Here is a 56634-nt window from a genome sequence, read left to right as displayed (position 1 = left end):
CAGGGACGCCACGGTGCCGACGCCAGGCACGACGGCGGTGGCGCCCACCAGAGCACCGCCGCCGGTGACAGCGCGGAGGTAGTCGCGTTCAAGGATGTCGGCGAGCTGGGCGGCTGTGGCCCGGGGGTGCTTCCTCTGCAGCCGGCGGATGTAGGCCACCACCAGCGGGCGCTGGATCTCCACCGCCTTCAGGAGCATGTTGTGGACACCCGGTTTGGGCTTCCCGTCTGCGTCGAACACCGCGTTGTGGGCGGTTTCCTGTGCTATCCGTACTGCGGGATTGCTGCGCTTGGCCATGGTCACCTCTGCTTGTCTCGCCGGCACGCCTGTGCCGGAATTCCTCATACTAAGGTTGCTTAACATTAGGCCACCGCAGGAGCGGCCACCCACCTGCCCCGTCCCGTTCGGAGCACTCCGGCGGGGCTCCTCCGGAGCGCGCGCAAAGCCTAGACTTAGCCTATGCCCACCCCCAAGGCCCTGCGGCCCTTTGCCCACCGCGAGTACAGGGTACTGATCGCCGCGCTGGCCATCTCAATCTTTGGTTCCGGCATGTGGGCCGTGGCCATGGTCTACCAGGTGATCCATCTGGGCGGCGGCCCGCTGGAACTGTCCCTGGTTGCCGCCGCGGGCAGCGTGGGCCTGGTGGCGTTTGTCCTGGCCGGCGGCATCGCCGCGGACCGGATCCCCCAGCGCCGGCTGATCATTGCCGTGGAGGGCGCCAACCTCGCGGTGATAGCGGCCGTCAGCGGACTCGCCATGACGGGCCTGCTCCAGCTGTGGCACGTCGCAGCGGGTTCCTTTGTCCTGGGTGTCGGCGCGGCGTTCTTCTTTCCTGCCTACTCCGCAATCCTGCCGCGCATCCTTCCCGCCCAGGACCTGCTGGCAGCGAACGGAATGGAAGGGTCCATGCGTCCCGTCCTCCAGCAGGCGGCCGGTCCGGCCGTGGCGGGAATCGTGGTGGCTGCCCTCTCGCCGTCGCACGCGGTCACGGCGGTGGCGGTGTGCCACCTCCTGGCGTTCATCGTCCTGAATTTCCTGGGCCAGCACGCACTGGCCGCTCCCGCCAACGGAGCGGCGGACGGTGCAGGCGGGCCGGAGGGCGGCGCCGCAGCCGATGGCACTCCCGGTGCCGAGGGCGGTGAGGTGCGCAGGCGGTCCTTCTTCCACGACCTGCGCGAAGGGGTCATCTACACGCTTGGCACCCCGTGGCTGTTGTGGACGCTGGTGTGGGCCTGCATCTCGGTCCTGTTCCTGATCGGCCCCATCGAGGTCCTGCTGCCGTTCGTGGTCCGCGACCAGCTGGCGGGCGATTCCCGCATGTTCGGCTTCCTGCTGGCCGTGATGGGGGTCGGCGCCGCGCTGGGCTCGCTGTTGACCGCGTCCTTCCGGCTGCCGCGCCGCTACCTCACGGTGATGATGGTGTCCTGGGGTGCGGGCAGCCTGCCGCTGGCCGCCGTCGGCGTTATGGACAGCTTCTGGGCAATCGCAGCGGCGCTGTTCATCTTCGGGGCCACCGGCAGCGTGGGCATGGTCATCTGGGGCACCCTGCTCCAGCGGCGGGTTCCGCCGCACCTCCTGGGCCGTGTCTCCAGCCTGGATTTCTTCGTCTCGCTGGCGCTGATGCCGGTGTCCATGGCGCTGGCCGGGCCGGCTGCCGAGGTGCTGCCCATCTGGCTGATCTTCCTGGTGGCCGGCGGCGTATGCCCGGTAATGGCCGTCATCGCCATGGCTGTTGCACGGATGCCCGCCGACGAACTGGCCCACCCCCTGGACCAGGAACCTGCGCTGGAACGCACGACGGCGGCGGGAGACTAGGCTCCCGCCGCCGCCCCGCACTCAGCTGTTGGCACGCACCACCGGAATGCTCGCCGTCGGATGTCCGCTGGGGAACACCGTGGGTTCCGGCTGCGGCACGGGCTCCAGTGCCACCTTGACGGGTTCTGCGCCCACCGTGAGCTGCTCGCCGCGGACGTCCACCGCCAGCGGCTCCCCTTCGGCGACGGTCAGCGTGATGGAGCCGGTCTCGAGTTCCACCAGCAGCAGGCGGCCCTGGATCTTGAGGTGGAAGGCCAGTCCGTCCCACTCCGACGGGAGGCGCGGATCGAAGTACGGAACCGGGCCCTGGTCCCGCAACCCGGCAAACCCACAGACCAGCGAGCTCCACACCCCGCCGGTGGAGGCAATGTGCACGCCGTCGATGGTGTTGCCGTGGGTATCGTCAAGGTCGATGAACACGGCGTTGGTGAAGTGTTCCAGCGCCTCGCGGGAGTACCCCACCTCGGCGGCCATGATGCCCTGGACACAGGCGGACAGCGTCGAATCGCCGGTTGTCAGGGGATCGTAGAAGTCGAAGGCCCGGTGTTTCTCCTCCGCCGTGAAATCCTGCCACTGCAGGAACATCGCCAGGACGGTGTCCGCCTGCTTCAGGACCTGGTGGCGGTAGATCACCAGCGGGTGGAAGTGCAGCAGCAAAGGGTACTTTGACCTGGGCGTGTTCCAGTCCCACGGCTCGAGGTGCATGAAGTCGTTGTCCTGGGAATGCACCTGCATCCGTTCATCGAACGGCAGCTGCATGCGGTTCGCAGCCGCTTCCCACAACTGCCGCTCCTCGTCGCTGATGCCGGCATGCTCCAGGGCGGCGGCGGCGCGAAGGTTGAACCGCGCCATCACGTTGGTGTACAGGTTGTCGTTGACCACGGCGGTGTACTCGTCAGGGCCGGTGACGCCGTGGATGTGGAAGAGCCCGTCCTTGCCGAAGAAGCCCAGGGAGATCCACATGCGCGCTGTTTCAATGAGCAGTTCGGCGCCCATCCCGTCGCGGAAACCGGCGTCCCTCGTGGCCCACACGTACCGGTTGGTGGCAAAGGCGATCGCGGCCGCGATGTGGAACTGTGCCGTGCCTGCTGCGTAGTAGGCACTGGCCTCAAGCCCGTTGATGGTGCGCCACGGGAACAGGGCGCCGTCCACGCTCAGTTCCTTGGCCCGGACCTGGGCTTCGGGAAGCATGCCGTGGCGGAACTCGAGAACCTTTCGGGCGCCGTCGGGGTTGGTGTAGGTGAGGTAGGGCAGGAGGTAAACCTCCTGGTCCCAGAAATAGTGGCCCTCGTAGCCGGAGCCCGTCACGCCCTTCGCGGGAATCCCGGCGACGTCGGCGCGGGCCGTTGCCTGGGCGAGCTGGAACAGGTTCCACCGGATGGCCTGCTGCAACACGGACTCGCTGGTCACCACGATGTCCGAGGTAGCCCAGTAGTCCCGGTAGTGCGCTTCGCTCTCGGCGAAAATGTCACCGACCGGGCGCAGGCCCTCCTCGGCGACGGCGGCCGGGTCAACCGACGGCTCCTGGATGGCCCGTCCTGCGGCATAGCTGACGCTCTTTTCCAGGCGGAACGGCTCGCCGGGGCTGACCGCCAGGACGTAGCGGACGCTGCTGTCGTCCTGGTCCACAAGGGTCTCGAACGGCTGATGGCCCGCGGAGGTCCAGTGGTCCACCGCGACCCCCACCCGCTGCTTGGATTCGGCAGCTTCCCAGGCCAGCCGGAGCGACCCGTCGCCGCCGTCAAGGCGCAGGGGCAGCAGGACGCGTCCGGCGTGCCGGCCCGCACGGCGGGGATCGTGGACCGAGTGGTCCTCCACCGGCTGGTCCTGCCGGTTGACTAGGGAGGAGGTCACGTCCACGGAGACCTCGCGGTCCGTGGACACCTCCAGCGAGATGCCGAGGCTTCCCCGGGACGCGAATCCGACGGCACGCCGTTCGGTGGTGGTGACGACGGCGCCGGAACGGCACTGCCAGGTGACCCGGCATTCGTAGACACCGGTGGAAAAGTCCACGGAACGCCGGTAGTCCAGCACCTCGGACTCCGCAAGGCTGAGGGACTCCCCGTCAAGGACGACGCTGAAGTTGTTGGCGTCCGGGATGTAGAGGATGCGCTGGCCGGTGCGGGCGAACCCGAAGGCGTTTTCGGCGTGCTTGATGTCCCAGATTTCGTGCAGCCCGTTGATGAAGCTGCCTGGGAGGTCTGAGTCGGCTGCCGCCCAGTGGGCGCCCCGGATTCCCAGGTGGCCGTTTCCCAGGGCAAAGAGGGTTTCCAGGGTCCCCTCGTTGCCCTGTTCGTGGCGGGTTTCCACGAGCTGCCAGGGGTTGTTGGGGAATCTTTCGCGGTCCGCGGAGATCAGGGCCATGATGTTGGGTCCTTCGAAGTGTGGCCGGGCAGCTGGTTTGCTGCCGGCCTGGGGATGATTTTGGGGATGAAGGGTACTGAAACAAGCTGCCGGGGCAGCGGGACTGCCTCTGGGAAGGCAGCGGTTCTTTAGGGAAGCAGTTCCTTGAGGTCGTTGACCACAAGGGTGGCGCCGGCGTCGAGCAGGGTCTGCCGGCCGGCGCCCCGGTCCACGCCGATAACGGAGTGGAAGGATCCGGCCTCGCCGGCCTGGACACCGGAGACTGCGTCCTCCACCACCACGCATTCCTCACTGGGGAGATCCAGCAGGCGTGCGGCGTACTCGTAGGTGGCGGGGCTCGGCTTGCCGGGCAGGCCTTCGCTGGCAGCCACCACGCCGTCCACCACCACAGGGAAGCGGTCCGCGAGCCCGGCCGCCGCCAGGACGGCGGGTGCGTTGCGGGAGGAAGAGACGACGGCGACCTTCAGCCCGCGCTGCATGACGGCTTCGAGGAAGCGTACTGAACCTTCGAAGGGCTCGACGCCGGTGCTGACGATGTCGTTGAAGATCCGGTTCTTGCGGTTGCCCAGGCCCTGCACGGTGGTGTTGGCGGGGTCGTCGTCAGTGGGTCCCTCCGGAAGCACAATGCCGCGCGAGGCCAGGAAGTCGCGTACGCCGTCGAAGCGCGGTTTGCCGTCGATGTGGTCGAAGTAGTCGCTTTCGCTGTAGCCGGCCACCTGCGGCTGCGACGCGAGGAAGCCCTCGAACAGTTCCTGCCAGGCCCGCTCGTGGACGGTTGCCGTGGGGGTCAGCACCCCGTCCAGGTCAAAGAGGATTGCCGACGCGCCGGCCCAAGCGGAGAGGTCGCCGGCTGCATGGCCTGTTGCCGTGGTGTCGCTCATGGGTGGTGGGGTGTCCTTTCAGGACGGCGGGCAGCCTTAGTGAAGGGTGCCGTGAAGTGTGGAGGCGACGATGCCCGGATGGCCTGGAAGTGCGGCAGGTGCTCGCCCGCGGAAAAACGCGGCGGCTTTGACCCTGCCGATCGATGCAGTTCTACCATCATGGGCATGCCGGCGCATCCAGACAAGCCGGCGGATCTGCCGGATCTTTGCAGGCCAGGCAAGAGCATCAGGCCGTGGCCGGCTGCAGTACATCGTCCGCACCGCGCTGCTCTCCTTGTTCGCCCAGTTCAGTGCCGCTATAACGGCCGAAGAAGAGTGTAAGCGCTTACAAATTTAGCTGGCAACTGTTTTTTCTTCGGGCCCCGATGTGACGCATTTCTCAGCCCGCAGCGTCACCGCCGGTTGCTGGCGGAGACCTCCGGCCGCAGCACATAGTGGCGCAGGAATGAGCTCACGTCCACCATTTCCGTTTTGGACATGGCGTGGCCCATCCCCGGGTACGTCCTGGCGGTGAGCAGGGTGTTCTCCTGCAGCCATTCCTCCGTATAGGCAATGGCGTCCTCATTGATGACCAGGTCCGCCTTGTCCCGCCCCCAGAAAAAGGGCGGCCGGGTATCAAAGGATTCAGTGAGGGACAGCAGCTCGTTCTGCAGCACGAACCCGGACAGCCCCACCACCGCCTCGTAGTCCTTGGGATGGAGGCGCAGCAGGGTGCTGGCCATCGCCATGCCCTGGGAATACCCGAGCAGGCTCACGCTGCTGTGCTGGCCCTTGACGCTGTTGATCCAGGCCTGCACGGCGGCAGCAGCCTTGATAACGTCGGCGAAGTCGTTGGCAAGGAAGTAGTCGAGCAGGAACCAGCCGTAGTGGTCTCCGATATCCATGGGGGCCCGCAGCGCCGCGCAGGTGAATTCCGCCGGCAGGTATTCAAACAGGCGCACCATGCGGGACTCGTCCGTACCGTAGCCATGCATCATGACCAGCAGCGGGGTATCCGCCCGCTGGTCTTCCGGTTTGGACCAAACAACTGTTTCCATCGGATCAGCCTAGCGAGGCAGGCCGGGAAGAAGCCCGACGCCGTGCCGGGCCGGGCCCGCGGTCGGCCCGGCACGGCGTCGGGGGACAGGCTGGACCGACGCAGCTGCCGCCCCACCATTCACAGGGGCCACAGCGCAACAAATGGGTTACGCACCGCCCCGAAACGTTGAACACGGCTACTCCGCGCTGTAGCGTGACGCTTAACGGTCAGCATGCTTAGCAACCGTCAACGGGTGATGACCACGCCCGGCCCCCAAACAAGGAGCACCTCATGAGAATCGGATCTTCCATTTTCCTTATCGCCCTCGGCGCCATCCTCGCGTGGGCGGTGGCTCCGGGCCTCATCCCCGCCGTGGACCAGGTCCTGATCGGCTACATCCTGATGGCCGTAGGCGTCATCGGCCTCATTGCTTCCCTGATCCTCGCTTCACCTGGCCGCAGCCGCCGTGTCAGCGAGACCCGCTCGGTGGTGGATCCCAACACCGGCGAACGCATCACCCGGAACGAAAGCCGCGACGGCGGGCTGTAGCACCGGAGAAGGTCCCGGCCTGGCTGCCTGGCTGGACAACGAATGAAACCCGACAAGCCGGGCCGGACCATTGCGGTCGGGCCCGGCTTTTTCGTCCCCCTCGGTGAGGGCAGTACCAGTGGGGAGCGGCGGGCGAATTTTGTTTCGTGTGGGTTTCCATTGACAAACCAACATAAGCGAAGATAAAGTCAAGTAACTCAACATCATGTGATGCCAGTCACGCAGGCCTGGACACGCAGCATGTGGGCACTGCAGGATCCACCGCACCAACTGAACTTACGCAACGGAGGGTACGTGTTCGCCGAGGAGCGCCAGCAAAAGATTGCCGAGCTTGTTGCCGGCAGCGGCCGGGTCAGCGTGACCCTCCTGGCCGAGCGCTTCCGCATCACCACCGAAACCGTCCGCCGCGACCTTGCCACCCTCGAAAGCGCAGGCACCGTCCGCCGGGTCCACGGCGGGGCCGTTGCGGCAGACCGCTTCAGCACCACCGAGGAAAGCGTCAACGAGCGCGCCATCCAGCGGCCCGACCAAAAGATCCGTATCGCCGAGGCCGCCCTGGCCCTCATCCCGCGGAACTCTGCGGGAAGCGTCCTGATCGACGGCGGAACCACCACCGAAGTCCTGGCCGACATGCTCGCCCGCCGCGCCGCCGTCGAACCTTCCGACGCAACGGAACCGCGGGCGGAACTGGTCGCCATCACCCACGCCGTTCCCATCGCCGGCAAACTGTCCAGCGTTCCCGGGATCGCCCTTGACGTCCTGGGCGGCCGGGTACGCGGCATCACCCAGGTTGCCGTAGGGCAGGGAACCGTGGAGGCCGCCAGCAGGCTCCGTCCCGACATTGCCTTCATCGGCACCAACGGCATCCACGCAAGCTTTGGCCTGAGCACTCCCGATCCTGAAGAAGCCGCCGTCAAGGCAGCCTTCGTCCGTTCGGCCCGCCGCATTGTGGTGCTGGCCGATTCCTCCAAGCTGGACACGGAAACCCTGGTCCAGTTCGCCTCCCTGAAAGATCTGGATACCTTGATTACAGACAGCGAACCAGGCCCGGAACTCGCAGCCGCCCTGGAAGAAGCCGGCGTTGACGTGGTGATCGCATGATTGTCACCTTCACCGCCAACCCAAGCCTGGACCGCACGGTCGCGCTTCCCGGCCCCCTGGAACGGGGCGAAGTGCAGCGTGCCGTCTCCGTCCGCCAGGAATCGGGAGGCAAGGGCGTCAATGTCTCCCGGGCACTGGTTGCCTCCGGCCTGGAATCCGTAGCGGTACTTCCCGGCGCGGACAGTGATCCTGTGCTCGCCGGACTCCGCGAAACCGGCGTGCCGTTCGTATCGCTCCCCATCGATGAGCCGCTGCGCACCAACGTCGCCCTCACCGAGCCCGGCGGCGTGACCACCAAGATCAACGAACCCGGGCCCGCCCTGGATGCGGACCAGCAGGAAGCCCTCATCAAGCTGCTGCTGGAGAGCTCGCGCGGTGCGAGCTGGGTGGTCCTGGCCGGTTCACTCCCGCCGGGGTTCCCTGCAGACTTCTACGCCACGGTGGCCCGCCGGATCCGCGCAGCCGGAAACGGCAGCGCCCCGCACATCGCCGTGGACTCCTCCGGCGCCCCGCTCGCGGCGGCAATGTCCGGAGACGGTGCCGGCGGAGACGGTGCCGCCACTGGTTCCGGGAAACCGGACCTCCTCAAACCCAACGCCGAAGAACTGGCGGAACTGGCTGCTGCAGCCGGCTTCGCCTCGGCCACCGCTGACGAACTGGAAGCGGATCCGGTGGCTGCCGCGGCAGCCGCTGCCGCCGTCGTGCGTTCCGGTGTGGGTGCTGTGCTGGCAACTCTCGGATCCAAGGGAGCTGTCCTGGTAACGGCCGACGGCGCGTGGCTGGCCACGCATCCGCCGGTCGCCGCGGTCAGCACGGTAGGCGCGGGCGATTCCGCGCTTGCCGGCTACCTGCTCGCCCACGGCCAGGGCGCCGCCCCGGCCGACTGCCTTCGCCAGGCTGTGGCCCACGGTGCCGCAGCCGCCTCCCTGCCCGGTTCCACGGTTCCGGCAGTACACCAAACCACCCCGGATGCCGTAACCATCACGGCCCTTCGAAAGGATTGACAGTGACTCAGCTCATCACCACGGAACTGGTCGAGCTCGACCAGAACCTGGGCAACACGCCCGAGGCGGTGATCCGGCATCTGGCAAGCAAGGTCGCTGCCGCCGGACGCGCAACAGAAGTTGAAGGCCTCTTCGCCGACGCCTTCGCCCGCGAACAGAAAACCGCCACCGGCATCCCCGGCGGCATCGCCATCCCGCACTGCCGCTCGGCCGCCGTCACGGAACCCACCCTGGCCATGGCCCGCCTGAACCCCAAGGTGGACTTCGGCGCGAAGGACGGCCCGGCGGACCTGATTTTTTTCATCGCGGCCCCGGACGGAGCAGACCAGGCCCACCTGAAGCTGCTCTCCAAGCTCGCCCGGTCCCTGATCAAGAAGGACTTCACCGCAGCCCTGCGCAACGCCTCCTCCCGCGAGGAGATCGTGGAACTGGTGGACGGCGCACTGGCTGACAAGCCCGCCGCCCACGCAGCCGCAGTTCCTTCAGACGCTGCAGCCACCGCTGCTGCCGGTGGCGCCACCGGCGCCGCCGGGGCTTCCGCGGTGGCAGGCGCCGGCGCGCCGGCAGCCTCCTCCGGGCCCAGGCGCCTGGTGGCTGTCACTGCCTGCCCCACCGGCATCGCCCACACCTACATGGCTGCGGACTCCCTCGTTGCCGCGGCCCAGGAGGCCGGCGTCGACCTGCAGGTGGAAACCCAGGGTTCCTCCGGCGCCAAGCCGCTGGACCCCGCCGTAATCGCCGCTGCCGACGCCGTCATCTTCGCCGTCGACGTGGACGTGCGCGGCAAGGAGCGCTTCGCCGGCAAACCGGTGATCAACGCCCCCGTGAAGCGCGGCATCGACGAGCCCGCCAAGATGGTCCAGGAAGCACTGGCCGCTGCGGACAACCCGAATGCGCGCCGGGTCCCGCACTTCGGTGCCGAGGAACAGGCAGAGCACGACGCAGAGGAGAAGGGCGAGCACATCGGCCAGAAGCTGAAGCGGGCCCTGCTCACCGGCGTCAGCTACATGATCCCGTTCGTCGCCGGCGGCGGCCTGCTGATTGCGCTCGGCTTCCTGCTGGGTGGCTACGACATTACCGACGTAGCGGACACCGTGGTGGTGGAGAACAACTTCGGCAACCTGCCCGAAGGCGGCCTCGCCATCTACCTCGGTGCCGTGCTGTTCAAGATCGGCGCCCTGTCCATGGGCTTCCTGGTCCCTGCGCTGGCCGGCTACATCGCCTACGCCATCGCCGACCGTCCGGGCATCGCCCCCGGCTTCGTGGCCGGTGCAGTCTCCGGCTTCATGGGTGCAGGCTTCCTGGGCGGCATCGTGGGCGGCCTGCTGGCCGGCTACATGGCACACCTGATCGGAACCTGGTCCGTCCCCCGTTGGCTGCGCGGCCTGATGCCGGTTGTCATCATCCCGCTGCTCGCATCAATTTTCGCCTCCGGCCTGATGTTCCTGGTCCTCGGCGGACCCATCGCCGGCCTCACGGCAGCATTGAACGACTGGCTGTCCGGCATGACCGGCGCCTCCGCCGTCGTCCTGGGCATCATCCTGGGCCTCATGATGTGCTTCGACCTCGGCGGCCCTGTCAACAAGGTGGCCTACGCCTTCGCCGTGGCCGGCCTGAGCGCCGGCGCGGCCGACAACCAGGCACCGTGGCAGATCATGGCAACCGTCATGGCAGCGGGCATGGTTCCGCCGCTGGCAATGGCCCTGGCCACGGTCCTGGACAAGAAGCTCTTCAGCCTGGCTGAGCGCGAAAACGGCAAGGCTGCCTGGCTGCTGGGCGCATCCTTCATCTCCGAAGGTGCCATCCCGTTCGCTGCCGCCGATCCGCTCCGCGTTATTCCTGCCAGCATGCTGGGCGGCGCCCTCACCGGCGCGCTGACCATGGCCTTCGGCGTCACATCGCAGGCACCCCACGGCGGCATCTTCGTGTTCTTCGCCATCGGCAACGTGCTGATGTTCGTCCTCTCGATCATTGCCGGTACCATCGTCACTGCCCTGGCCGTGGTGGCACTGAAGCGCTGGGCAGCCCCCAAGACCGCTGATACCGTGGAATCCGTTCCCGCAACGGTCTGACCCTAACCACCAGCTATCCGGCGCTGGACCTACAGCAAGCCGCAAGACAAAAGGAGCAACAATGCCAGAACGCACCGCAACCGTCGCCAGCCGAGTAGGCCTGCACGCCCGCCCCGCCGCCATCTTTGCCGAGGCCGCAGGAGAATACGACCTGGACATCACCATCGCCCGTGAAGGCGAGCCGGCGGACGAGGCCATGGATGCTGCCAGCATCCTGTCCCTCATGAGCCTGGGCGCCTCGCACGGCGACGTGGTAGTCCTCCGCGCAGAGGGCGACGGCGCGGACGATGCGCTGAACCACCTGGTCCAGATCCTGGAAACGGATCACGACGCCGAGTAGCGCGCCAGCCTCAGCGGCCGCCGTCGGGCCTTCCCTTCCCGGGAAACGCCCGACGGCGGCCGCTGGCCTTTAAGCCCCTCCTTGCCCATGTAGGTAGCAGCAAGTGTCGGTATGGACGTACATAACGACACTTACTGCTACCTGGTTGGGGGATCTACTTGGCCTTCTTCGCCGTGAACAGCAGGTACTCCCATTCCATCTGGAAGGGAGAGTCGCCGTGGGCATCACCGAAGGAATCAGCCAGCTCCGTCAGTGCCTGGTCCAGGGCTTTGACTTTGTCCGCGTCCTCCCCGATGTATTTGTAGACGGAGATGGTGGGGCCGTAGTGGGACTTGAAGTAGCGGACAAAGTCGCCGGGCTGGTGGAAGCTCCGCACGGCCAGGGTCTGCTTGCGTGCTGCAGTGTCCGTGATCCTGTCCCCCAGCAGCTCCCGGACGTGGTCCTCGGTTCCCCACAGCGGGGCCGGTTGGGCGCCGGGCGGAGGCGGCGGGGCGAAGGGCTTCATAGTGGCGAACATCTTGCCGATGAATCCTTCCGGGGTCCAGTGGAGCAGTCCAATGGTGCCGCCCGGTTTGCACACCCTCAGGAGTTCGTCAGCGGCCTGCTGGTGGTGGGGAGCAAACATGACGCCGAGGCAGGACATAACGACGTCGAATTCGGCGTCAGCGAAGGGCAGGGCTTCCGCGTCGGCCTCCTTCCAGTCCAGGCTGACTCCGCGGTTGGCTGCCTCACGGCGGCCGGCCTCGAAAAGCTCAGGAGTGAGGTCGCTGGCCACCACCTTTGCCCCCATCATTGCCGCGGGAATGGCCGCGTTGCCTGATCCGGCGGCGACGTCCAGCACGTTGTGGCGGGACGTGATGCCGCAGGCTTCCACCAGGATGGCGCCCAGTTCCAGGAGCATCTCGTCTGCGAGCGCCGGGTAGTCGCCGGAGGCCCACATGGCCCGGTGCTTCTGTTTGAGTTCCCGGTCCGCCTTCGCTGCGTCCGTCTGGCCGTTCGCCTTGGCTGTGCCCGTCTGGTCGTTCATGTCCGCGCCCCTCTCAGGTGGCAGGTCAGAGTGAGTGACAGCACGCTGTGAGGCCACAGCGGAGGCTGTGATGCGACTCATTGTGGACGCACCGGACGCCGCTGTAAAGGACCCGGACCAAACAGGTCCCCGCTACTTAAACAGGTGCCTGCTACCGGAAAGCCAGCAGGCCCAGTAGTAGTTTCTTAGGCATGGCATCGGACGACGAAGCAGGCTCCGCAGTCCGCGGACCATCACGCCGGCTTGCGCGCCCGCGTGCCGGTAGCCTTGCCGGCGGCGGTTTTCGCGGCAGGTTTTTCGGCGGCGGACTTGGCTGCCGTGGACTTGGACGCCGCGGACTTGCCTGCCGTGCCCTTGGCCTCCGAGGCCTTGGCGGCGCCAGCCTTGTCCCCGGCCGATTTCGCGGCACTGGTTTTGCGGGCAGCAGGTTTGTCCGCGGACTTGGCTGCGCCGGACTTTGCTGGGGCGGACGCGGCGGACGTGGACCGCTTGCGCGCCGGCTTTGCTTCTTCCTCACCCTCACCGGCGGCGCCGCCGGAATCCCGGCCGGCCTCTTCACCAGCGCTGCCTGCCGCGGAACCCGAACCCCTTTTCCGGTCGAGGCTCCGCTTGAGTGCCTCCATCAGGTCGATGACTTCGCCCTTGCTGCCCTCGCCGGCTTCCACCCCAAAGGTTTCCTCCGTGTCCAGCGACTCGCCCTGTTCCAGCTTCGCCTCGATGAGCTGGCGGAGCTGCACCTGGTAGTCGTCGGTGAAGGACGCGGGGTCGAAATCCGCAGCCATGGACTCCACCAGCGCTGCGGACATGTCCCGTTCCTGCGCGCTGATCCGTACATCCGCCTCCAAGGACGGGAAGTTCGCCTCGCGCACCTCGTCCGGCCAAAGGAGGGACTGGAGCACCAGGACATCGTCCTTGATCCGCAAAGCGCCCAACCGGGTCTTCTCCCGCAGCGCGAACTGGACGATTGCCACCCTGTCCGTGTCCTCCAGCGCCCTGCGAAGCAGCACGTAGGCCTTGGGCGACTTGGAGTCCGGCTCCAGGTAGTAGCTCTTCTCGAACATCATGGGCTCGAGCTGCTCGGACGGAACGAACTGCACCACGTCGATCTCATGGCTGTTCTCGGCCGGAATGGCCTTGAGTTCGTCCTTGGACAGGACCACCGTCCGGCCGTCCTCCTCAAAGGCCTTCTCGATGTCCGAGTAATCGATGACCTGGCTGCAGACCTCGCACCGGCGCTGGTAGCGGATCCGGCCGCCGTCGGCATTGTGGACCTGGTGCAGACTGATGTCATGATCCTCAGTGGCGCTGTAGACCTTCACGGGCACGTTGACCAGGCCGAACGCGATGGCACCCTTCCAAATGGCTCTCATTCATCAAGTGAACATCACGCAACGCCGCAGGTGAAGCCCCATGCCTGCCGCTAAGGACCGTGTCCGGGTTGCCGGGCGGGAACTGACCCTCACCAACCTGGACAAGGTCATCTATCCGGAGACCGGCACCACCAAGGCGGACGTCCTGGCCTACTACGCCGCCGTGGCCCACGTCCTGGTCCCCGCGGCGTACAACAGGCCGGCCACCAGGAAGCGGTGGGTGAACGGCGTAGGAACCGCGGACAAGCCCGGCGAGGTGTTCTTCCAGAAGAACCTGGAGGCCTCGGCCCCGGGGTGGCTCCCCCGGGCCGCCATCACCCACAAGGACCGCACCATCCACTACCCGATGGTCAACGACCCCGCCACGCTCACCTGGTTCGGCCAGATCAACTCGCTGGAAATCCATGTGCCCCAGTGGCAGGTGGACTCCCACGGCAGCCAGCTGAACCCCGACAGGCTGGTCCTGGACCTGGATCCCGGGGAAGGCGCCGGCCTGGAGGCCTGCGTGGAAGTGGCCCTCCTGGCCCGCACCATCCTCCAGGACGTGGGCATGGACCCGGTCCCCGTCACCAGCGGCAGCAAGGGCATCCACCTGTACGCCGCCCTGGACCGGTCCCAAACATCGGAGCAGATCTCCGCCTTCGCCCGCGAGCTCGCCCGGGCCCTTGAAGCCGACCACCCGGACCTGGCCGTCAGCGACATGAAGAAGACCCTGCGCAAGGGCAAGGTGCTGGTGGACTGGAGCCAGAACAACGCGGCCAAAACCACCATCGTGCCCTATTCCCTCCGCGGCCGCCCCACGCCCATGGTGGCTGCGCCCCGGACCTGGGAGGAGATCGGCTCCCCCGGACTCAAGCACCTGGACTACAAGGAAGTCATGAAGCGGGTGCAGGACGGCACCGACCCGTTCGCCGTCGTCGTCGATGCCGGCGGCGACCCCCGGCTGGGCAAGTACCGCTCCATGCGCGATCCCGCCAAGACCCCGGAGCCCTTCACAGGTGCTCCCGGCAGTGGGGACACCTTCGTGATCCAGGAACACCACGCCAGCCGCCTGCACTATGACTTCAGGCTGGAGCATGAGGGCGTGCTGGTGTCCTGGGCGCTGCCCAAAGGTGTCCCGGAATCAAGCGGGAAGAACCACCTGGCGGTCCAGACCGAGGACCATCCCCTTGACTACGCCGGCTTCGAAGGGACCATCCCCAAGGGCGAGTACGGTGCCGGCGAGGTCACCATCTGGGACCACGGGACCTATGAGCTGCACAAGTGGATCAACGGCCGGGAAGTCATCGTCACCCTGACCGGCTCGGAGGGAGGCGGTCTGGGCGGAACCAGGAAGTTCGCGCTCATCCACACCGGCCGCGGCCAGGGAAAGGATTCCGAGGGACAGTGGCTCATCCACCTGATGGACCCGGAGCGCCACGGCGGCAGGCGGAAACAGGCAGTTCCGGGGCACGCAGTTCCGGGCCCCTCCGTTCCAGGACAGGAAAAGGACGACGGCGGGACGCCGCCCGAGGCGGCGGGCTCCTCCGCACCCGGTCCCGAGGAGTACCGGCCCATGATGGCCACCTCCGGCGACGTTGCTGCCCTGCAGGGCAGCAACTGGCAGTTCGAACTCAAGTGGGACGGGGTTCGCGCCATCCTAGTGGCCGACGAAAAAGCAATCAGGATCTTCAGCCGCAACGGAAACGACGTCACCCGGACCTACCCTGAACTGGCCGACAGGCAGTGCTGGCCGGACCAGCCGTTCGTGGCGGATGGCGAGATCATCGCCGTCGGGCCGTCCGGCAGGCCCGACTTCGGCCTTCTCCAGGGGCGGATGAAGCTGACCAGGCCCGCCGACGTCGCGAGGGCGCGGACTGCCATCCCCGTTCAACTGATGCTGTTCGACCTGCTGAACGACGGCGGCACGGACCTCCGGCGGCTGCCGCTCGCCACGCGCCGGCAACGGCTTGAGGGATTCTTCACTCCGTCCGGCTGCCCCGTGGGCCTCTCCCCGGTACTGGAGGAACAGGTGGAGCACATCCTGGAGAGCGCGCGGGAACTGGGCCTGGAAGGGGTGATGGCCAAGCGGACGGACAGCCGCTACGTGAGCGGGCAGCGGACCCGCACCTGGACCAAACTGAAAGTGGAGCAGACGCAGGAGGTGGTGGTGGGCGGCTGGCGCCCCGGCAAAGGCGGCCGGCAGGACACCGTGGGCTCCCTGCTGGTGGGCATCCCGGACGGCAGGACGCTGCAGTACGCGGGACGGGTGGGCAGCGGGTTCAGCTCCCGGGAACTGGCGGAACTCCGGCAGACTGTTGAACGCCTGGCCAGGAAAACCTCCCCGTTCCAGGACGTCCCGCGCGAGGATGCCGCGGATGCGCACTGGATCTCCCCCGAACTGGTTGGCGAGGTGACGTACAGCGAGTGGACGGGCACGGGACGGCTCCGGCACCCCGTGTGGCGGGGCTGGCGGCTGGACAAGGAGCCGTCGGAGGTAGTGCGCGAAGAATGAGCCGAAGGCGGCCGAGCTGGCCGCAGACCTTCGTGAAACGTCCGGAACAGCACAAAGGGCCGGGAACCCTGGTTTCCAGTGTTCCCGGCCCTCTTGTGCATGCTCGGAGGATGGGTTTCCTAGGACGAGTGGGGCATTTGCGGCCGGCTGGTGCGGTGGATGGCCGTCACTGCGGCCCCCTGCCCCATGCGGCCGTGGCTTGCATCCCGCTCCTTCGGGTGCCTCCGCTTTCCGTTGCCGTCCGGCCAGGTGCGCTGCCCGGGTCCCGCCATCGGGGCAAGCGGTGCTTCCGCGCCCGGCATGTCAGGGGTGTTCATTGCCTCGGCGAGGTGGCTCGCCACCTCCGGTTTAATGTGCTTTTCCACGTTGTCGTCAGCCATTTGTTCTTCCTTTCCGCGGTGAAATGAAGTGCTACCAAGAGTGGCCGCTTAGGGCCTTGTACGACTGAAGGAGAGGCGGGCCGGGCGCGGGCCGCAGGCGTCCGCCTAAATGAAAGAGAGTGTTCCCATGGCACAACCTTAGGGAGGCGCGGCGCGCCTGTGAACCCCCTTTTTGCCATGGCGGGAAAGGGCGGGCGACGACGTCCCGCCGGTTGCGCGGAACAGCCGGAAACGCCGTGGCCGCCGTCACAATGGGCCCCGAAAGCGGCGCGTAAACCGGCACTGTGGCGCATACCACTTAAATACTTGAGAAGCGGGTGCGCCCGTGGCGGGCTTTCCCAGTACTGGCAAGGGAATCGGCGGGGCCGGGAAACTCCGCTGCATCTTTCCGGAAGACCCCGAAAAGGGCCGATCCTACGGCATCACCAGGCCGTCCGCCACGGCATTCGCGTAAAATTGAAGGCCTGCCCAGAGCGGGGCAGCCACAAGTCGCAAGCAAATGACCTCCACAGGAGTTGCCCAAATGCCCACAGACCGAAGCGTGAACCACTCTTCCGCAGGCCTTAATCCCGCCTCCGGAACCAACCCAGCTGCACCCCCCGGAGCGACGTCTCCGGCGGCTTCCAGGAATACCCGGAAACCGAAAATACTCGCACGGCGCCGGCTCAAGGAGTCGGACGTCAACGTGGTTGACCAGCCCATGCTGAAGAAAGCCCTCGGCGGAACCATCGTGGGCAACACCATGGAGTGGTACGACGTCGGCGTGTTCGGCTACCTCATCACCACGATGGGTCCTGTCTTCCTGCCGGAGTCCGATCCCACCACCCAGACCCTGTTCCTGCTGGGTACCTTCGCCGCCACATTCATCGCCCGTCCCCTGGGCGGCGTGATCTTCGGCTGGCTGGGTGACAAGATGGGCCGGCAGAAGGTCCTTGCCGCCACGCTGATGCTGATGGCAGCGAGCACGTTCGCCATCGGCCTCCTGCCCGGATATGCGCAGATCGGGCTGTGGGCCGCAGGGCTCCTGGTGCTGCTGAAGATCATCCAGGGCTTTTCCACCGGCGGTGAGTATGCCGGCGCCACGACCTTCGTCAGCGAGTACTCCCCCGACAAGCGCCGCGGCTTCTTTGCCAGCTTCCTGGACCTGGGCAGCTACATGGGCTTCGCCATCGGCGCCGCCCTGGTCTCGGTCCTGCAGCTGACGCTCGGCCAGGCAGCCATGGAGGAATGGGGCTGGCGGATTCCCTTCCTGATCGCCGGCCCGCTGGGGCTGATCGCCGTTTACTTCCGGAGCAAGATCGAGGAATCCCCGCAGTTCCAGGCCACCCTGGATGCCCAGGAGGACCTTGCCAAGAATGCTGCCGCCTCTGACCAGGCAACGGCCAAGGGCCCGGTGGGAATCGTCAAGGCCTACTGGCGCTCCATCATTGTTGCCATGGTCCTGGTGGCCGCCGCCAACACGGCCGGCTACGCCCTCACGTCCTACATGCCCACCTACCTCACCGAGTCCAAGGGCTACGATCCGGTGCACGGCACCCTGCTGACTATCCCCGTGCTGGTGGTTATGAGCCTCTGCATTCCGCTGACCGGAAAGTTGTCGGACCGAATCGGCCGCAGGCCCGTCCTGTGGATTGGGGCAGTCAGCACGGTGGTCCTGGCCATTCCGGCCTTCCAGCTGATCGGCATCGGTGAGATCTGGTCCACCCTGGCCGGCCTGGCGCTGATTGCGTTCCCCGTGACCTTCTACGTTGCCAACCTGGCCTCGGCCCTCCCGGCGCAGTTCCCCACCTCCAGCCGGTATGGGGCCATGGGCATCGCCTACAACTTCTCGGTGGCGATCTTTGGCGGCACCACGCCGTTCATCGTCGCGGCCCTCATCGGCGCCACGGGCAACGACATGATGCCCGCGTACTACCTGATGGCAACCTCGCTGGTGGGTGCTGTTGCCATCTACTTCCTGAAAGAGTCAGCCCGGCGTCCGCTGCCCGGATCCATGCCCAGCGTGGATACCCAGGCTGAGGCCCGCGAACTTGTTGCCACGCAGGACGAGAACCCGCTGATCAACCTGGACGAACTCCCGTTCGACGAACAGGACATCACCGATTCACGGGACACCGGGAAGGTTGCCGCCGGCGTCTAGCCTGTGCTGCCGCGGCACCGCCTGCGGCACAACCCTTTCCGGGGCACGTCATGCAGCCCCGCTCAGAAGGCCCGTCCCGCGTGTTTCCTTGGGGGAAGCACGCGGGGCGGGCCTTTGGCGTGCCAGTCACAATGACGTCCCATGTCCCTGGCCCCTGCCGGAAATGACCGCCCGCACCAGGCGGTGATAACTTCCAGATGGCCGGTCAGGAAAGCAGCAGGAGGTTGGGTGCCATGGAACGCGTCCTCCTTCAAGTGCGCGCGCTCCACCGGCTGGAGCCGGCCAACAACGACCATCTCGCCGCCGCCCGCGTGGCCCTCAGCGTGGCCGTTCCCTCGCTCCTGCTCCTGGCAGCGGGCCGCACCGACCTGATCGTTTACGCCGTGTTTGGTGCCCTGACCGGCATGTACGGCCGGTCCGAACCGCACCAGCTGCGGCTCAGGCACCAGTCCCAGGCCGCCGTCGTCCTGCTCACCGGCGTGGCTGTGGGTGTGTTCCTGTCCGTAAACCATCTCCACTCGTGGTGGCTGGTGGGCGTGGAGGCCGCCCTGGCCGGCGTCGGATCGGTCTTTGCTGACCGCGTGCGGCTCAAGCCCAACGGACCGTTTTTCGGGATCCTTGCACTGGGCGCCTGCGCCTCGGTACCCACGGTGGTGCCCTGGCAGATGGCCATCCTGATCGCCGCAGGCTCCGCCGCGTTCTCCATACTGGTGGGGTTCGGCGGCTGGTTCCGCCGGAGGTCCTGGCAGCGCGGCGCCGTCCGGGCTGCTCCCGGCGTGACCCCCGCCGGGCACCGGGAGGTGCTGGTGCACGCCGCCCGCTACATCCTGGCTGTAGGTGCCGCCGGCACGGCAGGCGTCCTGACGGGCAGCGGGCATCCGCACTGGGCCATGGCGGCAGCCGCCGTGCCGCTCGCGGGAGCCGACCTCCCCAGCAGCGTCCGGCGCGGCGTCCACCGCATTGTGGGAACGTTCCTGGGGCTGGCGGTGACCGCCGTCGTGATTCTTCCCGTTCCGTGGTCCCTGGCGGGCCTGTTTCCGGGCGGGCAGGCCGTGGTGCTGGCCCTCCTGGTGGTCCTCTTCCAGTTCACCACCGAGCTCTTCATGACCCGCCACTACGGCCTGGCCATGGTCTCCTTTACGCCCGTGATCCTGCTGATGACACAGCTTGCCCACCCCATTGATCCCGCGGTCCTGATCCTGGAGCGCGGGGCGGAGACCCTGGCAGGGGCCCTGGTGGGGATCGCCGTGGTGGAGGCCGTCCGGCCGGCTGCCACCCGCACGCCGGCTGCCCTACTGGGGCGTGCGCGCGCCTTTCGGTTTCCGCGCAGGCCCCGCCACTAGCCTTGCCGGAGCGATCCGTGCCACGGCCGCCACCACCTTGTAGCGCCTGGACGGGATGGAAACTGCCTTGCCCCGCGCGTTGTCCGCCAGGCCCTCACGCACCACCCGCCCGGCGTGCAACCAGGCCCACGACGGCGCCACGGACTTGTCCATCCCCATCCGGTCGTGGAACTCCGTGTGGGTGAAGCCGGGGCAGACGGCAGTGACCTTGATGCCCTGCCTGCCGTACGAGAGGTTCGCCCACCTGCTGAAACTCACCAGCCAGGCCTTGGCAGCAGAGTACGTTCCCCGCGGGAGGAAAGCCGCAATGCTGGCCACGTTGATGATCCGGCCGGAGCGGCGCTCCAGCATCCCCTTCAAGGCTGCGTGGGTCAGCTCCATGGCCGTTTCCCCGTGCAGCTTCAGGTGCTTTTTCTCCTCCGAGATGGGGTTGTCCTCGAAGTTGTGCAGCAGCCCGATCCCGGCGTTGTTCACCAGGATCTCCACCGGCCGCTGCGGATCGGACAGGCGTCCGACGACGGCTGCCACGCCGTCGTCGGACGCCAGGTCCGCTGGGAGTACTTCAGCCGTGACCCCGTAATGCCGCTCCAGCTCCGCCGCGGATTCCTCGAGGCGGGCGCGGTTCCGTGCCACCAGCACCACGTTGTGGCCCTGCGAGGCGAGCTGCCGGGCGAACTCGGCTCCCAGCCCGGCACTGGCTCCGGTGATGAGGGCGGTGGTCCTGGCGGCTGCATCGGAAGTCTTTGGGGTCATGGGGCAAGCCTAGCCAGATCCCTCCTCCGTGGCCTGCGCTGCGCGGAACCTCGCAAGGGGATTGGCCAGCCGGCCGGCCATCTGGAGTCCCCCGGAGGGGTCGGTGAGGTCCAGCATCTGCTGGTTGTTGCGCAGTTGGAGCCGGTTGAGGCAGGACAGCTCGAAGTCCGCCGCGAAAAGGTCATGGCGGGCGAACTGGGCTGCGAGCTCGGGATGCTGGGCCTGGTAGTCCTTGATGGCCTCCGCGGCCGTCCGCCAGAATTCCTCCTGAGCCAGGGTGCCGTCCTCGTCCAGGAGGGCGGCCAGGAAGCGGAAGATGCAGTCGAAGACATCCGTGAAGATGGCCAGGACCCTCTCGCCGTCCGGGATTTCTGCCTTGATCCGGGAGACGTCCCCGGGGAGGTCCACCCTGTCCCCCATCACCACGATCTCCTCGGCGATGTCCTTCATGATGGCCCTGACAGGGACGCCGTCCTCAAGCACCAGGATCACATTCTCGCCGTGCGGCATGAAGGCCAGTTCGTACCGGTAGAGGCAGTGGACCAGCGGGACGAGGTAGGCCTCGAAGTAGCGGCGCAGCCACTCCTCCGGTCTGAGGCCGGAGCGCTCCACCAGGGCTGCCACCATGGGCGTGCCGGCGGAATCGGTGTGCAGGAGCGAGGCCATGGTGGCCAGTTGCTGTCCGTCCGCCAGCAGCGGCAGCGGGCTTTCGCGCCAGAGGGCGGAGAGCATCTTGCGGTAGGGGGACCCGGGCGCGGACCCGGCCTCGTAGTACCCGTTGTGGTAGCCGATCGCTGCCACCTCGGCGATCATGGTGAAGCCGCGCCGCTGCAGCGCGCCGTCCGCCTCGATCAGGGCCCGCAGCCAGCCGTTGATGGCTGGCGTGGCCTTCATGTACTGCGGTGACAGGCCCCGCATGAAACCCATGTTGAGCACGGACATGGCGGTCTTGACGTAGGTCCGCTCCGGCGCAGCGACATTGAAGAATGTGCGGATGGACTGCTGTGCCTGGTAGCTGTCAGCCCCGGTTCCCACATGCACGATGCGCTGCAGGGCAATCTCCGCGGCGAAGGTGACAGCCAGTTTGTTCTCCCACTGCCAGGGGTGGACCGGCATCAGGAAGTACAGGTCCGGGTCCAGGCCCAGCGCGTGGAGCCGGGCGTGGAAGGTGCCCAGGAGGGGGCCCAGTTCGGCGTCCAGGTGGGACCGGTAGTCCAGCCCTTCGGCGGAGGTGAAGACGGCGCTGCTCCGGTGCACGGCGATCCATTCCAGCAGGACCGGGGCGCCGGTTTCCGGGGCGAAGGCGTGGTAGTCGCTGATGCCGAAGCCCAGGCGCCCGTTGTTGGCAACGAAGCACGGGTGGCCTTCCGTCATGCTGCGCTCGATGGCCTGGAAGTCAGCCGCCGGGTTCCGTCCGCCGGTGACGCCGGCCGCCAGCTCGGCCGACGACAGCTGGCCGGCCCATTGCTTGTACGCATGGCTTGCCAGCGTGCTGCTGATCTCCTCCAGGTAGACGGGCAGCATCTGGATGTTGATGCCAAGGGTTTCATGGAACGCCGTGACGAACTCCAGCACGTCCAGCGGCGCCTCGGTGCCGTCCCGGAAATGCCTGATGGAATCAGCGTCGATGGACCAGTGCTCCAGTTCCAGGAGCCGGGCGTCGAAGTGGTACTGGTGCGTGCCGTCGCCGCTGGCCAGACGGTAGCTGCCGCTTCCGTTCACCGGTTCGGGGGCCAGGATCCGTTCGTGCGAAAACTCGGCGAGCGCCTTGCGCAACAGGTGCCGGTTCGCCCTGGCCCAGGCCTCTGCCGTGAGGTGCGGGGCGGGGGCGGCGGGCTGGCCGGCGGTGGTGGATTGTTCGAGCTGGATGGTCACAGTGATGCTCCCTGGGGGATCAGCGGGCGGGACGGGAAAGCGGAAAGGGTGGTGCGGGCGGGCAGGGCGGTACGGGCGGCGAGGTAGTCGGACCGGCAGCAGAAGCTCAACAGCGCTTCCTTGTCCGGGAGGGTCACCAAGCCTGCAGGCTGGAAGCCCAGCCGCTCATTGAGGGCATGGATTTTTGTGTTCCGCGCATCCGGTTCCACCACGATGCGCTCCACCCCGGGCACGCTGAACAGGCGGGCCAGGACAGCATCCATTACCGCTGCGGTGTAGCCGGGTTCAGGACCTTCCGACGGCGGCGCCACCAGCAGGTGCATGCCCACATCACCGGGCAGGACGGGATAAACGGCTGCCAGCGGCGAGAAGGCCGGCTGGTATTCCTCCATCAGGAAGGCGGGCGTGCCGCGGTCGAGCCCCAGCAGGGCGTGGTGGTGGCCGCTGGACTGGATCTTTGCGTACTCCCGGGCCACGTCTTCCACGGTGGCGGAAAGCATGCCCCAAAACGTGGCGTAGGGCCGGGTCACCCAGCTGTGCAGGAGTGCGGCGTCGGCTGCGGCATCGAGGCAGCGGAACGAGAACCTCATGCCGGCACCCCCGCCCCGATGCCAGCGGCTGCGGTGGCGGAAACTGCGGTGCCAGCGGCTGCCGTGCCGGAAACTGCGGTGTTCCCGGGCCGGCTGGGGGGCTGTCCCACGCCGGGGGCGGCCGGGTCCGCGGGTGCCCCGAACTGCTGGAAGGCGATGCTCTCCTCCACCGGGTACACCTCCCGGCCGGTGAGTTCCCGGAGGATGCAGGAGTTGCGGTACGCGCCCATGCCCAGGTCCGGGGTGGCGAAGCCGTGGGTGTGCAGTTCGGCGTTCTGGACGAAGATTTCCCCGGGCTGCACGCCGGTGCTGTAGTTCCGGTCCACTGCGAACCTGCCGGCGCTGTCCCGGGCGATGCGGTCCCGCACGCCTGCCAGGAATCCCGGCTCCCGGTAGCCGTATCCCGTGGCGAGCACCACGGCGTCGGTGTCCAGGGTGTAGGAGCTGCCCTGTTCGTCGTGCCTCAGGTGCAGCGTGTGGTTTCCTGCCGCGGGGTTCCACTGGGCGGCGGTCAGGGACGAATGGGTCAGCAGCCGCGTATCCACCATGCCGGAGATGCTCCTGGTGTAGAGAAGGTCGTAGATGGCGTCGATCAGCTCCAAGTTGATGCCCTTGTAGAGGTTCTTCTGGGTCTTGTTCAGGTGGTCGCGCTGGTGCTCCGGCAGGCCGTGGAAGTAGTCAACATATTCCGGGGACGTCATTTCCAGGGTCAGCTTGGTGTACTCCAGGGGAAAGAACCGGCCGGAGCGGGTGACCCAGTCCAACCGGTAGCCGTGGGCGTCCGCCTCCTGCAAAAGGTCATAGTAGATCTCCGCCGCGCTCTGGCCGCTGCCCAGGATGGTGATGCTGCGTTTCCCCTGCAGTTCCGACTTGCGGGCCAGATAGTCGGCGTTGTGGAAAGCCACTCCCCCGCTGCCGGCGGCAGCCTCCGCGATGATGCCTGCGGCGGCCTCCGGTACGTAGGGGGTGGTGCCGGTGCCCAGCACCAGCCGCCGCGCGTACAGCACCTCCGGCCCGTCCGGACCGGACACGGACAGCCGGTACACGCCGTCGTCGTACGCCACATCCAGCACAGCCGTGCCGAAGCGGACGGCGGGCAGCTGCCCGGCCACCCACTGGCAGTACTGGTTGTACTCGGCCCGGAGCGGGTAGAAGTTTTCGCGGATGTAGAAGCGGTACAGCCGCCCGGTCTGCTTGAGGAAGTTCAGGAAGGAGTAGGGCGAGGTGGGGTCCGCGAGGGTAACCAGATCCGCCATGAAGGGCACCTGGAGGTGGGCCGGTTCCAGCATCATTCCGGGGTGCCAGTCAAAGGAGTCCCGCTGTTCCAGGAAGATGCCGTCCAGGCCTTCCACCGGCGCGGCCAGTGCCGCGAGGCCCAGGTTGAAGGGCCCGACGCCGATCGCCGCGAAGTCATGGATCCTGCCGTTGGCTGCCTTCCGGTTGTCGGTGGTGCTCATGCGGATACCTCGCTCTGCAGCAGTCCGGCGCCGGTGGTGCGGAGGAGCCCGATGATTCCGGCGATGTCCTCCAGCGTGGCTTCTGCGTTGAGCAGGGTGAATTTCAGGTAGTGGCGGCCACCTACCTTTGTTCCCGCCACAACCGCCTCTCCGGAGGCGAAGACGGCGGCGCGGATTGCCGGGTTGAGGGCATCGGCAGCGTCCTCGGACAGCCGCGCCCCGCCGTCCAGGCGTGGCCGGTAGCGGAACACGAGGGTGCTGAGCTGCGGCGGTGCGGCCAGGTCAAAGTCATCGTCGGCGGCGAGCAGCGAGCCCACGCGGGCGGCCAGGTCGATGGCTTCGTCAAACAGGGCGCCAAGGGCGTCCGCTCCCATGATCCGCAGTGTGAGCCACAGTTTGAGGGCGTCGAACCGGCGGGTGGTCTGGATGCTTTTGTCCACCTGGTTGGGGATCTTGGCCAGGGCTGCACTTTCCGGGTTCAGGTAATCCGCGTAGTAGGTGATGTGGCGCAGCATGGCACGGTCCCGAACCAGCAGCGCGCTGGAACTGACCGGCTGGAAGAAGGTTTTGTGGAAGTCCACGGTGACCGAGTCTGCCAGCCGCGTTCCGTCCAGGAGGCGGCGGTAACGGCCGGACACCATCAGTCCGCCCCCGTAGGCGGCGTCGATGTGGAACCACGCACCGTAGGCCCTGGCGAGGGCGGCGGTTTCCGTGAGCGGGTCCACCGCACCGAAGTCCGTGGTTCCGGCGGTGGCCACCACTGCCATGGGAACCAGGCCGGCGCCGCGTGCGTCCGCCATGGCCTCGGCGAGGGCTGCAGGATCCATCCGGTGATCGGGCGTGCACCGGACAGTGATGACGGCGTCGAATCCCACGCCCAGCATGGCGGCCGACTTTTGGATGCTGAAGTGGCTGTCCTCCGAGGTGAAGATCCGCAGTGTGTCCAGCAGCGCCGGCAGGCGGAGGCCAGCGCGTGCCGGGTCCTGCCGGAGGCCGGCCACTGCGTGGTTGCGGGCGATCAGCAGTGCCTGGAGGTTGGACTGGCTGCCGCCGGAGGTGAAGATGCCGTCCGCACCGCCACCGAGGTGCAGCCGTTCGGCCGCCCAGTCGATGAGCCGGCGCTCGATCATGGTGGCGCCGGCACTTTGGTCCCACGTGTCCAGGGAGGAGTTCACCGCCGACAGGACAGCCTCCCCCACCAGGGCCGGAATCACCACGGGGCAGTTCAGGTGTGCCGCGTACTTGGGATCGTGGAAGTAGACAGCATCGCGCAGGTACACGTCCTCGAGTTCCTGCAGCGCGGCTGCCGTGTCCGGCAGCGGGGCGTCAAGGTCCACGGCGCCCACCCGGGCCTTCATCCCGGCGGGGTCGACGCCGGTGAACGGGCGGGCGGTCCGCTCCAGTTTGGTGGCCACGGCCGTGACGCCCTGCAGCACCTGGGCGACATACCGGGGCGCGTTGCGGGCATTGAGGAGGTGGTTTGAGGCGGCCAGGGCCATTTCAACGCTGGAGCCAAAATCCTGGCCCTGCGCCGGTGGGGCCGTCCCTGCCGCGGGGTTGGCTGGCTCATCCAAATCTGTCTCGTCAAAGCGGGGCATCAGCGGCACTAGTCGTCCTTCTGTCGGGAATCACGGAAATCACAAAGGATAGCCTTACTTAGGTAACCCTTTTAATCAAACTTCTGTGATGTATTTCCGGAAAACAGTGCCATTGCGCTGTATTTTGCACTCGGGAGCCGTCATTGACTGGCGGCGAAGGCTAAATCTGCTGCAAAATGGCCTACCTTCGGCCCCGGCGTATGACAAGACGGGCATGACCCACCGGACCTAGGCTTGGCACAGGGCGGCCGGACCGGGCTGCGCGGTGATCAGGGGGAAGCATGGAGCAGGGACCAGCAGGCGCAATCGGATTCCGGGAAGTGGACCGCGACGGTAACCCCGCCCGGAGTGAAGCCACCGATGCAAGTGAGGAAGACTATGGCAGGGGCCGCAGCCTGGCCATCAATCCCTTCATTACCGCCCTGTGGATCCTCACGATCGCCCTCATCGGCGGCGGCGCCTGGGTGTTCCTCAACGCGAGCGCCATGGTGGGCCCCTCCGCGGGAGGAATGCCAACATCTTTCCTTGTGTTCACCTTTGCCCCCTACGCGATTTTCGCCGGCCTTGCGGCGCTGATCTGCCTGCTGTTCTGGCATGCGTTGCAGTGGCAGCGCCGGCGTCGCTAAGGGGCGCATTCACAACCGGCCGCCCCCAGTCCGGGCGCAGCGAGCGGCAGCAGGATGCATTGGACCACACGCGGATTTGCCCGGGCATTAGTAAGCATGCTTAGGTATTGGGGTAAATGAACCTCCGCAAGCAGTTCGCGGCGGGGCTGCCAACGCCGGCGGTTCCGTGAAGAAGCCCAAGGATGACCCATCATGACCACCGTTGCAGACCACCAGCTTACGGCGCCCGAGGCGACCGGCGTACGGGCAGATATTCCGCTGGACGCCACCGCGCCCGCGGACATGGGGCTGCTGCTCACGCTTAACTCCCGCATGCATTGCCGCGCTCCGATGCAGCGGGTGGATCCGGAAGAAATGCCTGTCCGCCTGCCCGTCCACGTGGACGGAACCACAGTGGGCCCGCTGGGTACCGGCCCGGTGCCCGAGCACGTGGAGACCTACCGGTGCGCTTGTGGTTTCACCATCGACTCACCCGTCCTCAGCGGGCACGCCCTGGCCAGCTGACTGCTGCCGCAGCAAGCCGCGGCAGGATCTTTTGCCGGCACGTCCGGTGTGGGCAACTGCTCAGGAGGCTGCCCGTGCAGTTCGCGGGTCAGCTGTCCGGCCAGTCAACGAACTGTTCGTACCCCTCATGCTTCCGTAAGTAGGCTGCGATGAAGGGGCAATGGGGAATGATCCGTTTGCCGGTGGCCACAACGTCGTCGAGCGCGAAGTGGGCCAGCACCTTCCCCAGGCCCTGGCCTTCGAAGCCCTCCATGGTTTCCGTGTGGCTGAAGTCGATGTGTCCGGGCTTGTCCTTGAAGAAAGTCTGGACAGCCAGTTTCCCGTCCACCCGCAGCTCATACCGGTGGTCTGCATCGTTGCGTGCCAGTGAAACGTCAGGGCTGAACTGGTCTTCGGTGGACGTCATGTTCTCGGTCATGGTTTGACAGTGGCACTACTTCACTCAGCTGGCAATGCCTCTTCCCCGGCTGTCATTTACTGGCCGTGGAGCCGTCCGGGCGGAACGGGCGCCGCACCCCGGGCAGGAAACGCCATGGGCGCAGGCCAGGGAGTGGTCCGGGAGGGCCCGCCGCGGCTAGGCAGCGAGTGCGGCGGCCCCCAGCACGACGGCGAGCAGCGGCGTGGCCCCCTGGGTTGCGGCAGCGCGGAGGTACTTCCTGCCCGTCAGCGCCAGGACAAGCGCGGCCAGCAGCATGGAACCGCAGCAGCTGAAGACCAGGGTCCAGCCTGCGGTTGCAAGGACCGGATCCTCCGGTGCCAGTGCCACGAACCCTGCTCCCACAAAAGCTCCCACCGCCAGGAACAAATTATAGAAACCCTGGTTATAGGCAAACGGCCTGGTGGTCTCCGCGTCGGCCTGGGTGGCCACACCGAAGCGCTTCCAGGTGGCCGGCCTGGTCCAGGTGACGGACTCCATGGTGAAGATGTAGACGTGGAGCGCACCTGCCAGGAGGGCAAAAAAGAGGGAGGCCAGGATCATGGGTTTGATCCTAGCCTCCCCCTCCCGGAGTTTTGTCCACGTATGCAGGCCTCAGGCGGTTCAACTCAACCCTGCACGGCTGGACAATAAACTCGGGTGAACGTCAGCGCGTGAGCGTCGCCAGCGTTTTGGCAGCGAAGGTGCGGGCCGAGCTGTTCCAGTGGCCCAGGAGCCCCTGGAGGTTTTCGCCGTCGGACCGGTGCCCCGGCAGCTGGTCCTGCAGCGTGGCCAGCACCCCGGTGCGGAGCTCGGTGTTGAAGTTGACCTTGCCAACATTCATGGCGGCGGCCTTCACCAGCTCCTCCGCGGGAATTCCCGAGGCGCCATGCAGCACCAGCGGAATGTGGGTCCGCACCGCGATGTCCTGCAGGACATCCCAGCGCAGCTGGGGCTCCCCCTTGTATTTGCCGTGCACGTTCCCCACCGCCACGGCGAGCAGTTCCGCGCCGGTCCGGGACACAAAGTCCTCCACCAGCGCCGAATCCGTCAGCCCGGCCACGGCCACGCCGGACTGGTCCGCACTAAAGGCGCGGTCCTCGTCTCCGGCGAGGCTGCCAAGCTCGGCTTCAAGCACGACGTCCGGGCCCAGCAACGCCCGGGCACCACGGACCAGCGCGATGTTGTCCTCGTAAGGCAACGCGGAGCCGTCGGCGAGGACGGAGTCCGCCCCTGCCGCGACGGCGTCGGCCATCACCTGAAGGTCCGTTGCGTGGTCAAGCTGCACCGCCACGGGCACGGATGCAGCATCAGCGAGGCCACGGAGGGCTCCGATGAGGCGAAGGCCGTTGGGCGTGGCGGCAGTCTTGGGAGCCACCAGCAGGATGGCGCCGCGGCCCGCCTCCTCCGCTGCGGCCACCACTGCCATGGCCGTGGTGAAGTCGTAGCAGGTGAAGGCCGGGACGGCGGAGCCGTGCTGGAGGGCGGAGGTGACCAGCTGGTCGAGTCGGGTGCGCATCAGACGCCCAGGCCTCCCACGAGGATCCAGGCCAGGAAGGTCAGCACGAAACCGGCCAGGCCCAGGATGGTGGTGAGCACGGTCCAGGTCTTCAGGCCGTCAGCCACGGACAGCCCCAGGTACCGGGTCACGATCCAGAAGCCGGAGTCGTTGACGTGGCTGAGTCCGAACGCACCGAATCCGATGGCAATCAGGATGAGGGCCGTCTGGATGGGTGAGAACCCGCCGTCGGCAACGGATGCTGCCAGCAGGCCGGAGGTGGTGATGATCGCAACGGTGGCGGAACCCTGGGAAGCGCGCAGGATGGCGGCGAGGATGAACGCCATCACGATGACCGGAAGGCCTGCGGTCTGCAGCCCTTCGGCGAGGGCCTTGCCGATGCCGGAGACAGTGAGGACCTTGCCGAAGACGCCGCCCGCACCGGTGACCAGGATGACGATGGCGGTGGGAGCCAGGGCTGAGTCCATGACTTCACCGGTGTGCTGGGAGGACCAGCCGCGGCGGATTCCCAGGAAGTAGTAGGCCAGGCCGAGGGCGGTGAGCAGGGCGATCAGCGGGGCGCCAACGAAGGCGGCGAGCTGGGCGGGGAAGGAGTCCTTGGGCAGGATGACCGCGCCGACGGTGCCAACCATGATCATCAGGATGGGCAGGACGATGAGCGTGATGATCATGGCCGGGCTGGGGGCCGTCTTCACCTGGTTCCGGACAGCCACGGAGGAGGTCCCCTGGGCGGCTTCCTGCTCAACCTGGGACGTGCCGGTGCCAAAGAGGCGGAACTGCTCGGCGGTGGCGGGAAGCATGGAGAATTCGCGGCGGTTCAGCCTGCGGGCAACGAAGTAGCCCAGGACGCCGACGGGAACGCACAGTACGAGGCCCAGGATGGTGGTCCACCCGATATCCGCGCCGAGGATGCCGGCGCCGCCCACAACTCCGGGGTGCGGCGGGACAACAACGTGGATGGCGAGCATGATGGCGCCCACCGGAAGGCCGATCTTGACGGGGTTGACGCCGGCGGCCTTTGCGAAGCCGTAGATGATGGGAATCAGGATGATGAATCCGACGTCGAAGAAGACGGGGATGGCCAGCAGGAAGGCTGCGGCAGTCAATGCGGCGATGACCCGGCGGGGGCCGAGCAGCTGCGTGAACTTGCCGGCCAGCGACTGTGCGCCGCCGGAGATCTCGATCATCTTGCCGAGCATGGCGCCAAGGCCAACCAGGATGGCCACGGAACCGAGGGTTCCCCCCATGCCTTCGGTGACGGTTTTGATGATGTCCGGCAGCGGAATGCCCGCCACCAGGGCAACGGCGACGCTGACCACCAGAAGGGCGAGGAAGGCGGGAATTTTGAACTTGATGACGGCCACGAGCAACAGGGCGACGCCCGCTGCTGCTATGGCCAGGAGAGCTAATGCGCTCATCGTGTGTCTCCTTTGACATCGCCAGTTGAGACTAGCGAGCTGGTTTTTCTTGGGGGAATGCTGGGGAACGGCAGGGAGGGTGCGACGACGGCGGAGGGGGGGACCGCCGCCGTCGCACGTTTGGGGGAAGGCCGGGCTACTTTGTGCGCTTCGTGGGCGCAACAACCTTGATGACGGCGGAGTCGTCGGAAGCGGCGAGGCCCTGGGCCTGGCCGAGAAGGTAGAGCTGTTCGGCAGCGGCGGCGACCGGCGCAGCCAGGCCGGCGGCGCGGGTGGCCTTGCCCACGATGCCCATGTCCTTGACGAAGATGTCCAGGCGGGACAGGACCTCGGCGCCCTCCTCGGTGTAGGCCTCCAGGATCCGGGGGCCGCGGTTGGAGAGCATAAAGGAACCTGCGGCGCCGGCTTCAAGGGCGGCGAGGGTCTTGGCCTGGTCGAGGCCGAGGGCGTCGGCGAGGGCCATGGCCTCTGCGGCGGCAGCGATGTGGACGCCGCAGAGGAGCTGGTTGACGGTCTTGAGGGCCTGTCCATCGCCGGGTTTGTCGCCCACCACGGTCAGGGTTGAGGCCAGGAGTTCCAAAGCAGGGGCGGCTTTTTCGCGGGCTTCCGGGGACGCGCCAACAACGATCAGCAGGTCGCCTTCGCCGGCACGCTTGGGGCCGCCGGACAGCGGTGCGTCCACCAGTTCCACACCGTATTCGGCCAGCTGCGCGACGGTGGCCGGGATGGCTTCGGTGCCGACTGTGCTGCCCAGGATCACGACGGCGCCCGGCTCCAGCACCGAGGCCACGCCGTTCTGGCCGAACAGGACATCATTGAGCTGCTCGCCGTTGCGGACGGCCAGGAGGACGGCGTCGGCGCCCTTGGCGGCCTCGCGGGCGGTGGCGAACGTGGCGATGCCGGCTTCTTCGGCGAGCTTCAGGCGGGGTTCGGCGATGTCGAAGCCGTGGACGGTCAGCTGGGACGCCAGGCGGGTGGCCATGGGCAGGCCCATGGCGCCGAGGCCCAGGACGGTGACGGTGTAGTTGCTGGTCATGGTGTTCTCCATTGAATTCTTGCGGGGCTGGCGCCGGTGGTTAGAAAGTGTTGCTGAGCTTGCGGGTCACGTCAGCGAGGGATTGGTCGTCGCCCACATTGCCGGCGAAGACGATGTACGGGATGCCCTTGGCGGGGCCATCCACGGGTTCCCAGAGGGAGACGATGCCCGGCAGCATGGGGCCGCGGACAATGGCGTGGCGGATTTCAAGGCCGTGGGCGGCCACGTCCGAGGAGGTGATGCCGCCCTTGGCGATGACGAACCGGGGCGGGAAGGTCTTGAGTGTCCGGTTGACCACGGCGACGACGGCGGCGGACACTGTGCGGGCGATCCGCAGGCTTTCGGCGGGGTCGTCTGCCTTGATCAGCAGGCGGCTGGTGTGGACGATGACGTCGCCGCCGCGGAGGGCTTCGACGACGGTGTCCACGGTCCGGTCCAGGTGCGCTTCGGCGTCGCCAGGGGCACCGAGGAGCTTTTCGACGTCGATCTCCACGATGCGCGCGGCGCTGTGCTGGTCGGTGAGGGCCTTGAGCTGGCGCGTGGTGACTCCCACGTGGGACCCGACAACGATCAGGCCCCCTGCCTCGGAGGGTGTGTTGCCTGCGTAGGCCTCGGCGCCGCTGAGTTCGGTGCGGATCTCCTGGCCGATCCGGGCACGACCGAACGGGGGGCCCACGCGGTAGAGGAGCTTCTTGCCGCGCCGTTCGGCTTCTTCGAGGCCCAGGGACAGGGCGCGGAGGTCGTTTTCGGTGACGATGTCCGCCACGATGGGGGTGGAATCGGTGGCCGCATCAAGGGCGTCGGCGATGGCATTGGCAGTGGCCTGCGGATCGGTGGAGGCGCGGATGATGTTGAGGTCCAGGACGATTACCGAGCCGGCGGCGAAGCGGCCCTGCGACTTCTCTTCAACGTAGTCGGCCATGACGGAGGTGCTGAAGCCGAAGGTGGCGTCCTTGGCGAATTCCGTCTCGGACACCGGGGTGAGGGTGCCGGCCTCCGCGCCCGTGCCGCGCATGTAGTGGACTCCGCCGATGGTGACCCGTCCGGCGTCGGGGAAGGCTGGAACCAGGACCACGCCGTCGGTCTTTTCTCCGCTGACGTCCGCCACCGTTGCGGCGATAACGTCCGGCTCCAGGGGGTAGTGGCCGCGGAGGGTGGAATCGCTGCGGCTGACAAACCCGAGGCGCAGTTCCTGGGGGGACCCTGCTGCTGCCAGGGCGTTGCGCACCACTTCCTCATTGCGGGCGGCGGCTTCGGCGGGGTCCAGGCTGCGGGTGTTCGTGAGGACATAGACGGCAGGCTTGGACTGGCTGAAGGCCCAGATGAAGTCCGCTACATCCCACTGGGTGAGCACGGGCAAATCCGAAACCGACTGGGTTCCGGTGGGGTCGTCGTCGAGTACTACCAGGACCCGCGGGGTCTCCGCATTGGAGGCAGCCAGGGTGCTGGCCACCAGTTCGGCGGGAATCCGGACCTCGGCCGGGTAGGCGGCCAGAACGTCTGCTTCAAGCGTCACAGTGCACTCCATTGTGTATGAATACGTTGTATGAATCCGGGCGGCGGATCCCGGTAACTGTAAGATGTCAGACATCTTGCATTTCGTTTAGTGTGGCACACCACATAGAGACGCGCAAGTAGACTTGTCCGACATATGCAGTGAAGGAACCAACGGGGGCACAATGGCGAGGCAATCACTGGTGGGCCAGGTGGCGGATGAGCTACTGGACCGCATCATCACCGGTGAGTTCCCGCCCGGCGCCACCGTGCCGGGCGAACACGAACTGAGTGCCCGGCACGAGGTCAGCCGGATGACGGTGCGCGAGGCCATGAAAACACTGCAGGCACAGCGGATCCTCAGTGTTGAGCGCGGCCGCGGGACGTTCGTGAACCCCCTCAACCGCTGGGCGTCGCTTGAGGCGGTCTTGCGTGCGGCGTCGGAGGGGAAGAACGAGGCAGAGACCTCGGTCCAGCTCATCGAGCTCCGGCGGATGCTGGAAACAGGCGCCTGCGAACTGGCGGCCGGGCGGATCCGCGATGAGGATATTGAGACGCTCCACAGGCACGTGGACAGCATGCGCGCCGCCCACGAGGTCAACGATGTTGCCGCCTTCGTTGAAGCGGACCTGGCATTCCACGACCTGATCCTGCATGCCTCCGAGAACGTCTTTGTGTCCGTCCTTTTCGAACCGCTGCACCAGGTGCTGCAGAAGCGCCGCACCCAGACGTCCGCGGTCCGGGAAATCCAGGAGCACGCAATCGGGCACCACCAGAAGATCGCCGAGGCGCTGGAATCCCGCGACCCGGTGCTGTCCCGGCAAGCCATGGATGACCACATGCAGCAGACGCTGGACGACCTCAAAAACCTCGTGCTCGAGGCGAAGTAAGCCGGCTGTGCCCCGGGATCAGGGCGTCAGCGCGCCGGCGGGGCAGTGGTTCCGCGGACAACCAGTTCCGTGGCAACTTCCAGGGCTGTGGGGACTGCCGCACCCGGCAGGTCCTGCTGCTCCGTGAGCATGCCGACGGCCATGGAGGCCAGCTGGGCCAGGGGCTGGCGGACCGTGGTGAGCGGCGGCGACGTCAACGCCGCCTGGGCAATGTCGTCAAACCCCACAATGCTGAGATCCTCCGGTACATGCAGCGAGCGCTGCCCGGCCGCGTTCATCACGCCCAGGGCCTGCAGGTCACTGCCCGTGAAGATCGCCGTGGGCGGCTCTGGCAAGTCCAGCAGTTCCCCGCCCAGCCGCATGCCGGATTCGATACTGAAATCGCCGTCCTTGACCAGTTCGGGCAGGACGGGCAGCCCTGCCTCGTGAAGCGCAGCGGCATAGGCGGCGTAGCGGGCACGGCCATGGCCGGGGCTGTGCTTCCGGCCGGTGACGATAGCGATCCGGCGGTGGCCCCGGCCCAGCAGGTGGCTGACGGCGGCAAGGGCGCCGGAGAACGACGCCGGGCTCACGCTGGGAATTGGCAGCCCTTCGGTTCCTTCCGGGTCGATTGCGACGGCGGGAATCTTCAGGCTCCGCAACGTGGTCACCAGGTGTGACCCCTTCCGCGGAGCCAGCAGCAGCACTCCGTCCAGCCGGTTCACCGAGGGTTCGCGCAGCTTTCGCCAACGTTCAACGGTGGCATGTTCTGCGCGCGCATAGGCCACGGCATAACCCAGCCGGTCCGCGGCCGCCTCAACTCCAGCCATGGTTTCCAGGACCCATGGTGAATCGAAGTTGTTGACCACCAGCTGCAGGAAGCCGGGCTGGCTGGCAGCAGCCGGCCGTTTGGAATAATCAAGCTCTTCGAGCGCCTGCTGGACCTTGGCGCGGGTGGCGTCGGACACGTGGATCCGGCCGTTGAGCACTTTGGATACCGTGGGCACGGATACGCCTGCCGCGGCCGCAACGTCAGCTATCTTGGGACGCGGAGTGGCGGTCACAGGGGCGGTCCTTGGGGTCATGTGGTTGCGGCGGCGAGGAGCGGTGCGGTGGGACGGCGCGCGGGCGCAACATCCACGCGCACGGGTCCCACGATAACACTGCCTCCTTCCTCCGAACCCAGCGGTGACGTGGCAAAGAGCCCCAGCTCAGCTCCGATCCATTGCCCCTTCACCACCTCAAAGTTCCAGCCCTGCACCTCCCAGGGCTTCCCCGGCCCGGAACGCCACGCAAAGGTGGACCGGGGGGTTCCGTCGGTACGGATCTGCAGTTCTATGCGCGGCCCCGGCAGCGCCATTTTCCGGCCCAGCCGCTGCTCGTGCGGGACATCCCCGCCGGTCCCGTCGCCCAGGACATATCCATCTTCTGTCCTGACGATACCCAGCCACGCGTACTGCCGGCCTAATACCACCACGCCTGCCCGCGTCCCCACCGGCACATCCTGCAGCTCCACCGACGTGGTGAAGGTTGACGGGGTACCGGGCAGGACTTGCCCCAGCACATTGGGGAGTTCGCGAAGGTTCACCGGGTCATTGGGCTTCGGTGTGAGAACCAGGTGTCCTCCCCCGCACTGGTGTGCCCAGTCATCCCGGGGGTTCGCCTGCCAGTGCCACTGCGGTCCCAGCCGGGGCGAGGAGAAGTCGTCACTGGCCGGCAGGACCGCGTGGTCCGCGAAGGTACCCGCCGGGTAGGAGTGGGTGGGCACCGGTGTTCCCGGTCCCCCGTCGGCAGACTGGTGCCCCATCCAGGGCCAGCCATCCGCGGTCCAGCCCATCGGCTGCAGGTGGACCACCCGGCCATAGGGGCCGCGGTCCTGGAAGTGCAGGAACCAGTCCTCGCCACGCGGGCTTGTAACCCAGGCACCCTGGTGCGGACCATTGACCTGGGTGTTCCCCTGTTCCAGGACGCGCCGCTCCTCATATGGCCCGAACGGGGACCTGGACCGGAACACCGACTGCCAGCCTGTAGCCACCCCGCCGGCGGGTGCGAAGATCCAGTACCAGCCCTCCCTTTTGTAGAACTTCGGACCCTCCAGGGTTGTGTAACCCGGAAGGTCCGCTCCGTCGATCACGTGCGTTCCGCGGTCCAGGAGCCTGGTTGCATCCAGGCTCATCCGGTGGACCGTAAGCCGGTTCTTCACGCCGATCCTGCTCTTGGCCCAGCCGTGCACAAGGTAGGCCTGGCCGTCGTCGTCCCACAAAGGGCAGGGGTCGATGAGGCCGCGGCCGGGATACAAGAGGTGGGGAGCGGTCCACGGCCCCTCTGCCTTTTCGGCACTCAGCACAAAGATGCCGTGGTCAGGGTCAGGATAGAAAATCCAGAAACGCCCGTCGTGGTGACGCAGCGAAGGAGCCCACACGCCGCTGCCGTGGCGCACCAGCGAGTAGTGGCTGCCCTGGGGCAGCGCACACAGTGCGTGGCCGGCGTGCTCCCAGTCCACCAGGTTCCGTGAGCGAAGGACAGGCAGTCCGGGGACGCGGTTGAAGCTTGAGGCAATGAGGTAATAGACGCCGTCCACCTGGACAGCGTCAGGGTCCGGCCAGTCTGCATTGAGGATGGGGTTCTGATAGACGGGGGCGGGAAGGCGGGTGGTCATGATGTCCTGTCGGGTGAACTGCGGCTGGCGAAGGGGTGCTGCTGGAGAAGCTTAAGGGCCTCGGCGGGCGTGGTAACCGCACCGTCATGGACGACTGCGTGCAGGGCCAGCCTCAGCGGATTGTTGTGGTCTACCACGGCCGGTTGCGTCCATGAAACTGCCGGGCCTGCGCCAAGGTAGTCTCCGGCCCTGATGAACCAGGGAAGCAGCTGGTCCGGTTCCTGGGCGAGGAGCACAGAGACCGGCGCTTCGTCGACCACCATGCTGACCGAGAGCCAGGGTGACACCGAGCCGTGGGCGGCATCGGCGCCGCGTCCCGCCTCGGAAAGAATCACCGGCCGGCCGGTGACTTCGGGAAACCGCCAGAATATGCCGCCGTATCCGGCACCTTTCCTGCCTTTGACGGCCGACGACGACACCTCCAGCCGCTGTATGCCTTCCGCCGGGACTATCACCGAGAACACCGAAAGGGACCAGCTGGCAGGTTCGGGGTGATGAAGGTACTCGATACGCCGTTGCTCCGCTGCGAGTTGCCCGCCGGAGTGGGAGAGCCAGGACACACCCCCGAATTCGGCATCCGGCGCTGACTGCCAGCCGTGCGGGCGCTGGACTCCGTGGTTGTCCAGGAGTATGGGCCCATTGGCGGGCGTGTAGGTGGACCCACCCCAAAAGTTCGTTCCGTTGACGTCCGGAAATGCAATGGACAGACCCAGGTGGTGAGGATGGTCGACCGGCAGTGACTGCGTGGTCACGGTCCCGGCGAGCGACCGGACCGGATGGAGATAGGGGCGGGGCGCAAGGGTGGCGGGCTGCCGCAGATCCGTGTTGTGGACAGCGAGGGGATGCCCCCCGCGGGAAACGCGCCCCCCGGCAGCAGGGATGGTGTGAGTAGCCAAACAAAACCTCCGGTGATGACACTTCCGCAACGTGGGGATCAGCTTAGCCAGAACAGAAATAGTTAGGCAATATCTACGGAAACTTTCTTTTGAAAACGCCACTCACCATAAAAACATGTGTTGACAGTCACAACCTATGTTTGCTAGAAATCGTTTACTCAGATTTTCAGTTCTGCGTCACTGCTGCTTCGGTAGTGCAGCGACGAGCGGTCCTATGAGCGTTCAACACTCAGAAACTTTCCGTTCAACTTCCAACAATCCGCCGCACCGGACCGTGGTGCGCAACCCCGAGAGGCGTCATTCAATGAAGAAGACAGTCAGCACCCCCATCTCCCGCAGGCTGGTTCTGGGCGCAGCCGTCACCGCCGCGGGGCTGGCCCTGAGCGGCTGCGGCGGCGGTGGGTCAGCCCCTGCCGCCGGGGGTGGAAACGTGGAGCTGAACTTCGTCTACTGGGGCGATGCCACCAGGGCCAAGATGACCGACGTGGCAATCAAGATCTTCGAGGAAAAGAACCCGGGCATCACCGTCAAGAGCGAATACCAGGACAGCGGCCCGTACGCCGACAAGCTGGCTACACGCTTCGCCGGGGGCAATCCTCCGGACGTGCTGAACATGGCAAACCGGAGCCTGCTCGAATATGCGCAGCGCGGCACGCTCGCAGACCTCAGGTCCTTGCAGGAACTGGACCTCGCGGACATCCCGGACACCATCCAAAGTCGGGGTGAAGTGGATGGCAAGCTCTACGGCCTGGCCACGGGCGTGACCACTATCGGCATGGTGGTCAACAAGACAATTACGGACCAAGCCGGCGTCATCATCCCGGACGACAAGACCTGGAGCTGGGAGGACTACGCCAGGTTTGCCACCGAGGTCACGCAGAAAACCGGGGGCAAGGTATACGGGGCCGGTTACGACGTTGCCACCGAAACCGGTCCCATCCTGTTCGCCAGGCAGCGCGGCGAGGACTTCTACACCAAGGACAACAAGCTCGGAGTCAGCGAGGAGACCATCCGGGAGTGGTTCCAGTACAGCGTCGACCTGCGGGCAGCCGGAGGCTATCCCCCGGCAGGCTTCTTCGAGCAGATCGGCGGCTCAGCCGCCCAGTCCTACCTGGCAAAGGGCACCGTAGCCTCGCAGATCATTCCGATCAATAACTACAAGGCCTACAACGAGGCCGCCGGCGGCAACGTGGTCCTGCTCCGGATGCCCGGTGAGACCACGGAGAAGCGCCGCGGCTACTCAGCTGATCCCAGCATGCTCTGGTCCATTGCTGCCAAGTCCAAGCATCCCAAGGAAGCTGCAAAACTGCTGAACTTCCTGATCAACGATGCAGACGGAGCCGCGGAAACGCTCACGCAGCGGGGGGTGCCCATTAATCCAAAAGTTGCGGACGCCATCAAGCCAAAACTCGGCAAGGACGACATTGCCTTCGTGGACATGGTGGCCGCCATCCAGGAAGACGACCTGGCCCCTGCGTATGTGTACCCCAAGGGTGCAAGCGTGGTGGCGGACACCCTCAAGCAACTGGCAACGGAAGTCGAGTTTGGCCGCGTCACGCCCGCTGATGCGGCCAGGACCTTCCTCGAGAAGAGCAATGCCGCCATCAACAAGTAGCCGGCCTGCGTCCAGTTACCCCCACACCCAGATAGGAGCCTGACGCATGTCAGTGCTGACCAAGCAAGCCCCCGGCGCGGCTGCCACCCTGGCCGCGCCGGGCGGGAAACCAGGCAGGACCCGCCCCAAAGCGCAAGAACCAGCGTTCGGGTTACCTGTTCCTGCTGCCGTGGTTCGTCGGAATGCTGTTCACCATCATCCCGTTCTTCGCCTCCCTCTACCTGGCGTTTACGGACTACAACCTCTTCACCGAACCGAACTTCGTGGGCCTGGCGAACTTCCAGGCGTTGTTTGAGGATCCGCGCCTCCTGCAGTCCCTGAAGGTCACGTTTATCTACACCTTTGTCTCCGTCCCGATCTCGCTCGCCGTGGCACTGCTGATCGCCATCGTGCTGAACCGCGGCCTTCAGGGCCTGGCAATCTACCGGTCCGTGTACTACCTGCCCTCCCTGCTGGGCGGCAGCGTCGCGATCGTGATGCTGTGGCGCTACATCTTCGGCAACGACGGCATTGTCAACGGCGCCCTGGGACTGTTGGGAATCCAGGGTCCCGCCTGGGTAACGGACCCGGAGTTCGCTTTGAGCACGCTGATCGTCCTCAATGTGTGGACCTTCGGCTCGCCCATGGTGATCTTCCTTGCGGGCCTGCGGCAGGTGCCCACCATGTATTACGAGGCGGCATCCATCGACGGAGCGTCCCGGTGGCGGCAGTTCCGCAGCATCACCCTGCCGCTGATCAGCCCCATTATCTTCTTCAACCTCATCATGCAGCTGATCGGGTCCTTCCAGACGTTCACCCAGGGCTATGTGATGAGCGGCGGCACAGGCGGGCCTGCTGATTCCACACTCTTCTACAACCTGTACCTCTACCAGAAGGGCTTCACCGAGTTCGAGATGGGCTATGCCTCCGCCATGGCGTGGCTGCTGTTGATGATCATTGCGATTTTCACCGCCATCAACTTCATCGCATCCAAGTTCTGGGTCTTCTACGACAATTAAGGCACCGCTATGGCTCTCCTCGATCTACCCCTGAAGAACAAGCAAAAGAAGGAAGCTCCGCCCGCTGAGGACGCCCTGACAGGCACGCCGGGCACCCGCTTCTCACGGCACCTGATCCTCTGCCTGGTGGGCCTGGTGATGCTGTATCCGCTGCTCTGGCTGGTGTCCAGCTCGTTCAAGCCCAGCAACGACATTTTCCGGCAGTTGGGGCTGTGGCCCGAAAACTGGGACTTCAGCAACTATGCCCAGGGCTGGACCGCTCTGAACCAGCCCTTCCACGTGTACCTCATCAATTCCCTGATAGTGGTGGTGTTCTCCATCGTGGGGAACATCTTCTCCTGTGCCCTGGCTGCCTATGCCTTCGCACGGATGGAGTTCACGGGCCGGAAGCTGTTCTTTGCCCTGATGCTGGGAACTCTGATGCTCCCCGGCCATGTGCTCCTGGTGCCGCAATACATCATCTTCTCGCAACTGGGCTGGCTGGACACCTACCTGCCGCTGATCGTTCCCAACTTCATGGCCACCAACGCGTTCTTCATCTTCCTGATGGTCCAGTTCATGAAGGCGCTGCCCAAGGAGCTGGACGATGCCGCCCAGATCGACGGCTGCGGCCCCTTCCGCACATTCCTGCGGGTCATCATGCCCCTCTGTGTCCCGGCGATGGCCACCACCGCCATCTTCACGTTCATTTCCACCTGGAACGAGTTCTTCGGTCCCCTGCTCTACATCCAGAACCAGGACCTCTACACCGTTCCCCTGGCGCTGCGGGCCTTCATGGATTCAGAAGGCCAAAGCATGTGGGGCCCCATGTTCGCCATGTCCGTCGTGTCCATTGCACCCATCATCGGCTTCTTCATCGCTGGCCAGAAATACCTCATCAACGGCATCGCCACAACAGGCCTGAAGTAGCCCAGCCCTCAACAGGGCCCGCACGCTCCGTCCCGCATCACCAACTCAACCCAACCCAGAATGCCCGTGCCCGGGCTGGAGGCTGCCCGGGCACGCAACAAAGGAGTTTTGCATGAGTTTGCGACGTCTACTTGGCGCGGCCACCGCCGTCGTCATGCTGGGAAGCCTGGCGGCAGTCCCGGCCGCAACCGCCGCCCCCGCCGGGACCACCGGGCAGGCCGCTGCCGCGCCTGCCACCTTGGCAACGACAGCGGACAGCACCCCGGAAGCAATGTGGAAGCAAACGCCTGACGGCTTCGCATCCCTCCCGGGGTACGGTCTGGCCGGAACCACCGGCGGCCAGGCGGGCCGGATCGTCACCGCGTCCACCATCGGGGAACTTACGGACTATGCGGCAGCAACGGAACCGCTCGTGATCTTCATCCGGGGCAGCCTGGCCGCCACGGACTATGTCAAAATCCCCGTCGCCGCCAACAAGAGCTTCATCGGCACGGGAGCCGGTGCCGAGGTGGTGAACGCAGGCTTCAAACTCATCAATACCTCCAATGTCATTTTCCGCAACTTCACCATCCGGGACTCCTACATCCCGGGCGACTGGGACGGAAAGCGCCCGGATAACGACCGCGACGGCATCCAGCTGGATACCACGCACCACGTCTGGGTGGACCACATGAAGATCCAGCGCATGGGCGACGGCCTGATAGACACCCGCAAGGACTCAGACCTCGTTACCTACTCCTGGAACGTCTTTGCGGACAACAACAAAGCCCTGGGCGTGGGCTGGACCTCCAACGCCGTGACCAGGATGACCATCCACCACAACTGGATCCGCAACACCACCCAGCGAAACTTCAGCCTGGACAACACCGCAGCCGCACACGTCTACAACAACTACCTGCAGGACGTGGGGCAGTACGGAATGATGGGCCGCAACGCCGCCAAGGTGGTGCTGGAGGGCAACACCTTCACAGCCGTGCAGGACCCAATTGTCGCCAAGGACCCCGGCACCGAGGTGGTTAGCCGGGACAACGTTTTCAACGGCACCCGCGGCCGCAGGGATAACGTGGGCGCCGCGTTTGACCCCGCCCAGAACTACGCCTACCAGAAAGACGACGCCGCCCGCGTTCCGGACATTGTTGCCGCCGGGGCCGGCCCCAGGGAGAACAGCGTGCCCAACAACGCCACCGGGATCACCGTGGCCCTCGACGGCACGGGCGACTTCGGCAGCCTGCAGGCTGCAATCGGATCCATCCCCAGCGGCAGCACCATGCCCCGAACCATCACCGTCAAGCCCGGCACCTACCGCGAATCCGTAAACGTCTGGGCGGACCGCACGAACCTCACCATCCAGGGCGCAACAGCCAACCCGGCCGACGTCGTCCTCAGCTACGACCTGCCGGCCAACGGCGTAAAGTTCTACGGCGGAACGTGGGGAGCGGGCGGAAGCGCCACCCTCAACGTCCTGGCTGAAGGAACCACCGTGCGGAACCTCACCGTGGAGAACGCCTACGACGAAGCCGCGAACGGCGGCAGCCAGGCGCTCGCTGTCCGGTCCGTGGGAGATAAGGTGACCTTCGACGGCACCCGTTTCCTGGGCAACCAGGACACGTACCTGGCCGACACCACTGGCCGCGACGCCACCGCCCGTACCTACCTCAAGAACTGCTACATCGAAGGCGACGTGGACTTCATCTACGGCCGGGGCACCGCTGTCCTGGACGGCTGCACCATCCATTCCCTGGACCGCGGCAGCGCAACCAACAACGGCTACGTCGTTGCCCCCAGCACCAAGAACTCCAACCCGTACGGCATCCTGATCGTGGACAGCAAGCTCACCTCGGATGCCGCTCCGGGAACGGTGAGCCTGGGCCGGCCCTGGTTCGCCAGCAGCGATCCTGATGCGCATCCCATGGCCGTGATCCGGGACTCCGTCCTGGGCAGCCACATCGCTGTCCGCGGCTGGGCGGACATGAGCGGCCATTCGTGGGCGGAAGGCCGCTTTGCCGAATACAACAACAGCGGACCCGGCGCCCATATCAACGAGTTCCACCCCCAGCTCACGCCGGACGAGGCCGCGAAGTTCACCAGGGAAACCTTCCTCGGTGACTGGACCCCCGCGGAACGTGGTTGAGATGGCCGGCAAACAACACTCCAAGGAGAACCAGGAATGATTTCCACACCCCTGGCTATCGTGATGGCCACTGGTCTTGCCCTGACAGCGTCCGTTCCCGCACCAACGCAGCATGATGGTAAAGCGGTCCCGTTATCCACTGACCTGGGGAGGCAGGTTCTTGCCGCAGGTGACGGATGGGCGTCTGCTGACGGCGGAACAACCGGCGGTGCCACTGCAGCGCCGGAAGACGTGCACGAGGTTGCAACGAGGGATGAATTCGCCGCGGCAGTGGCCGGAAACGATCCCAAGATCGTGTACGTGAAACAGCACATTGACGCAAACACCGCTCCGGACGGGACCCCGATCGCCTGCGAAGACTACGCGGTGGACGGCTACTCCCTGGACGCATACCTGGCAGCATTCGACCCTGCACACTGGGCGGGGCAGGCATCCGGCCCCCTCGAAGATGCGCGCAAGGCGTCCAGCGCAAACCAGCGGGAGCAAATCCGGATCAACGTCGGCGCCAACACCACCATCGTTGGCGTGGGCGACGTCCAGCTCACGGGGTTTACGTTAAACATTGATCGGGTGGACAACGTGATTGTCCGCAACCTCCGCCTCTCCGACGCCTACGACTGCTTCCCTGGTTGGAACGGGGACACCTGGAAAACGGAGTGGGACAACGTGGTGGTGTCGGGCTCCACCCACGTATGGCTGGACCACCTGTCGCTGGATGACGGCGGGACAGTCGACGCCGAACAGCCCGAACATTTCGGTGAGCCCTTCCTGCGGCATGACGGCCTCCTGGATGTGGTCCGCCAGTCAGACCTGGTGACGATCTCGTGGAGCAGGATGCTGGGGCATGACAAATCCTTGCTGTGGGGCAATGGCGACGGTGCTACGGCGGATCGTGGCCGGCTTCGCGTCACCCTCCACCACAATGATTTGGTGGATCTTGAGCAGCGAGCTCCCCGTGTCCGGTTTGGGCAGGCACACGTTTATAACAACGTGTACAGGGTCAGCAACCCTGACCAATACCAGTACTCGTGGGGCGTCGGTGTGGAGTCCAGCATCATCGCGAGGAACAACACCTTCGAGCTGGCGCCGGGCATTTCTCCCGCGCAGATAATCCAAAACTTTGGTGGCACCGGAATCGATGAAGAGGGTACCTGGGTCAACGGGCGGCGGGTCAACGTCCTGGACGCATACAATTCAGCTAATCCGGGCGAAGCCCTGGCTCCGGGAGTATCGGGCCTGCCCGGCCCCCATCTGCCCATTGAACCTGCGCCGGCCGCACAGAAACGGGTCGAACGGGAAGCAGGCGCAGGCACGCTGAACATATCCGTCATACGTTGAGGCGTTGCCCAGCTGAGGAACGGCTCAACGGCACATCCGTATAGGGCTGGGCGGATAAGGTATGGCCAATGCTCCGGGGGTGCTACTAGTCTTCAAGAACGGCCCGCAACCGGGAGCCCCAAGGCGATCACTAGGAGCGAAGTTGTCCAACCACACGTACAGCATTTCGGAAATTGTCGGCACGTCGGACCAGGGTGTGGACGAAGCCGTCCGCAATGGCATCGCAAAGGCCTCTCAGACCCTCCGCAACCTGGACTGGTTCGAGGTGAAGGAAATCCGGGGCCACCTGGAAGAGGGCAAGATCGCTGACTGGCAGGTCACCATAAAGATCGGCTTCCGCCTCGAAGAATAGCGGCTCCAACCCAAACTGGCCCGCACCTACGTCGAAAAAACCCGAATCGGGGACGTCAGGTGCGGGCCAGTTTGGGTTTAGCTAGTTTGCCGAGACGGTACCGGCTGAGCGCCGCCGCCAGACTGTTGGAACGCCGTCGAACGCGGGGAACACGTGGCCTTCAAAAAAGGACAGCACGGTGTGCGGGTCATGGTCCGGACTCCAGAGACCGGACACCGGGCAGTGGGAGCCCGTGGCAGTGGAGGGAGCGCCGGCCGTGGCGCCCTTGCGTTCCTTGAGCAGTGCGATGCGTTTCATCGTTGAGACCATCCTTGGGTGGAGAAAGCGTGTAGCTCCAGCCTAGGAAGCGCGCAGTTCTTCCCCAATGGGCTCGTGGCCAGAATCACCCGCCCCAACTGGCCAAAAGCACAATGTTCCCGGCTGCTTTACTCCCGGTTCTCGGCAACGGCCGGAGCGGCGTCGCGTACCGCAGGCTCCGGGGCGGGTCCAGCGGCACCCAGGCTCCCCAGCAGCGCAAGGGCGTCGGCCGACGGCGAGCCCGCCTTGGCGGAATACACCCGGAGCGTCTGGTCGGGATCGTCCGGGAGGACCAGGTTCTCAAAGTTCAGTTCCAGGTCCCCGACGGCGGGATGATGCAGCCGAACGCTCCCCGCCGACCTCGTGGCCACCCGATGCCCTGCCCACCACTGCCGGAAGTGCTCGCTGTGGACCGCCAGTTCGCCCACCAGCTGGTTGGCCTGGGCGTCGTTGGGATGCCGGCCGACGTCCACCCGCAAGGCGCCTGCCGCTTCTGCAGCAACGGTTTTCCAGTCCCGGAAAAGCTCCCGGGCCCCGGGATCAAGAATGAGCCAGCGGGTCAGGTTCCGTTCGGCGGCCAGCAGCGCGGGAAAGTCCGTGAACAGCAGGAAGGCCATCCGGTTTCCGGCAAGGACATCACTGCGCCGCCCCAGCACCATGGCCGGCACGTCCCCCACCGCCTCAAGGAGTTGGCGAAGCCCGGGACGGACACCCTGGGCGGCCGGGACGCTGGACCGGGCGGACCCGGCGCAGTTTTCCAGCAGGTCCAGCATGTGCGCATGCTCGCCGGTGTCCAGCCTGAGGGCGCGCGAGACTGCGTCAAGGACGGTGCGTGAAGGGTGGATGTTCCGGCCTTGCTCAAGGCGGACGTAGTAGTCAGTGCTGACTCCGGCCAGGCGGGCGACTTCCTCGCGGCGCAAGCCGGGAACCCTGCGGGCACCGGAAGCTGGCCCCGCACCGGCGTCCTCAGGGCTCAGGCGGGACCGCATGGCTTTGAGGAATTTTCCGAACTCGGCGCTTTGACCCATGCAGACCATTGTGCCCGGCACGCTGGTTCTGTTCTACAACGAAGGTAGGACTGGCAGTCCTAGGAAAAACAGAATCATGCAATCCTGCTGACTTACCGGCGGAAAGTGCATAGGCTCAGGAGAGAGCCAGCGGAAACCGCTTTCTTCCTGTCGAGCCCACGGCATCCAACAACCGCACCAGCGCATCAAGGAGCCCCCATGTCAGAGCTGACACTGAACAACGGCGTCACTATCCCCCAGCTTGGCCTCGGCGTTTTCCAGGTCCCGCCCGAAGACACCCAGCGGATTGTGGAGGACGCCTTCGAGGCCGGCTACCGCCACATCGATACCGCAGCCGGGTACCGCAACGAGGCCGGAGTGGGCGCGGCGATTGCTGCCACGGGGATTCCGCGCGAGGACATCTTCGTCACCACCAAGCTCCGGAACGGCGAACAGGGCCGCGCGCAGGAAGCCTTCCAGAACAGCCGCAAAGCACTGGGGCTGGAGTTTGTGGACCTCTACTTGATCCACTGGCCGGTCCCTTCCCAGGGGCTCTACGTCCAGGCCTGGAAAGAGATGGAGCGGCTGTACGAGAACAAGCAGATCCGCGCCATCGGCGTCTCCAACTTCCTGGCCGAACACCTGGACAACCTGCTGGAGTCTGCGGAGATCGTTCCCGCCGTCAACCAGATCGAGCTCCACCCCAGCTACCAGCAGGCGGCCCTCGCGGCCAAGTGCCGGGACCTGGGCATCGGCGTCGAGGCCTACAGCCCGCTCGGCCAGGGCGGCGACCTGAACGGAAGCGCCGTCACCGCCATCGCCAACGCCCACAGCGCCACCACGGCACAAGTGGTGCTCGCCTGGCACCTGGCAACAGGCAACATCGTGATCCCCAAGTCCGTGGATCCGGGACGCATGCGGGAGAACTTCGCCGCATCCTCCCTGAAGCTCACGGAGGACGAACTGTCCGCCATCACCGCCCTGGAGTCCGGCGCCCGGATCGGGTCAGATCCCGCCGTCGCCGCCTTCACCCAGCTGTAGGCCGACTCCCTGAACACGTCCCCGAAAGGACAACCCATGCAGTACACCCACCTGGGCCGCTCCGGCCTCTCAGTCTCCCGCCTCTGCCTCGGCACCATGAACTTCGGTCCGCAGACGGAAGAAGCGGATGCCCACTCCATCATGGATTCGGCACATGAGCAGGGCATCAACTTCTTCGACACCGCCAACGTCTACGGCGGCGCCGGCCACCGCGGCTGGACGGAAGAGATCATTGGCCGCTGGTTCGCGAAGGGCGGCGAGCGCCGGGAACACACGGTGCTGGCCACCAAGCTGTACGGCACCATGACGGACCGGCCCAACGAATCCAAGCTCTCCGCTTTGAACATCCGCCGGGCCCTGGACGCCAGCCTGAAACGCCTGCAGACCGACTACATTGACGTCTACCAGTTCCACCACATTGACCGTGACACCCCGTGGGACGAAATCTGGCAGGCCATCGAGGTCGCCGTCCAGCAGGGCAAGATCCTGTACTCCGGCAGCAGCAACTTCGCCGGCTGGCACATTGCCCAGGCGCAGGAAGCGGCCCGCCGCCGCAACTACACCGGCCTGGTGAGCGAACAGTCCATCTACAACCTCTTCATGCGCCAGGTGGAGCTGGAGGTCATTCCGGCCGCGCAGCAGTACGGGCTGGGCCTCATCCCCTGGTCGCCTTTGCAGGGCGGGCTCCTGGGCGGGGTACTGAAGAAGGAGCGCGACGGCGTCCGGCGCACCGAGGGCCGTGCGGCGGAGACGCTCAAGAAGCACGAGGACCAGATCCGCCAGTATGAGGATTTCGCGGATGAGCTCGGCCACGAGCCCGGCGACGTTGCCCTTGCCTGGCTCCTGCACCAGCCCGCCGTCACGGCACCCATCGTGGGACCGCGGACCCAGGAACAGCTCGACGCGGCCGTGCGTGCCCTCGACGTCACCCTGGACGCCGATGCCCTCAAGCGGCTGGATGACATCTTCCCGGGGCACCGCACTGCGCCGGAAGACTACGCGTGGTGAACCCCCTCACCCCTGACGCCGACACTGTGGCGCCGAGAAACATCCTTTTCATCGGCGGCACCGGAGTCATCAGTGCGGCGGCGGCAGAACGCGCCGTCGCGCTGGGACACCGGCTCACCATCCTCAACCGGGGCCGGTCCACAAGGCCGGTCCCGGATGGGGCGGAAATCCTCACGGCCGACGTTCGCGACGCATCCTCGGTCCGTGCGGCGCTCGCCGGGCGCGAGTTCGACGCCGTGGCGGACTTTATTACCTTTACGGCAGACCAGGCGCAGGCCGGCCTGGACCTGTTCGCCGGCCGCACCGGGCAGTACGTGTTCATCAGCTCTGCGTCCGCCTACCAGAAGCCGCCCACCAGGCTGCCAATCCTCGAGTCCACTCCGCTGAAGAATCCGTTCTGGCAGTACTCCCGGGACAAGATTGCCTGTGAGGAACTGTTCTACAAGGCATACCGCGAGCAGGACTTCCCACTGACCGTGGTCCGCCCTTCGCACACCTATGACCGCACCAAGATCGCCATGGTGGGCGGCTGGACGGACATCCACCGGATGCGCTCGGGACTGCCGGTTATGGTGCACGGCGACGGGACGTCGCTGTGGACCCTGACCCACAGCCAGGACTTTGCCAAAGCCTTCGTGGGCCTGCTGGGCCGGCCGCATGCGGTGGGCGAAAGCTACACCATCACGTCGGACGAGTACCTGCCGTGGAACCAGATCTACCAGCTGTTCGCGCGGGCGGCGGGCGTTCCGGAGCCGGAACTGGTCCACGTGTCGTCGGAAACCATCGCCGCCCACAGCGCCGAGCTCGGAGCCAACCTCCTGGGCGACCGCTCACACTCTGTGGTCTTCGACAACACCAAGATCCAGTCCCTGGTACCCGGCTACCGCGCCACCATTCCGTTCGCTGACGGCGCCCGGCAAATCGTGCAGTGGTTTGACGCGAACCCGCAGCTGCAGACCGTGGACCAGGACTACATGGCCCTCAGCGACCGGCTCATCGCCTGGATGCGCAGCGGGGCATAGCATCCAGCCACCGCCCCGGAACTGATAGGGCACCGCGGTCGAATTCGCCGGAAGGGTGCGGGGACGCCGGAAGCGTGCAGCGTCCCCGCACCTTTCCGGCGTCCCCAGCGCCGCGCTACTTTTACAACGTTCTAAATATCTTCAATGCTCATCGGCGGCAAGGCTTGTTTTATGCCCCGCTTCCCCACTAGGTTATCGGGTAAGCGTTTTCCCATTCTCGAATTGAAAGGATTCACTGATGAGTCCGCACAGTACTCCGGCGCGCCTTCTGTCCGTCGCCGCCGTCGGCATTGCACTTACCGTCGGCTGCCTCGCCGCCCCGGCAGCCGCCGTCGAACGTTCCCCCAAGTCCCTCACGCCGGACGTCCAGCTGGACCACCTTGACCGCGGCCTGGTGGCCGCCAAGACCTCCGAAGGCGTCTTCCTGAGCTGGCGGCTCCTGGGCCACGAAGCCGCCGGCTCCTCCGCCACCGGCCTGACCGGGACGGACTTCAACGTCTACCGGGACGGCGAGAAACTCGCCACGGTCACGGACAGCACCAACTTCCAGGACGCCGGCGGGACCGCCGCCTCCGGGTACCAGGTGCGGGCCGTCGTCGGAGGCGTGGAGGTGGACAGCAGCGCAACCGCAACACCGTGGGGTGGCAACTTCAAGGACATCCCGCTGAAGAAGCCGGCAGACGGTGTCACCCCAGCCGGGCAGGCCTACACCTACGCCGCGAATGACGCGTCCGTGGGGGACGTCGACGGCGACGGGCAGTACGAGTTCATCGTCAAGTGGGACCCGAACAACTCCAAAGACGTTTCCCAGGTGGGCTACACCGGCAACACCTACGTGGACACCTACAAGGCGGACGGCACGCTGCTGCACCGCATCGACCTGGGCGTAAACATCCGCTCGGGCGCCCACTACACCCAGATGCTGGTCAACGATTTCGACGGCGACGGCCGCGCCGAGATGATGATGAAGACCGCCCCGGGAACCAAGAGCACCAGCTTCACCGCGGATGGCAGCGTTGCTGCCGAGGGGTTCATTTCGCTGCTGCAGCAGGACATCGAAGCCGGCTACGCCAACTCGGACGACTACCGCATGAGCGCCGCGGACTACTACCGGCACATGGTGCGGACGTTCCAGGGATGGACGGAACATCCGGAGGTGAAGGCCGGCAACTGGCCCGCCACACTGGAGGAAGCGTTTGGTACCGCGCCGAAGTACCAGTACCCCCTGTCCCAGGCTGACGCTGAGGCACTGGCCGACTACTTCATGGACGTGTATGCCCCTTCGCGCAGCGCCAGGAACAACCTGCGGGCCTTCGAGGGCTTCATCGTGTCCGGCCCCGAATACCTGACGGTGTTTGAGGGTGCCACGGGCAAGGAACTGCAGACCGTTGCCTATGAGCCCGGCAGGCACGACGACGGGCTCATGTGGGGCGACTATGCCATGGCACGCATTGAGCCGGGCAACAGGGTGGACCGGTTCCTCGCCGGCGTCGCCTACCTTGACGGCAAGAAGCCCGCGGCCGTGTTCGCCCGCGGCTACTACACCCGGAGCACGCTGGCCGCCTACACGTGGGACGGGTCGGACCTCGCGCCCGTGTGGAACGTTGACTCCGGCTGGACTCCCATGACCAACCCGTTTAATGACGGTCCCCACGGCCGGGACGGCACCGACCCGGAGTTCGGCACGCTCACGACGCAGGGATTCCACTCGCTCAGCGCATCCGACGTGGACGGCGACGGCAAGCAGGAGATCGTGTACGGCTCCGCCACCATCGACGACGACGGTTCGCTGCTGTACAGCTCCTTCGACACGATGCCTGACGGCAGCGCCGCTCCGGGCGGGGAAGCGCGCCTGGGCCACGGCGACGCCATGCACGTGACGGACATCGACCCCGCCCGTCCGGGCAAGGAGATCTTCACGGTGCATGAGGGCGGCACCTACGCCCCGTATGGGTACGCCATGCGCGACGCCGCCACCGGCCAGGTGCTCTTCGGCGCCTACTCCGGCAAGGACACCGGACGCGGCATGATCGGCGATGTGGACCCCTCCGTCCCCGGCATCGAGAACTGGGCCATCGGCATGCAGTCGGCCGACGGCGACAAGCTCATTACCGATCCCAAGAACGTCCCCGGCACGAACATGAGCATCAAGTGGGCCGCGGACATGACCACGCAGGTCATCAATGGCGCAGGCGAGCAGGCGCCCACCATTGACGACTGGAAGCGGGGCCGGCTGCTGACCGCTGAAGGCACCCGCACCAACAACGGCACCAAGGGCACACCGAGTCTGGTGGCGGACGTGGTGGGCGACTGGCGTGAAGAGATGCTGGTCCGGACAGCCGACAGTTCGGCGCTGCGCATGTACCTCAGCACCGAGGTGACCAACCACAAGCTCTACACCCTCATGCACGATCCCCAGTACCGTGCCGAGGTTGCCCGGCAGAACACCACCTACAACCAGCCGTCCTACACGGACTTCTACCTTGCCTCCGACATGGACTTCGCCGGGGTGCCCCTGCGCGCAGCCTGGCTGCCCGGCAGCGTGAGAGCCCTGCAGCACGCGCTCGAAGACCTAGTGGAGTCCGGGGACGTGTCAGGACCCGTGGCCAGCCAGCTGGCAGCCAGCACCAAGCAGGCTGCGACGGCGGTTCAAGACGGCGACGGCGCGAAGGCCGCGAAGGCCATCCAGCGCTTTGTGGACTTCCTGTCGCAGCAGAAGGGCCCGGATGCTGTATCCGATACCGCCCGCGTGTCCCTCCAGTACAACGCCGACAATATTCTTAGGGCGTTCAAGGGCTAGGACAGGGGAATCCGGGAGAGACTGTTCCAATGACACGTGCACCGCTGATCACACTCAATGACGGCCACTCGATTCCGCAGGTGGGTCTGGGCACCTGGCCGCTGGACGATGACCAGGCGGCCACCGCCGTCGTACAAGCCCTCGAAGCCGGGTACCGGCACATCGACACGGCTGTGAAGTATGGCAACGAGCAGGGTGTGGGCAACGGCATCCGAGCCAGCGGCGTGGACCGTGATGAGCTCTTCATCACCACCAAGCTGGACGGCCAGTTCCAAGGCAACGACAAGGCAGTGGAAGGACTGGAGGGGTCGCTGGAGCGGCTGGGGCTGGATTATGTGGACCTGCTGTTGATCCACTGGCCCCTGCCGGCGCGGGACGAGTACATCTCCACCTGGAGGACCTTTGAACGTCTCCAGGCGGAGGGGAAAGTGCGCTCCATCGGGGTCTCCAACTTCAAGCCTTCCCACCTGGAGCGGCTGATGGCCGAAACGGATACTGTTCCGGCCCTCAACCAGATCCAGCTGTCCCCGGCAATAACGCGCGCCGCCGAGCGGGAATTCCATGACAAGCACGGCATCGTCACGGAGTCCTACAGCCCGCTGGGCGGCTCCGGGGCGGGTCTGCTCGGCGCACCCATCCTCTCCCAGCTCGGCGAAAAGTACGGCAAAACGCCCGGCCAGCTGGTCCTTCGGTGGCACGTTCAGCACGGAATTGTAACGATTCCGAAAACAGCTAATCCGGAGCGGATGAGGGAAAACCTGGATATCTTCGACTTCGCCCTGGACCCGCAGGATCTAGCGGAATTAGCTATCCTTGACGAGGGACCCGGCGCGGGCAACGATTCCGACGTCACAGGGCACTAAATGGCCCTGAAATGGGCTTTTTCTTCAATCCGGGGTTGGCAAATAGATAGTAAGCATGATTACTATTGAGGCAGAAGGATGAAGTGCCCCCGGGATCCGGAGGCCTCCTTTACTTAGGAAGAGGAACAAAAAATGGGATTCATTGCATTTCTAATTCTCGGCCTTATTGCTGGCGCGATCGCCAAGGCGATCCTCCCGGGCCGTCAGGGCGGCGGCTGGATCATCACCCTGGTCCTGGGCGTCGTCGGAGCACTCCTCGGCGGCTGGCTCGGCGGAATGATCTTCGGCACAGGACTGCAAGAGTTCTTCTCACTGCAGACGTGGCTGCTGGCCATCGGCGGCGCACTTATCGTGCTGCTGGTATACGGCATGATCACCAAGCGTGGCGCACGCAGCTAACCGCCGCGCCAGCCAGGGAAACCGGCCTGGGGACAACATCCCCAGGCCGGTTTTCCTATCTCCCGGCCTCTCTGGCCGGAACTGAACCTTTTCAGGGAGCAGGATTTCATTATGAAAAACAAACTTCTTTTGGGCGTAGGAATTGCCGCCGGATACGTACTCGGATCGCGGTCGGGCCGGGCAGCGTACGACAAACTCAAGGCCAGGGCCGCCGGCATCTGGGACAGCAAGCCTGTGCAGGACAAGGTTGCCGTAGCTACGGAGACCATCAAGGAAAAGGCTCCTGAAGTCGCGGACCAGTTGAGTGAGGCCGCCCGCCGGGCAGGTACGGTCATCGGCTCGGCGATGCACCGCGAGGGCGCCGCGGGTGAGAAAAAGTCACCAACGTCCGACGCCGCCACACCAGCCGGCGCTTCCGGCACCAGCGCTGCGGGTACTTCGGGCGGAATCGGCGCTGCTGGAACTACCGGCACTCGTGTTGCCGGTACCCCGGGCGACGACGACCTTGGAGAGGGCCACATCCCCGCGCACAGTACGCACCCGGAAACCCAGAACCTCGGCACCTCGGACGAAACTGATTCGAAGTCCTGAACAGGCAGCCCCGGCGGCTTGCGGACGAGCGGCTTCCGCTTGACAACGCAATAAGCGCTTGCCTGTGCTACAACTGAATGGCTTTGCTGGCCGTCGCGATCCTTGGGGGACGCGGCGGCCAGCGGCGTCTTAACCACTGAAGCGGGTATTCTCCTCGCCAGCTAATTGCCAGACGGCTCCGCGGCTATGTGGATAACCCGCTCAAGCTGGTACCGGCTTCCCGGGTTATCCACATAGCCGCTTTCGCCGACCATTTTGTCAGTGGTCCTTGGCAGAGTTGTCCCATGAAGGTGATGGGAAACCAGCTTGCAGAGTCCGGCGGCTACACCGCCCTGCTCCGCAATGCATGTTCCTTCCTTCCACCTGCCAAAACCGGAACAACAAGCTCTCCACATGCGTCAGGCACCCGGCCTGTCATCCCGGGCCACCTCTCTGCAGTGGCTGGCGAACGTACTCCGAAACCCACTGCCGGGACTCATTCGCTCCCGGCATTGGCTGTTGATGGCGCCTCCGGACGTACCGGGGAAGCAGCTGGGCAGCCACAAGCCGGGCTGGCAGGAATTGGGGACCTCCTCAATGCTGCGGCCATGGCTGCCCCGGATACCCTTGCAGCGGCTGGCTACGTCCAGGCTTCCGACTTCGCCGGCCAGGTTGAGGACCTCGCCCGGAGTATTGAATGCCTGCAGCTACTCGCTGCCGGGGCTGTGGACCGGACCCGAAGCGAAGCGATCATCGCAGCGGCTGCCGCCCGGTCCACCCGGTCCCGGGGCTGGGTCACCGGGTGGGACAACGGCGTTGAAACACTCAACGAGACAGACGCCGACTGGCCGGCCCAGGCCACAACGGGCGACGCGGACCCCAACGACTCGAAACCTAACCGCCCCGCACCCAGCGACCCGACGCCCAGCGCAGCCACTGCGGCTGGAGGCATAGTCCTTCCCGCTGCGGAAACCGGGACCAGTGGCGTAGTGCCGGTCGTGACTTCTCCGGCCGACGACGGGTGCAGGAACACCGCGGAGTTCCTCCGTCTCAGGCTCCGGATCCCCCTGCGCGAGGCCCGCCGCCGTCTCGCACTCGCTGACCAGGCCCTGCCCGGGACCAGCCTCAGGGGCGAACCCCTCCCACCGGCCCGGCCACACCTCGCACGCGCCCTTTCCCCGGCAGCCACCCCACTCACGGCCGGGCCAGCCGATGGCGCAGCAACTCCTGAGGAAACAGGCGCGGACACGGGCAAAGACACGAACGAAGGTACGGACGAGGGCATGAAAGGGGTCTCGCCGGAGCGGGCTTCAGCACCAGCAGTGTCCTCTTACGCCGGGACAATCATCACCGCTGCGCTGGACCGGATCCGGCACCACACCACTCCGGACGCCCTGGACCGGGTTGAACACGAACTCACCACCGCCGCGGCCACGGCCGACCCCGACTTCGTGGCCCGCCTGGCCCAGCGCTGGGCCGAGACTATCGACGCCGACGGCACCGAACCCAGCGAAGAAGCCCTCCGCCACACCCAGGGCGCGTTCATCCGCAAACCCCGCCATGGCCTGCACCGACTCGAAATCTTCGCCACCACAGACCAGTACGAACACCTCCTCACCGCCATGAACGCCGCCACTAACCCCCGCACTACCGTCTCCACCGGGACTGGGACAGGGACAGGGACAGGGACAGGAATCGGCATCGATACTGATGCCGGCAGCGGGACACGCATCCGGACCGAAACCGACACAGACAGCGGCGCCGCATTGGACGGCGCCACATTGGACAGAGTCCTGGCCGCTGCAAGCGGAGACGGAAGTGCGGCCGTGCAGGGCACTGTCTGGAAAGACTCGCACCAGGACACGGGCCCGGACCTGGAACGTCGCACCCGTCCCCAAAAACAACTCGACGGCATCATCGGCGCCGTCAAAGCAGGGCTCACCACCAACGCCCTGCCTGCCACCGGCGGCAACCGGCCCCAGATCATCGCTACCATCAACTACCAGGATCTCTTTCCCCACCGCCCCACCTCCCTCGGAAGCCAGGAAACAGGCCCGTGGAGCCGAGGCGCGGGCGGCGCAAGCACACGCACTGACACAGGCGCAGGCGCAGCCACAGGCACAGGCGCTCACACTGGAGCAGCCACAGGCACACGCGCTCACACTGGAGCAGCCACAGGCACGGATACACGCACCGTAACCGGAACAGGACCAAATTCCGGGGCGGGGAACTTCGTCTTTACCGGTCCAGTGGCCGCCGCTACCCTGCGCAAGATCGCCTGCGACGCCGATATCATCCCCGCAGTCCTGGGCACCCAGGGCGAGATTCTGGACCTGGGACGCAAGACCCGCCTCTTTACCCCGGCCCAACGCCTAGCCCTCATTGCCCGCGATCAAGGCTGCACCTTCCCCAACTGCACCATTCCAGCACCGTGGTGCGAAGCCCACCACATCACCTACTGGTCAAACGGCGGACCCACAACTGCCAGCAACGGCGCACTTCTCTGTTCAGCGCACCACCACCTCGTACACAAAGAACAATGGACCATCACGTCCCGCCACGGAACACCCTGGTTCACGCCCCCGCCACACATCGACCCCCAGCAAAAACCGCAACAGAATTACTACTTCAGACCACCCCCGCCACCGCGGACACAGCTGGAGTAAGAGGACTCATA

The 56634-nt window shown here is 65.9% G+C and carries 49 protein-coding genes (1 of these 49 only partly in view); 26 read left to right on the top strand and 23 right to left on the bottom strand.

All coding sequences use genetic code 11. From position 1 onward, the window contains the following. Positions 1 to 297 carry the 5' end (the start) of a hypothetical protein gene (locus tag AC6CHP_RS19075; RefSeq protein WP_174180531.1) on the bottom strand. Its footprint begins 516 nt before the window's first position, so 297 of the gene's 813 nt are visible here — the first part of the coding sequence; its start codon is at positions 295 to 297; its stop codon lies off the left edge, out of view. 162 nt (positions 298 to 459) lie between these two features. Here AC6CHP_RS19075 and AC6CHP_RS19070 point away from each other — a divergent pair, with 162 nt between their 5' ends. After that, positions 460 to 1815: an MFS transporter gene (locus AC6CHP_RS19070; RefSeq protein WP_498231629.1), complete on the top strand. Its 1356-nt coding sequence runs from the start codon at positions 460 to 462 to the stop codon at positions 1813 to 1815. Between the two features lie 21 nt (positions 1816 to 1836). On the opposite strand, the gene AC6CHP_RS19065 is transcribed toward AC6CHP_RS19070, so the two are convergent. From AC6CHP_RS19065 to AC6CHP_RS19055, 3 genes are all read right to left on the bottom strand, one after another. Continuing rightward, positions 1837 to 4179, bottom strand: coding sequence for a glycoside hydrolase family 65 protein (locus tag AC6CHP_RS19065; RefSeq protein ID WP_498231627.1), 2343 nt, complete (start codon positions 4177 to 4179; stop codon positions 1837 to 1839). Positions 4180 to 4307: 128 nt separating this feature from the next. After that, positions 4308 to 5060 (bottom strand): HAD family hydrolase, encoded by a 753-nt coding sequence (locus AC6CHP_RS19060; RefSeq protein ID WP_498231625.1) that lies wholly within the window; start codon positions 5058 to 5060, stop codon positions 4308 to 4310. Positions 5061 to 5452: 392 nt separating this feature from the next. Continuing rightward, positions 5453 to 6097 (bottom strand): alpha/beta hydrolase, encoded by a 645-nt coding sequence (locus tag AC6CHP_RS19055; protein WP_188729087.1) that lies wholly within the window; start codon positions 6095 to 6097, stop codon positions 5453 to 5455. Positions 6098 to 6369: 272 nt separating this feature from the next. On the opposite strand from AC6CHP_RS19055, the gene AC6CHP_RS19050 reads away from it, so the two are divergent. From AC6CHP_RS19050 to AC6CHP_RS19030, 5 genes are all read left to right on the top strand, one after another. Then, positions 6370 to 6627, top strand: coding sequence for a DUF6458 family protein (locus AC6CHP_RS19050; RefSeq protein ID WP_104185568.1), 258 nt, complete (start codon positions 6370 to 6372; stop codon positions 6625 to 6627). A 294-nt stretch (positions 6628 to 6921) separates the two neighbouring features. Next, the gene (locus AC6CHP_RS19045) at positions 6922 to 7728 is read left to right on the top strand and encodes a DeoR/GlpR family DNA-binding transcription regulator (protein WP_188729247.1); all 807 of its coding nucleotides are present in this window, start codon (positions 6922 to 6924) and stop codon (positions 7726 to 7728) included. Further along, the gene (locus AC6CHP_RS19040) at positions 7725 to 8732 is read left to right on the top strand and encodes a 1-phosphofructokinase family hexose kinase (RefSeq protein ID WP_188729086.1); all 1008 of its coding nucleotides are present in this window, start codon (positions 7725 to 7727) and stop codon (positions 8730 to 8732) included. The genes AC6CHP_RS19045 and AC6CHP_RS19040 overlap by 4 nt, the downstream gene beginning before the upstream one ends. A 2-nt stretch (positions 8733 to 8734) precedes the next feature. Continuing rightward, a complete protein-coding gene (locus tag AC6CHP_RS19035) occupies positions 8735 to 10804 on the top strand; it encodes a PTS fructose transporter subunit IIABC (protein WP_498231622.1) in 2070 nt (689 codons plus the stop codon). 61 nt (positions 10805 to 10865) lie between these two features. Beyond that, positions 10866 to 11144, top strand: coding sequence for an HPr family phosphocarrier protein (locus AC6CHP_RS19030; RefSeq protein WP_104185572.1), 279 nt, complete (start codon positions 10866 to 10868; stop codon positions 11142 to 11144). A 154-nt stretch (positions 11145 to 11298) separates the two neighbouring features. Here the strand turns inward: AC6CHP_RS19030 and AC6CHP_RS19025 are convergent, their stop codons facing one another. Both AC6CHP_RS19025 and ku read right to left on the bottom strand, forming a co-directional pair. Then, entirely contained in the window at positions 11299 to 12171 is an 873-nt protein-coding gene (locus AC6CHP_RS19025; protein ID WP_498231620.1) for a class I SAM-dependent methyltransferase, read from the bottom strand. A gap of 233 nt (positions 12172 to 12404) precedes the next feature. Continuing rightward, positions 12405 to 13541, bottom strand: coding sequence for a non-homologous end joining protein Ku (ku, locus tag AC6CHP_RS19020; RefSeq protein ID WP_498231618.1), 1137 nt, complete (start codon positions 13539 to 13541; stop codon positions 12405 to 12407). A gap of 40 nt (positions 13542 to 13581) precedes the next feature. Between ku and AC6CHP_RS19015 the strand changes: the two genes are divergently transcribed. Beyond that, positions 13582 to 16035, top strand: a complete 2454-nt coding sequence (locus AC6CHP_RS19015; RefSeq protein WP_498231616.1) for an ATP-dependent DNA ligase — start codon at positions 13582 to 13584, stop codon at positions 16033 to 16035. Positions 16036 to 16154: 119 nt separating this feature from the next. Here AC6CHP_RS19015 and AC6CHP_RS19010 read toward each other — a convergent pair whose 3' ends face one another. Then, on the bottom strand, positions 16155 to 16415 hold the full coding sequence (locus AC6CHP_RS19010; protein WP_498231614.1) for a hypothetical protein: 261 nt from the start codon (positions 16413 to 16415) through the stop codon (positions 16155 to 16157). Positions 16416 to 16938: 523 nt separating this feature from the next. Between AC6CHP_RS19010 and AC6CHP_RS19005 the strand changes: the two genes are divergently transcribed. Continuing rightward, entirely contained in the window at positions 16939 to 18555 is a 1617-nt protein-coding gene (locus AC6CHP_RS19005) for an MFS transporter (RefSeq protein ID WP_498231612.1), read from the top strand. 233 nt (positions 18556 to 18788) lie between these two features. Next, positions 18789 to 19898 (top strand): FUSC family protein, encoded by a 1110-nt coding sequence (locus AC6CHP_RS19000; protein ID WP_498231610.1) that lies wholly within the window; start codon positions 18789 to 18791, stop codon positions 19896 to 19898. Here AC6CHP_RS19000 and AC6CHP_RS18995 read toward each other — a convergent pair. Genes AC6CHP_RS18995 through AC6CHP_RS18975 form a run of 5 tightly spaced genes read right to left on the bottom strand, consistent with a single transcriptional unit; the run spans position 19848 to position 26072 of the window. Next, positions 19848 to 20651, bottom strand: a complete 804-nt coding sequence (locus tag AC6CHP_RS18995; protein ID WP_188729077.1) for an SDR family NAD(P)-dependent oxidoreductase — start codon at positions 20649 to 20651, stop codon at positions 19848 to 19850. The two genes, AC6CHP_RS19000 and AC6CHP_RS18995, sit on opposite strands and share 51 nt — an antisense overlap. Positions 20652 to 20660: 9 nt before the next feature. Then, the gene (locus tag AC6CHP_RS18990; RefSeq protein WP_498231608.1) at positions 20661 to 22526 is read right to left on the bottom strand and encodes an IucA/IucC family protein; all 1866 of its coding nucleotides are present in this window, start codon (positions 22524 to 22526) and stop codon (positions 20661 to 20663) included. Further along, complete coding sequence (locus AC6CHP_RS18985; RefSeq protein ID WP_498231606.1) at positions 22523 to 23116, bottom strand: GNAT family N-acetyltransferase; 594 nt, start codon at positions 23114 to 23116, stop codon at positions 22523 to 22525. Before AC6CHP_RS18985 ends, AC6CHP_RS18990 begins: the two co-directional genes overlap by 4 nt. Next, positions 23113 to 24573 carry a lysine N(6)-hydroxylase/L-ornithine N(5)-oxygenase family protein gene (locus AC6CHP_RS18980; RefSeq protein WP_498231604.1) on the bottom strand — a complete coding sequence of 487 codons (1461 nt, stop codon included), beginning with the start codon at positions 24571 to 24573 and terminating at the stop codon, positions 23113 to 23115. The genes AC6CHP_RS18985 and AC6CHP_RS18980 overlap by 4 nt, the downstream gene beginning before the upstream one ends. Further along, positions 24570 to 26072, bottom strand: coding sequence for a pyridoxal phosphate-dependent decarboxylase family protein (locus AC6CHP_RS18975; RefSeq protein WP_498231637.1), 1503 nt, complete (start codon positions 26070 to 26072; stop codon positions 24570 to 24572). The genes AC6CHP_RS18980 and AC6CHP_RS18975 overlap by 4 nt, the downstream gene beginning before the upstream one ends. 380 nt (positions 26073 to 26452) lie before the next feature. On the opposite strand from AC6CHP_RS18975, the gene AC6CHP_RS18970 reads away from it, so the two are divergent. Both AC6CHP_RS18970 and AC6CHP_RS18965 read left to right on the top strand, forming a co-directional pair. Continuing rightward, positions 26453 to 26797 carry a hypothetical protein gene (locus tag AC6CHP_RS18970; RefSeq protein ID WP_498231602.1) on the top strand — a complete coding sequence of 115 codons (345 nt, stop codon included), beginning with the start codon at positions 26453 to 26455 and terminating at the stop codon, positions 26795 to 26797. Between the two features lie 192 nt (positions 26798 to 26989). Further along, positions 26990 to 27301 carry a hypothetical protein gene (locus AC6CHP_RS18965; RefSeq protein ID WP_498231600.1) on the top strand — a complete coding sequence of 104 codons (312 nt, stop codon included), beginning with the start codon at positions 26990 to 26992 and terminating at the stop codon, positions 27299 to 27301. Positions 27302 to 27389: 88 nt separating this feature from the next. On the opposite strand, the gene AC6CHP_RS18960 is transcribed toward AC6CHP_RS18965, so the two are convergent. From AC6CHP_RS18960 to AC6CHP_RS18935, 6 genes are all read right to left on the bottom strand, one after another. Continuing rightward, positions 27390 to 27719: a GNAT family N-acetyltransferase gene (locus AC6CHP_RS18960; protein WP_498231598.1), complete on the bottom strand. Its 330-nt coding sequence runs from the start codon at positions 27717 to 27719 to the stop codon at positions 27390 to 27392. Positions 27720 to 27875: 156 nt separating this feature from the next. Beyond that, positions 27876 to 28280, bottom strand: a complete 405-nt coding sequence (locus AC6CHP_RS18955) for a DUF1304 domain-containing protein (protein WP_498231596.1) — start codon at positions 28278 to 28280, stop codon at positions 27876 to 27878. Positions 28281 to 28383: 103 nt separating this feature from the next. Then, the gene (locus AC6CHP_RS18950; protein WP_498231594.1) at positions 28384 to 29235 is read right to left on the bottom strand and encodes a class II fructose-bisphosphate aldolase; all 852 of its coding nucleotides are present in this window, start codon (positions 29233 to 29235) and stop codon (positions 28384 to 28386) included. Next, complete coding sequence (locus AC6CHP_RS18945; protein WP_377194929.1) at positions 29235 to 30653, bottom strand: GntP family transporter; 1419 nt, start codon at positions 30651 to 30653, stop codon at positions 29235 to 29237. Before AC6CHP_RS18945 ends, AC6CHP_RS18950 begins: the two co-directional genes overlap by 1 nt. A gap of 136 nt (positions 30654 to 30789) precedes the next feature. Next, complete coding sequence (locus AC6CHP_RS18940; protein ID WP_498231592.1) at positions 30790 to 31689, bottom strand: NAD(P)-dependent oxidoreductase; 900 nt, start codon at positions 31687 to 31689, stop codon at positions 30790 to 30792. Between the two features lie 40 nt (positions 31690 to 31729). Beyond that, a complete protein-coding gene (locus tag AC6CHP_RS18935; protein WP_498231590.1) occupies positions 31730 to 33205 on the bottom strand; it encodes a four-carbon acid sugar kinase family protein in 1476 nt (491 codons plus the stop codon). Between the two features lie 163 nt (positions 33206 to 33368). Here AC6CHP_RS18935 and AC6CHP_RS18930 point away from each other — a divergent pair, with 163 nt between their 5' ends. After that, the gene (locus AC6CHP_RS18930) at positions 33369 to 34073 is read left to right on the top strand and encodes a FadR/GntR family transcriptional regulator (RefSeq protein WP_188729060.1); all 705 of its coding nucleotides are present in this window, start codon (positions 33369 to 33371) and stop codon (positions 34071 to 34073) included. A gap of 26 nt (positions 34074 to 34099) precedes the next feature. Here AC6CHP_RS18930 and AC6CHP_RS18925 read toward each other — a convergent pair whose 3' ends face one another. The 3 genes from AC6CHP_RS18925 to AC6CHP_RS18915 are packed head-to-tail and all read right to left on the bottom strand — an operon-like array spanning position 34100 to position 37607. Beyond that, the gene (locus tag AC6CHP_RS18925; protein WP_498231588.1) at positions 34100 to 35116 is read right to left on the bottom strand and encodes a LacI family DNA-binding transcriptional regulator; all 1017 of its coding nucleotides are present in this window, start codon (positions 35114 to 35116) and stop codon (positions 34100 to 34102) included. A 17-nt stretch (positions 35117 to 35133) separates the two neighbouring features. Further along, positions 35134 to 36711 (bottom strand): glycoside hydrolase family 43 protein, encoded by a 1578-nt coding sequence (locus tag AC6CHP_RS18920; protein WP_188729056.1) that lies wholly within the window; start codon positions 36709 to 36711, stop codon positions 35134 to 35136. Continuing rightward, entirely contained in the window at positions 36708 to 37607 is a 900-nt protein-coding gene (locus AC6CHP_RS18915; RefSeq protein WP_498231585.1) for a DUF6807 family protein, read from the bottom strand. Before AC6CHP_RS18915 ends, AC6CHP_RS18920 begins: the two co-directional genes overlap by 4 nt. A gap of 304 nt (positions 37608 to 37911) precedes the next feature. Between AC6CHP_RS18915 and AC6CHP_RS18910 the strand changes: the two genes are divergently transcribed. The 6 genes from AC6CHP_RS18910 to AC6CHP_RS18885 all read left to right on the top strand — a co-directional run bounded on the left by AC6CHP_RS18910 (position 37912) and on the right by AC6CHP_RS18885 (position 44950). Then, positions 37912 to 39222 (top strand): ABC transporter substrate-binding protein, encoded by a 1311-nt coding sequence (locus AC6CHP_RS18910; RefSeq protein WP_188729051.1) that lies wholly within the window; start codon positions 37912 to 37914, stop codon positions 39220 to 39222. 182 nt (positions 39223 to 39404) lie between these two features. Then, positions 39405 to 40220, top strand: a complete 816-nt coding sequence (locus tag AC6CHP_RS18905; RefSeq protein WP_498231583.1) for a carbohydrate ABC transporter permease — start codon at positions 39405 to 39407, stop codon at positions 40218 to 40220. A 9-nt stretch (positions 40221 to 40229) separates the two neighbouring features. Continuing rightward, on the top strand, positions 40230 to 41129 hold the full coding sequence (locus AC6CHP_RS18900; protein WP_188729047.1) for a carbohydrate ABC transporter permease: 900 nt from the start codon (positions 40230 to 40232) through the stop codon (positions 41127 to 41129). A gap of 112 nt (positions 41130 to 41241) precedes the next feature. Further along, a complete protein-coding gene (locus AC6CHP_RS18895) occupies positions 41242 to 43260 on the top strand; it encodes a pectinesterase family protein (protein WP_498231581.1) in 2019 nt (672 codons plus the stop codon). A 36-nt stretch (positions 43261 to 43296) separates the two neighbouring features. Next, the gene (locus AC6CHP_RS18890) at positions 43297 to 44598 is read left to right on the top strand and encodes a pectate lyase family protein (RefSeq protein ID WP_498231579.1); all 1302 of its coding nucleotides are present in this window, start codon (positions 43297 to 43299) and stop codon (positions 44596 to 44598) included. Between the two features lie 142 nt (positions 44599 to 44740). Next, positions 44741 to 44950 carry a dodecin gene (locus AC6CHP_RS18885; protein ID WP_104185595.1) on the top strand — a complete coding sequence of 70 codons (210 nt, stop codon included), beginning with the start codon at positions 44741 to 44743 and terminating at the stop codon, positions 44948 to 44950. Positions 44951 to 45031: 81 nt separating this feature from the next. Here AC6CHP_RS18885 and AC6CHP_RS18880 read toward each other — a convergent pair whose 3' ends face one another. Together AC6CHP_RS18880 and AC6CHP_RS18875 are read right to left on the bottom strand one after the other, a co-directional pair. Next, on the bottom strand, positions 45032 to 45247 hold the full coding sequence (locus tag AC6CHP_RS18880; protein WP_104185596.1) for a hypothetical protein: 216 nt from the start codon (positions 45245 to 45247) through the stop codon (positions 45032 to 45034). A 128-nt stretch (positions 45248 to 45375) separates the two neighbouring features. Beyond that, complete coding sequence (locus tag AC6CHP_RS18875; RefSeq protein ID WP_498231576.1) at positions 45376 to 46275, bottom strand: helix-turn-helix domain-containing protein; 900 nt, start codon at positions 46273 to 46275, stop codon at positions 45376 to 45378. Between the two features lie 198 nt (positions 46276 to 46473). On the opposite strand from AC6CHP_RS18875, the gene AC6CHP_RS18870 reads away from it, so the two are divergent. The 8 genes from AC6CHP_RS18870 to AC6CHP_RS18835 all read left to right on the top strand — a co-directional run bounded on the left by AC6CHP_RS18870 (position 46474) and on the right by AC6CHP_RS18835 (position 56623). Then, positions 46474 to 47295 carry an aldo/keto reductase gene (locus AC6CHP_RS18870; protein ID WP_498231574.1) on the top strand — a complete coding sequence of 274 codons (822 nt, stop codon included), beginning with the start codon at positions 46474 to 46476 and terminating at the stop codon, positions 47293 to 47295. 36 nt (positions 47296 to 47331) lie between these two features. Beyond that, positions 47332 to 48303, top strand: coding sequence for an aldo/keto reductase (locus AC6CHP_RS18865; protein ID WP_188729040.1), 972 nt, complete (start codon positions 47332 to 47334; stop codon positions 48301 to 48303). Next, a complete protein-coding gene (locus tag AC6CHP_RS18860; protein ID WP_498231572.1) occupies positions 48297 to 49325 on the top strand; it encodes an NAD-dependent epimerase/dehydratase family protein in 1029 nt (342 codons plus the stop codon). Before AC6CHP_RS18865 ends, AC6CHP_RS18860 begins: the two co-directional genes overlap by 7 nt. A 238-nt stretch (positions 49326 to 49563) precedes the next feature. Further along, the gene (locus AC6CHP_RS18855) at positions 49564 to 52125 is read left to right on the top strand and encodes a rhamnogalacturonan lyase (protein ID WP_498231570.1); all 2562 of its coding nucleotides are present in this window, start codon (positions 49564 to 49566) and stop codon (positions 52123 to 52125) included. 29 nt (positions 52126 to 52154) lie between these two features. After that, positions 52155 to 52988 carry an aldo/keto reductase gene (locus AC6CHP_RS18850; protein ID WP_498231568.1) on the top strand — a complete coding sequence of 278 codons (834 nt, stop codon included), beginning with the start codon at positions 52155 to 52157 and terminating at the stop codon, positions 52986 to 52988. A 132-nt stretch (positions 52989 to 53120) separates the two neighbouring features. Next, complete coding sequence (locus AC6CHP_RS18845) at positions 53121 to 53387, top strand: GlsB/YeaQ/YmgE family stress response membrane protein (RefSeq protein ID WP_104185602.1); 267 nt, start codon at positions 53121 to 53123, stop codon at positions 53385 to 53387. 111 nt (positions 53388 to 53498) lie between these two features. After that, complete coding sequence (locus tag AC6CHP_RS18840) at positions 53499 to 53978, top strand: YtxH domain-containing protein (protein ID WP_427116444.1); 480 nt, start codon at positions 53499 to 53501, stop codon at positions 53976 to 53978. Positions 53979 to 54565: 587 nt separating this feature from the next. Continuing rightward, positions 54566 to 56623, top strand: a complete 2058-nt coding sequence (locus AC6CHP_RS18835; protein ID WP_308421966.1) for an HNH endonuclease signature motif containing protein — start codon at positions 54566 to 54568, stop codon at positions 56621 to 56623. Positions 56624 to 56634 lie beyond the last annotated feature (11 nt).

It is taken from the genome of Pseudarthrobacter sp. GQ63, from assembly GCF_059758765.1.
Note: the sequence above shows the minus strand (reverse complement) of the source record. Positions and strands in the feature narration are given on the sequence as shown.

What these genes read in the sequence shown, in the direction of transcription:
- AC6CHP_RS18835 (WP_308421966.1), top strand. Translation starts at nt 54,566, where the DNA reads ATGGCTGCCCCGGATACCCTTGCAGCGGCTGGCTACGTCCAGGCTTCC.
- AC6CHP_RS19025 (WP_498231620.1), bottom strand. Translation starts at nt 12,171, where the DNA reads ATGAACGACCAGACGGGCACAGCCAAGGCGAACGGCCAGACGGACGCA.
- AC6CHP_RS18880 (WP_104185596.1), bottom strand. Translation starts at nt 45,247, where the DNA reads ATGAAACGCATCGCACTGCTCAAGGAACGCAAGGGCGCCACGGCCGGC.
- AC6CHP_RS18900 (WP_188729047.1), top strand. Translation starts at nt 40,230, where the DNA reads ATGGCTCTCCTCGATCTACCCCTGAAGAACAAGCAAAAGAAGGAAGCT.
- AC6CHP_RS18965 (WP_498231600.1), top strand. Translation starts at nt 26,990, where the DNA reads ATGACCACCGTTGCAGACCACCAGCTTACGGCGCCCGAGGCGACCGGC.
- AC6CHP_RS18975 (WP_498231637.1), bottom strand. Translation starts at nt 26,072, where the DNA reads ATGGCCCTGGCCGCCTCAAACCACCTCCTCAATGCCCGCAACGCGCCC.
- AC6CHP_RS18890 (WP_498231579.1), top strand. Translation starts at nt 43,297, where the DNA reads ATGATTTCCACACCCCTGGCTATCGTGATGGCCACTGGTCTTGCCCTG.
- AC6CHP_RS19050 (WP_104185568.1), top strand. Translation starts at nt 6,370, where the DNA reads ATGAGAATCGGATCTTCCATTTTCCTTATCGCCCTCGGCGCCATCCTC.
- AC6CHP_RS18940 (WP_498231592.1), bottom strand. Translation starts at nt 31,689, where the DNA reads ATGACCAGCAACTACACCGTCACCGTCCTGGGCCTCGGCGCCATGGGC.
- AC6CHP_RS18845 (WP_104185602.1), top strand. Translation starts at nt 53,121, where the DNA reads ATGGGATTCATTGCATTTCTAATTCTCGGCCTTATTGCTGGCGCGATC.
- AC6CHP_RS18910 (WP_188729051.1), top strand. Translation starts at nt 37,912, where the DNA reads ATGAAGAAGACAGTCAGCACCCCCATCTCCCGCAGGCTGGTTCTGGGC.
- AC6CHP_RS18850 (WP_498231568.1), top strand. Translation starts at nt 52,155, where the DNA reads ATGACACGTGCACCGCTGATCACACTCAATGACGGCCACTCGATTCCG.
- AC6CHP_RS19060 (WP_498231625.1), bottom strand. Translation starts at nt 5,060, where the DNA reads ATGAGCGACACCACGGCAACAGGCCATGCAGCCGGCGACCTCTCCGCT.
- AC6CHP_RS19030 (WP_104185572.1), top strand. Translation starts at nt 10,866, where the DNA reads ATGCCAGAACGCACCGCAACCGTCGCCAGCCGAGTAGGCCTGCACGCC.
- AC6CHP_RS18920 (WP_188729056.1), bottom strand. Translation starts at nt 36,711, where the DNA reads ATGACCACCCGCCTTCCCGCCCCCGTCTATCAGAACCCCATCCTCAAT.
- AC6CHP_RS18870 (WP_498231574.1), top strand. Translation starts at nt 46,474, where the DNA reads ATGTCAGAGCTGACACTGAACAACGGCGTCACTATCCCCCAGCTTGGC.
- AC6CHP_RS18840 (WP_427116444.1), top strand. Translation starts at nt 53,499, where the DNA reads ATGAAAAACAAACTTCTTTTGGGCGTAGGAATTGCCGCCGGATACGTA.
- ku (WP_498231618.1), bottom strand. Translation starts at nt 13,541, where the DNA reads ATGAGAGCCATTTGGAAGGGTGCCATCGCGTTCGGCCTGGTCAACGTG.
- AC6CHP_RS18930 (WP_188729060.1), top strand. Translation starts at nt 33,369, where the DNA reads ATGGCGAGGCAATCACTGGTGGGCCAGGTGGCGGATGAGCTACTGGAC.
- AC6CHP_RS18995 (WP_188729077.1), bottom strand. Translation starts at nt 20,651, where the DNA reads ATGACCCCAAAGACTTCCGATGCAGCCGCCAGGACCACCGCCCTCATC.
- AC6CHP_RS19040 (WP_188729086.1), top strand. Translation starts at nt 7,725, where the DNA reads ATGATTGTCACCTTCACCGCCAACCCAAGCCTGGACCGCACGGTCGCG.
- AC6CHP_RS19070 (WP_498231629.1), top strand. Translation starts at nt 460, where the DNA reads ATGCCCACCCCCAAGGCCCTGCGGCCCTTTGCCCACCGCGAGTACAGG.
- AC6CHP_RS18960 (WP_498231598.1), bottom strand. Translation starts at nt 27,719, where the DNA reads ATGACCGAGAACATGACGTCCACCGAAGACCAGTTCAGCCCTGACGTT.
- AC6CHP_RS19000 (WP_498231610.1), top strand. Translation starts at nt 18,789, where the DNA reads ATGGAACGCGTCCTCCTTCAAGTGCGCGCGCTCCACCGGCTGGAGCCG.
- AC6CHP_RS19065 (WP_498231627.1), bottom strand. Translation starts at nt 4,179, where the DNA reads ATGGCCCTGATCTCCGCGGACCGCGAAAGATTCCCCAACAACCCCTGG.
- AC6CHP_RS18955 (WP_498231596.1), bottom strand. Translation starts at nt 28,280, where the DNA reads ATGATCCTGGCCTCCCTCTTTTTTGCCCTCCTGGCAGGTGCGCTCCAC.
- AC6CHP_RS18945 (WP_377194929.1), bottom strand. Translation starts at nt 30,653, where the DNA reads ATGAGCGCATTAGCTCTCCTGGCCATAGCAGCAGCGGGCGTCGCCCTG.
- AC6CHP_RS19010 (WP_498231614.1), bottom strand. Translation starts at nt 16,415, where the DNA reads ATGGCTGACGACAACGTGGAAAAGCACATTAAACCGGAGGTGGCGAGC.
- AC6CHP_RS19005 (WP_498231612.1), top strand. Translation starts at nt 16,939, where the DNA reads ATGCCCACAGACCGAAGCGTGAACCACTCTTCCGCAGGCCTTAATCCC.
- AC6CHP_RS18855 (WP_498231570.1), top strand. Translation starts at nt 49,564, where the DNA reads ATGAGTCCGCACAGTACTCCGGCGCGCCTTCTGTCCGTCGCCGCCGTC.
- AC6CHP_RS18980 (WP_498231604.1), bottom strand. Translation starts at nt 24,573, where the DNA reads ATGAGCACCACCGACAACCGGAAGGCAGCCAACGGCAGGATCCATGAC.
- AC6CHP_RS18895 (WP_498231581.1), top strand. Translation starts at nt 41,242, where the DNA reads ATGAGTTTGCGACGTCTACTTGGCGCGGCCACCGCCGTCGTCATGCTG.
- AC6CHP_RS18950 (WP_498231594.1), bottom strand. Translation starts at nt 29,235, where the DNA reads ATGCGCACCCGACTCGACCAGCTGGTCACCTCCGCCCTCCAGCACGGC.
- AC6CHP_RS18905 (WP_498231583.1), top strand. Translation starts at nt 39,405, where the DNA reads ATGCTGTTCACCATCATCCCGTTCTTCGCCTCCCTCTACCTGGCGTTT.
- AC6CHP_RS18985 (WP_498231606.1), bottom strand. Translation starts at nt 23,116, where the DNA reads ATGAGGTTCTCGTTCCGCTGCCTCGATGCCGCAGCCGACGCCGCACTC.
- AC6CHP_RS18970 (WP_498231602.1), top strand. Translation starts at nt 26,453, where the DNA reads ATGGAGCAGGGACCAGCAGGCGCAATCGGATTCCGGGAAGTGGACCGC.
- AC6CHP_RS19015 (WP_498231616.1), top strand. Translation starts at nt 13,582, where the DNA reads ATGCCTGCCGCTAAGGACCGTGTCCGGGTTGCCGGGCGGGAACTGACC.
- AC6CHP_RS19055 (WP_188729087.1), bottom strand. Translation starts at nt 6,097, where the DNA reads ATGGAAACAGTTGTTTGGTCCAAACCGGAAGACCAGCGGGCGGATACC.
- AC6CHP_RS18875 (WP_498231576.1), bottom strand. Translation starts at nt 46,275, where the DNA reads ATGGGTCAAAGCGCCGAGTTCGGAAAATTCCTCAAAGCCATGCGGTCC.
- AC6CHP_RS18865 (WP_188729040.1), top strand. Translation starts at nt 47,332, where the DNA reads ATGCAGTACACCCACCTGGGCCGCTCCGGCCTCTCAGTCTCCCGCCTC.